The 56,886-nt window shown below is 58.2% G+C and carries 57 protein-coding genes, 3 tRNA genes and 3 pseudogenes (1 of these 63 cut by a window edge); 8 read left to right on the top strand and 55 right to left on the bottom strand.

Annotated features, from left to right (window positions below; genetic code table 11):
* The 9 genes from HMPREF1206_RS03965 to map all read right to left on the bottom strand — a co-directional run.
* Positions 1-2,048: the 5' portion of a DUF6541 family protein gene (locus HMPREF1206_RS03965; protein WP_016422082.1), read on the bottom strand. The gene continues 94 nt to the left of window position 1, outside the view; only the first 2,048 of its 2,142 coding nucleotides appear in the window; its start codon is at positions 2,046-2,048; its stop codon lies beyond the left edge, outside the window.
* Between the two features lie 59 nt (positions 2,049-2,107).
* Positions 2,108-2,998, bottom strand: a complete 891-nt coding sequence (locus HMPREF1206_RS03960; protein WP_042388414.1) for a tRNA pseudouridine(38-40) synthase TruA — start codon at positions 2,996-2,998, stop codon at positions 2,108-2,110.
* 293 nt (positions 2,999-3,291) lie between these two features.
* Entirely contained in the window at positions 3,292-3,762 is a 471-nt protein-coding gene (rplQ, locus tag HMPREF1206_RS03955) for a 50S ribosomal protein L17 (RefSeq protein ID WP_016422080.1), read from the bottom strand.
* A 37-nt stretch (positions 3,763-3,799) separates the two neighbouring features.
* Complete coding sequence (locus HMPREF1206_RS03950) at positions 3,800-4,825, bottom strand: DNA-directed RNA polymerase subunit alpha (protein ID WP_016422079.1); 1,026 nt, start codon at positions 4,823-4,825, stop codon at positions 3,800-3,802.
* 73 nt (positions 4,826-4,898) lie between these two features.
* Positions 4,899-5,504, bottom strand: coding sequence for a 30S ribosomal protein S4 (gene rpsD / locus HMPREF1206_RS03945; protein ID WP_005509964.1), 606 nt, complete (start codon positions 5,502-5,504; stop codon positions 4,899-4,901).
* 24 nt (positions 5,505-5,528) lie between these two features.
* A complete protein-coding gene (gene rpsK / locus HMPREF1206_RS03940; RefSeq protein ID WP_016422078.1) occupies positions 5,529-5,933 on the bottom strand; it encodes a 30S ribosomal protein S11 in 405 nt (134 codons plus the stop codon).
* 3 nt (positions 5,934-5,936) lie between these two features.
* A complete protein-coding gene (gene rpsM / locus HMPREF1206_RS03935) occupies positions 5,937-6,305 on the bottom strand; it encodes a 30S ribosomal protein S13 (protein WP_005509836.1) in 369 nt (122 codons plus the stop codon).
* A 296-nt stretch (positions 6,306-6,601) separates the two neighbouring features.
* Positions 6,602-6,823, bottom strand: coding sequence for a translation initiation factor IF-1 (gene infA / locus HMPREF1206_RS03930; protein ID WP_016422077.1), 222 nt, complete (start codon positions 6,821-6,823; stop codon positions 6,602-6,604).
* A 285-nt stretch (positions 6,824-7,108) separates the two neighbouring features.
* The gene (gene map, locus HMPREF1206_RS03925; RefSeq protein WP_016422076.1) at positions 7,109-7,909 is read right to left on the bottom strand and encodes a type I methionyl aminopeptidase; all 801 of its coding nucleotides are present in this window, start codon (positions 7,907-7,909) and stop codon (positions 7,109-7,111) included.
* Positions 7,910-8,135: 226 nt separating this feature from the next.
* On the opposite strand from map, the gene HMPREF1206_RS03920 reads away from it, so the two are divergent.
* Complete coding sequence (locus HMPREF1206_RS03920; protein ID WP_016422075.1) at positions 8,136-8,717, top strand: hypothetical protein; 582 nt, start codon at positions 8,136-8,138, stop codon at positions 8,715-8,717.
* A 147-nt stretch (positions 8,718-8,864) separates the two neighbouring features.
* On the opposite strand, the gene HMPREF1206_RS03915 is transcribed toward HMPREF1206_RS03920, so the two are convergent.
* The 3 genes from HMPREF1206_RS03915 to secY all read right to left on the bottom strand — a co-directional run bounded on the left by HMPREF1206_RS03915 (position 8,865) and on the right by secY (position 12,632).
* A complete protein-coding gene (locus tag HMPREF1206_RS03915; RefSeq protein WP_231367174.1) occupies positions 8,865-10,289 on the bottom strand; it encodes an HNH endonuclease signature motif containing protein in 1,425 nt (474 codons plus the stop codon).
* Between the two features lie 454 nt (positions 10,290-10,743).
* Entirely contained in the window at positions 10,744-11,295 is a 552-nt protein-coding gene (locus HMPREF1206_RS03910) for an adenylate kinase (RefSeq protein ID WP_005509947.1), read from the bottom strand.
* Positions 11,295-12,632: a preprotein translocase subunit SecY gene (gene secY, locus HMPREF1206_RS03905; protein ID WP_042388411.1), complete on the bottom strand. Its 1,338-nt coding sequence runs from the start codon at positions 12,630-12,632 to the stop codon at positions 11,295-11,297. Before secY ends, HMPREF1206_RS03910 begins: the two co-directional genes overlap by 1 nt.
* A 347-nt stretch (positions 12,633-12,979) precedes the next feature.
* Between secY and HMPREF1206_RS11445 the strand changes: the two are divergent.
* Together HMPREF1206_RS11445 and HMPREF1206_RS11440 are read left to right on the top strand one after the other, a co-directional pair.
* Positions 12,980-13,642, top strand: a pseudogene (locus tag HMPREF1206_RS11445) (6-carboxyhexanoate--CoA ligase); the annotation flags it as partial.
* 9 nt (positions 13,643-13,651) lie between these two features.
* Positions 13,652-14,839, top strand: a complete 1,188-nt coding sequence (locus HMPREF1206_RS11440) for an aminotransferase class I/II-fold pyridoxal phosphate-dependent enzyme (protein WP_369707171.1) — start codon at positions 13,652-13,654, stop codon at positions 14,837-14,839.
* 103 nt (positions 14,840-14,942) lie between these two features.
* On the opposite strand, the gene rplO is transcribed toward HMPREF1206_RS11440, so the two are convergent.
* The 10 genes from rplO to rplN all read right to left on the bottom strand — a co-directional run bounded on the left by rplO (position 14,943) and on the right by rplN (position 20,511).
* The gene (gene rplO, locus HMPREF1206_RS03895; RefSeq protein WP_016422071.1) at positions 14,943-15,389 is read right to left on the bottom strand and encodes a 50S ribosomal protein L15; all 447 of its coding nucleotides are present in this window, start codon (positions 15,387-15,389) and stop codon (positions 14,943-14,945) included.
* Positions 15,390-15,396: 7 nt separating this feature from the next.
* A complete protein-coding gene (rpmD, locus tag HMPREF1206_RS03890) occupies positions 15,397-15,582 on the bottom strand; it encodes a 50S ribosomal protein L30 (protein WP_005509843.1) in 186 nt (61 codons plus the stop codon).
* Positions 15,583-15,587: 5 nt separating this feature from the next.
* Positions 15,588-16,205, bottom strand: coding sequence for a 30S ribosomal protein S5 (rpsE, locus tag HMPREF1206_RS03885; RefSeq protein ID WP_005510059.1), 618 nt, complete (start codon positions 16,203-16,205; stop codon positions 15,588-15,590).
* A gap of 34 nt (positions 16,206-16,239) precedes the next feature.
* Entirely contained in the window at positions 16,240-16,638 is a 399-nt protein-coding gene (gene rplR / locus HMPREF1206_RS03880) for a 50S ribosomal protein L18 (RefSeq protein ID WP_005510009.1), read from the bottom strand.
* Positions 16,638-17,174, bottom strand: a complete 537-nt coding sequence (rplF, locus tag HMPREF1206_RS03875; RefSeq protein WP_005509895.1) for a 50S ribosomal protein L6 — start codon at positions 17,172-17,174, stop codon at positions 16,638-16,640. The genes rplR and rplF overlap by 1 nt, the downstream gene beginning before the upstream one ends.
* Positions 17,175-17,189: 15 nt before the next feature.
* Positions 17,190-17,588, bottom strand: a complete 399-nt coding sequence (gene rpsH / locus HMPREF1206_RS03870) for a 30S ribosomal protein S8 (RefSeq protein ID WP_005509822.1) — start codon at positions 17,586-17,588, stop codon at positions 17,190-17,192.
* A gap of 403 nt (positions 17,589-17,991) precedes the next feature.
* The gene (locus HMPREF1206_RS03865; protein ID WP_016422070.1) at positions 17,992-18,888 is read right to left on the bottom strand and encodes a GDSL-type esterase/lipase family protein; all 897 of its coding nucleotides are present in this window, start codon (positions 18,886-18,888) and stop codon (positions 17,992-17,994) included.
* A 382-nt stretch (positions 18,889-19,270) separates the two neighbouring features.
* Positions 19,271-19,825, bottom strand: a complete 555-nt coding sequence (gene rplE / locus HMPREF1206_RS03860) for a 50S ribosomal protein L5 (RefSeq protein ID WP_005509901.1) — start codon at positions 19,823-19,825, stop codon at positions 19,271-19,273.
* A gap of 2 nt (positions 19,826-19,827) precedes the next feature.
* On the bottom strand, positions 19,828-20,142 hold the full coding sequence (gene rplX, locus HMPREF1206_RS03855; RefSeq protein WP_005509963.1) for a 50S ribosomal protein L24: 315 nt from the start codon (positions 20,140-20,142) through the stop codon (positions 19,828-19,830).
* Positions 20,143-20,511, bottom strand: a complete 369-nt coding sequence (rplN, locus tag HMPREF1206_RS03850) for a 50S ribosomal protein L14 (protein WP_016422069.1) — start codon at positions 20,509-20,511, stop codon at positions 20,143-20,145.
* A gap of 281 nt (positions 20,512-20,792) precedes the next feature.
* Between rplN and HMPREF1206_RS03845 the strand changes: the two genes are divergently transcribed.
* Complete coding sequence (locus tag HMPREF1206_RS03845) at positions 20,793-22,034, top strand: multidrug effflux MFS transporter (protein ID WP_042388406.1); 1,242 nt, start codon at positions 20,793-20,795, stop codon at positions 22,032-22,034.
* A gap of 132 nt (positions 22,035-22,166) precedes the next feature.
* Positions 22,167-22,883, top strand: a complete 717-nt coding sequence (locus HMPREF1206_RS03840; protein ID WP_016422067.1) for a VIT family protein — start codon at positions 22,167-22,169, stop codon at positions 22,881-22,883.
* Between the two features lie 44 nt (positions 22,884-22,927).
* Here the strand turns inward: HMPREF1206_RS03840 and HMPREF1206_RS03835 are convergent, their stop codons facing one another.
* The 3 genes and pseudogenes from HMPREF1206_RS03835 to HMPREF1206_RS10935 all read right to left on the bottom strand — a co-directional run.
* Positions 22,928-23,710, bottom strand: coding sequence for a formate/nitrite transporter family protein (locus HMPREF1206_RS03835; RefSeq protein ID WP_042388404.1), 783 nt, complete (start codon positions 23,708-23,710; stop codon positions 22,928-22,930).
* A gap of 221 nt (positions 23,711-23,931) precedes the next feature.
* A pseudogene (locus tag HMPREF1206_RS03830) lies at positions 23,932-24,474 on the bottom strand (PTS transporter subunit EIIC); the annotation flags it as partial.
* Positions 24,458-24,817: pseudogene (locus HMPREF1206_RS10935) on the bottom strand (glycoside hydrolase family 32 protein); the annotation flags it as partial. The pseudogenes HMPREF1206_RS03830 and HMPREF1206_RS10935, both read right to left, overlap by 17 nt.
* Positions 24,818-24,864: 47 nt before the next feature.
* Here HMPREF1206_RS10935 and HMPREF1206_RS03820 point away from each other — a divergent pair.
* Positions 24,865-25,761 (top strand): carbohydrate kinase, encoded by an 897-nt coding sequence (locus HMPREF1206_RS03820; RefSeq protein WP_042388401.1) that lies wholly within the window; start codon positions 24,865-24,867, stop codon positions 25,759-25,761.
* A 20-nt stretch (positions 25,762-25,781) separates the two neighbouring features.
* Here the strand turns inward: HMPREF1206_RS03820 and HMPREF1206_RS03815 are convergent, their stop codons facing one another.
* From HMPREF1206_RS03815 to rpsL, 17 genes are all read right to left on the bottom strand, one after another.
* Entirely contained in the window at positions 25,782-26,441 is a 660-nt protein-coding gene (locus HMPREF1206_RS03815) for a bifunctional 2-polyprenyl-6-hydroxyphenol methylase/3-demethylubiquinol 3-O-methyltransferase UbiG (protein ID WP_016422062.1), read from the bottom strand.
* A 53-nt stretch (positions 26,442-26,494) separates the two neighbouring features.
* Positions 26,495-27,844 (bottom strand): magnesium transporter, encoded by a 1,350-nt coding sequence (mgtE, locus tag HMPREF1206_RS03810; protein WP_016422061.1) that lies wholly within the window; start codon positions 27,842-27,844, stop codon positions 26,495-26,497.
* A gap of 201 nt (positions 27,845-28,045) precedes the next feature.
* Complete coding sequence (gene rpsQ, locus HMPREF1206_RS03805) at positions 28,046-28,324, bottom strand: 30S ribosomal protein S17 (RefSeq protein WP_042388398.1); 279 nt, start codon at positions 28,322-28,324, stop codon at positions 28,046-28,048.
* On the bottom strand, positions 28,321-28,557 hold the full coding sequence (rpmC, locus tag HMPREF1206_RS03800) for a 50S ribosomal protein L29 (RefSeq protein ID WP_005509851.1): 237 nt from the start codon (positions 28,555-28,557) through the stop codon (positions 28,321-28,323). The genes rpsQ and rpmC overlap by 4 nt, the downstream gene beginning before the upstream one ends.
* Positions 28,557-28,973: a 50S ribosomal protein L16 gene (rplP, locus tag HMPREF1206_RS03795; protein WP_016422059.1), complete on the bottom strand. Its 417-nt coding sequence runs from the start codon at positions 28,971-28,973 to the stop codon at positions 28,557-28,559. Before rplP ends, rpmC begins: the two co-directional genes overlap by 1 nt.
* A gap of 3 nt (positions 28,974-28,976) precedes the next feature.
* Entirely contained in the window at positions 28,977-29,717 is a 741-nt protein-coding gene (gene rpsC / locus HMPREF1206_RS03790) for a 30S ribosomal protein S3 (protein WP_016422058.1), read from the bottom strand.
* Entirely contained in the window at positions 29,717-30,079 is a 363-nt protein-coding gene (rplV, locus tag HMPREF1206_RS03785) for a 50S ribosomal protein L22 (RefSeq protein WP_016422057.1), read from the bottom strand. Before rplV ends, rpsC begins: the two co-directional genes overlap by 1 nt.
* 3 nt (positions 30,080-30,082) lie before the next feature.
* The gene (gene rpsS, locus HMPREF1206_RS03780; protein WP_005509882.1) at positions 30,083-30,361 is read right to left on the bottom strand and encodes a 30S ribosomal protein S19; all 279 of its coding nucleotides are present in this window, start codon (positions 30,359-30,361) and stop codon (positions 30,083-30,085) included.
* Between the two features lie 14 nt (positions 30,362-30,375).
* Complete coding sequence (rplB, locus tag HMPREF1206_RS03775; protein WP_016422056.1) at positions 30,376-31,218, bottom strand: 50S ribosomal protein L2; 843 nt, start codon at positions 31,216-31,218, stop codon at positions 30,376-30,378.
* A 37-nt stretch (positions 31,219-31,255) separates the two neighbouring features.
* Positions 31,256-31,561 (bottom strand): 50S ribosomal protein L23, encoded by a 306-nt coding sequence (gene rplW / locus HMPREF1206_RS03770; protein WP_005509869.1) that lies wholly within the window; start codon positions 31,559-31,561, stop codon positions 31,256-31,258.
* Entirely contained in the window at positions 31,561-32,208 is a 648-nt protein-coding gene (gene rplD, locus HMPREF1206_RS03765; RefSeq protein WP_016422055.1) for a 50S ribosomal protein L4, read from the bottom strand. The genes rplW and rplD overlap by 1 nt, the downstream gene beginning before the upstream one ends.
* The gene (rplC, locus tag HMPREF1206_RS03760; RefSeq protein ID WP_005509762.1) at positions 32,205-32,861 is read right to left on the bottom strand and encodes a 50S ribosomal protein L3; all 657 of its coding nucleotides are present in this window, start codon (positions 32,859-32,861) and stop codon (positions 32,205-32,207) included. The genes rplD and rplC overlap by 4 nt, the downstream gene beginning before the upstream one ends.
* Positions 32,862-32,892: 31 nt before the next feature.
* Positions 32,893-33,198: a 30S ribosomal protein S10 gene (gene rpsJ / locus HMPREF1206_RS03755; protein ID WP_003938093.1), complete on the bottom strand. Its 306-nt coding sequence runs from the start codon at positions 33,196-33,198 to the stop codon at positions 32,893-32,895.
* A gap of 671 nt (positions 33,199-33,869) precedes the next feature.
* A complete protein-coding gene (gene tuf, locus HMPREF1206_RS03750; protein ID WP_016422054.1) occupies positions 33,870-35,060 on the bottom strand; it encodes an elongation factor Tu in 1,191 nt (396 codons plus the stop codon).
* 502 nt (positions 35,061-35,562) lie between these two features.
* Complete coding sequence (fusA, locus tag HMPREF1206_RS03745) at positions 35,563-37,695, bottom strand: elongation factor G (RefSeq protein WP_016422053.1); 2,133 nt, start codon at positions 37,693-37,695, stop codon at positions 35,563-35,565.
* Between the two features lie 299 nt (positions 37,696-37,994).
* Positions 37,995-38,465 carry a 30S ribosomal protein S7 gene (gene rpsG / locus HMPREF1206_RS03740; protein ID WP_016422052.1) on the bottom strand — a complete coding sequence of 157 codons (471 nt, stop codon included), beginning with the start codon at positions 38,463-38,465 and terminating at the stop codon, positions 37,995-37,997.
* A 3-nt stretch (positions 38,466-38,468) separates the two neighbouring features.
* Positions 38,469-38,840 (bottom strand): 30S ribosomal protein S12, encoded by a 372-nt coding sequence (gene rpsL, locus HMPREF1206_RS03735; RefSeq protein ID WP_005509887.1) that lies wholly within the window; start codon positions 38,838-38,840, stop codon positions 38,469-38,471.
* Positions 38,841-39,382: 542 nt separating this feature from the next.
* On the opposite strand from rpsL, the gene HMPREF1206_RS03730 reads away from it, so the two are divergent.
* Positions 39,383-40,030 carry an SDR family oxidoreductase gene (locus HMPREF1206_RS03730; protein ID WP_016422051.1) on the top strand — a complete coding sequence of 216 codons (648 nt, stop codon included), beginning with the start codon at positions 39,383-39,385 and terminating at the stop codon, positions 40,028-40,030.
* A gap of 305 nt (positions 40,031-40,335) precedes the next feature.
* Here HMPREF1206_RS03730 and HMPREF1206_RS03725 read toward each other — a convergent pair whose 3' ends face one another.
* The 13 genes from HMPREF1206_RS03725 to HMPREF1206_RS03665 form a co-directional block, all read right to left on the bottom strand.
* Entirely contained in the window at positions 40,336-44,307 is a 3,972-nt protein-coding gene (locus HMPREF1206_RS03725; RefSeq protein ID WP_016422050.1) for a DNA-directed RNA polymerase subunit beta', read from the bottom strand.
* A 148-nt stretch (positions 44,308-44,455) separates the two neighbouring features.
* Positions 44,456-47,944, bottom strand: a complete 3,489-nt coding sequence (locus HMPREF1206_RS03720) for a DNA-directed RNA polymerase subunit beta (RefSeq protein ID WP_042388391.1) — start codon at positions 47,942-47,944, stop codon at positions 44,456-44,458.
* Between the two features lie 433 nt (positions 47,945-48,377).
* A complete protein-coding gene (locus HMPREF1206_RS03715; protein WP_042388387.1) occupies positions 48,378-49,343 on the bottom strand; it encodes a DUF3068 domain-containing protein in 966 nt (321 codons plus the stop codon).
* A 223-nt stretch (positions 49,344-49,566) separates the two neighbouring features.
* Positions 49,567-49,950: a 50S ribosomal protein L7/L12 gene (rplL, locus tag HMPREF1206_RS03710; protein WP_016422047.1), complete on the bottom strand. Its 384-nt coding sequence runs from the start codon at positions 49,948-49,950 to the stop codon at positions 49,567-49,569.
* 124 nt (positions 49,951-50,074) lie between these two features.
* Positions 50,075-50,587 (bottom strand): 50S ribosomal protein L10, encoded by a 513-nt coding sequence (rplJ, locus tag HMPREF1206_RS03705; RefSeq protein ID WP_016422046.1) that lies wholly within the window; start codon positions 50,585-50,587, stop codon positions 50,075-50,077.
* Positions 50,588-50,974: 387 nt separating this feature from the next.
* A complete protein-coding gene (locus HMPREF1206_RS03700) occupies positions 50,975-51,607 on the bottom strand; it encodes a hypothetical protein (RefSeq protein ID WP_042388383.1) in 633 nt (210 codons plus the stop codon).
* A 253-nt stretch (positions 51,608-51,860) separates the two neighbouring features.
* Positions 51,861-52,565 carry a 50S ribosomal protein L1 gene (rplA, locus tag HMPREF1206_RS03695; RefSeq protein ID WP_016422044.1) on the bottom strand — a complete coding sequence of 235 codons (705 nt, stop codon included), beginning with the start codon at positions 52,563-52,565 and terminating at the stop codon, positions 51,861-51,863.
* Positions 52,566-52,666: 101 nt separating this feature from the next.
* On the bottom strand, positions 52,667-53,104 hold the full coding sequence (gene rplK / locus HMPREF1206_RS03690; protein ID WP_016422043.1) for a 50S ribosomal protein L11: 438 nt from the start codon (positions 53,102-53,104) through the stop codon (positions 52,667-52,669).
* 340 nt (positions 53,105-53,444) lie between these two features.
* On the bottom strand, positions 53,445-54,308 hold the full coding sequence (gene nusG, locus HMPREF1206_RS03685) for a transcription termination/antitermination protein NusG (protein ID WP_016422042.1): 864 nt from the start codon (positions 54,306-54,308) through the stop codon (positions 53,445-53,447).
* A 191-nt stretch (positions 54,309-54,499) separates the two neighbouring features.
* Positions 54,500-54,808, bottom strand: coding sequence for a preprotein translocase subunit SecE (gene secE, locus HMPREF1206_RS03680; protein ID WP_016422041.1), 309 nt, complete (start codon positions 54,806-54,808; stop codon positions 54,500-54,502).
* 430 nt (positions 54,809-55,238) lie between these two features.
* Positions 55,239-55,311 (bottom strand) — tRNA-Trp (locus HMPREF1206_RS03675).
* Positions 55,312-55,414: 103 nt separating this feature from the next.
* A tRNA-Met gene (locus HMPREF1206_RS03670) sits at positions 55,415-55,488 on the bottom strand.
* A gap of 39 nt (positions 55,489-55,527) precedes the next feature.
* Positions 55,528-55,600: transfer RNA gene (locus tag HMPREF1206_RS03665), tRNA-Thr, on the bottom strand.
* A gap of 451 nt (positions 55,601-56,051) precedes the next feature.
* Between HMPREF1206_RS03665 and HMPREF1206_RS11115 the strand changes: the two genes are divergently transcribed.
* Positions 56,052-56,886: IS256-like element IS3503 family transposase (locus HMPREF1206_RS11115; protein ID WP_016422039.1), on the top strand; the 835-nt coding region annotated here is incomplete at its 3' end.

Raw genomic sequence — 56,886 nt, 5'->3', positions numbered from 1 at the left:
ATCACGTCATTGAAGGCGAAGATAGTTACTTCCCTATCTCGATAAACAGGGGTTACCCCTGGAGCTACCCAGAGCCCTTCACCAGGAAACTCTAAATCCTCCTTGGAATCCCAAATACCCGGGGGTGACAAATAGATGAATCCCACGTTCAGCTTTCGGGCTGAGCGATCGACATCGTTCACCCCATCCGGCCGATCGGGGTCTGGAAAACCGAGGTAATCAGCGTGCCAATACAGCATTGAGGTAGCAGTCCACTTATTCGCCACTGGCCAATCATAGTGCGGGAACACTACCGGCAAGTCATTGCGAGCGTACATCCAGCTGGACCCCTCCGGCGGATTGGTAAACGTGCGGTACTTATGTGCCTCCGGCTGCTCGGCCAACCAATCAAATGCCTTTAAGTCAGCCTTGGAAATGATTTGCCATTCCCTAGGGCTCTTGTAGGCGAAATCCGCAGCGCTAGCATTAGACGCCACTCCATAGACCACAAGTACAGCAGAGCTCACCGTCGCTAAGCTCAACCCCAGAACTCGCCCCGTCGATGGCACTTTTGACTCACTAATTCGAGCCGCCCACGCGCAGCCCCACGCAACGGCGATACCCGCAAGCGCGGAATACAGGTACGCGGTGACCATCACCAACCGGTGAGGCGTCGAATAGTGAAGATCCGTATACAGCGCGAGAATATCGCCCGGCACGCCACCAAAATGATTGAGCGCGTGGGTCGTCATCAACACCGAAACAAACCAGGCCGGTACTACCCACACCCGTCGGCGCGAAGTATCCGCGAAAACCAAAAACGCCATCCCGATGAAACCGAGGATGATGATTGGCCAGAACGGCCGGAATTCCTCAGTGTGGCGGGTCAGCATTGTGGCGCCTCGATACCACGCATCGAAACGATCGAGGTCGTCTACTTCAGCGCTAACCGCGCGCACATCCTCGGTCTGAGAAGTTCCCGTAAGCCACTGCGGCAGTAGTACTGCCACTGCTGGCACAAAGGCGGCTGCAATCACCGCGACGTCGTAAAGCTTGGCGCGAACCGCACCCAGTTCAGGATGCGCGGGACGCGGCAGGCGGTAGCACAACCACCAAATTGCACCGAGCATAACGACTGTAGGCACCGATGCCGGATGGAGCTCTCCGATACCGATTATCGAAAGCGCAGCGCTCAAGATGCGCTGAGGTGCGTGTGGGAGCGACGTAACAAAGGCAAAAACGGTAATCGCTAGCGCAATCGAGACCTGGTACGGCCAGGCCCCCACGAAGACCCCGACGGGCATCAATACCGGAAGCGCTGCGGAAACAAGCGCCGCAACCCCCGCAGCAACGGCGGTGGACAGCTTTCGGCGATCAATAATTCGCCAGGTCAGCGCCGCAGCCGCCGTGGGTATGGTCACGGCCGGAATGATAATGCCGAGGTAATTGACCGCCTCGGTGATTGGTAGACGGACAATCAATATCCAAAGCGCACCGAACGCATGCCATGCGGCGGGATAGTAGGACACCGCCTGAGTTTCCACATTCTGAATCTCGCCCATTCTAGTGGCCGAGGCCATGCCGTCTTCCGTAATCGAACGGAGCACACTTGCATGCCAGAGTGTGTCCCAGCCTTGCTGGATGGTCGCCATCCCCTCGGACATTGAAGCGATGCGGCCGATAGCGGTCCACGTGAGAACCGCCGCTGCGATGATGACTCCGATACTTGCGATTAGCCCATAGCCCAACTCGCGCCATCGACTTGCGGCGGGCGGCTGCGTCTCGGCCGACACTGAGCGATCGACACTACCGCGCCGCCGCCGAATCAAAGCGCTGCCGCCACTCCAGCAAAGCGCGAGAAGTAGTGTCACGGCCCAGCAGATAGACGCACTGACCAAGGTGAAGCGCACTTCGATAGCGCCGAGCGCCCACCCTGCGGTACCTGCGATACCAAACGTCACCGCAGGACCGAGGGCCAGCGCCCACGGAGTACGAACGCCGCTGGCTCTCACTACAACAGCGCCGGGGATTACGAGCAGCGCAACCAAGCTAACAATTGCCCACACCACTACCGAACACTCCTCCTACGGTCACTTTCTTCAGGGAATATTACCGAGAGCTTGTACATTTAAGCCTCGTCCCCATCTGTCCGGGCATCACGACGCTCGCGGGTCTGCTCCGCCCTGGCCGCCAAATCAGCATCGCCGGGGTAATCAACACCTACCAGGCTGAGCCCACGCGCCTCTGCCACCGGGACCAACGGGGAACGCTTCCCTTCACTCAACAACTGTTCAGTGAATCCAACCGCACGTCGCCCCTCACCGACACTAAGGCAGGCCCCAACCAGTGAGCGCACCATAGACCAGCAGAACGCGTCGGCAGTCACATGGGCCTCGTACAGCTCTGGTTCTTCCCGCGTAGATACGTCGAACCACTGGAACCGCTGTAGATCTCTAGTGGTCGTCGCATGTGGCTTGTGTCGACAAAAAGCGGCAAAGTCATTGAGCCCCAGTAGGGCATCAGCCGCCACCTGCATGCGGTTGATGTCCACTGACCGCCGCCAGTGGGCCGTATCGCGAGCACGGGTAGGAAGCGGGCCACTGACGCAACTAGTGACGCGATAGACATAGTGCCGACGTAACGCGGAAAAGCGGGCATCGAAACCCGGGGGCGCAAACGAGGTGCCCCGAAGCGTCACGTCCGCGGGCAATAGTCGCGCTACACGACGAACCAAATTACTCGGGTCCCCTGCGATAGAACGTGTGTCTAAACAGGAGACAGGAACATCTGCGTGAGCCACCTGCCCGGAGGCATGAACACCGGCATCTGTACGACCGGCCACAGTCAGTTGCACGGGAGTGCGCAACACCTTCTCCAAAGTGGATTCCAACGTCGCCTGCACAGTCCGCACCGGTTCTCCAGTAGGCTTATCGCGCTGAGCAGCCCAACCATGGAAATCGGTCCCGTCATAGGCAATGTCAAAACGCAACCGAACCAGGTCGGAGTCGGTGCTCCCCATAGCGGCTCGATCGGGAGAATCGCACGGGGTATCCGGAGTCGTTGGAGTAAGTGATGTCACGGTTAACAGATTGTAGCCGGGACCCCGGATTAGATAATCAGCAGTTTCCACCGCAGGGTCTCCGTATTGCTCTCAATGTTGGTGCGTAATCCGTCGGTGTAACCGGAGGCAGAACTGGAGTCGGGCGCTATGCACCGTCGTCAAGCACAAAGAACCCCCGGAAGAGCGTTCAGATATGAACTGCTCAACGGGGGTTCAAAGCTGTGACGGTCAGAAGCCGTCAGCGAGGGGAATTACTCCTCCTCTGCAGCCTCAGCCTCAGTAGCCTCAGCCTCTTCGGCCTTTGCCTCTTCAGCCTGCTTGGAAGCAGCAGCGCGAGTTGCGCGAGTTGCCTCAGCAGTTGCGGTCTCTTCCTCAACCAGAGCGATCAGAGAAATCGGGGCATTGTCGCCCTTGCGGTTACCCAGCTTGATGATGCGGGTGTAGCCGCCGTCGCGATCAGCGAACTGCGGACCGATCTCGTCGAACAGCTTCTTAACTGCGTAGTTGTCGTTAAGCAGCTTTGCAACGTTGCGGCGATCTGCGAGAGTGCCGCGCTTTGCCTTGGTGATCAGCTTCTCAACGTACGGACGCAGCAGCTTGGCCTTGGTGTCGGTGGTCTTAATCTTGCCGTGCTCGATGAGCTGCTTCGCGAGGTTGGCCAGAATCTTCTTCTGGTGCGAAGCGGAGCCGCCGAGACGGGAACCCTGCTTAGGGGTAGGCATAGGTATCTCCTCGTTTTAATGAAGTCGCGTCGGTGAACTACTCGTCGTAGCCAGCGCTTGCGCCATCAGTCCAGTCAGCGTCATCGCCCGAGGCAGCGTCCAAATCAGCGACAGCAGCCGGGTCGAAGTTGTTCGGGGAATCCTTCAGAGCGAGGCCAAGCTCAGCGAGCTTCTCCTTGACCTCATTGATGGACTTGTCACCGAAGTTGCGGATATCCAGCAGATCCGACTCGGTACGAGCAGCGAGCTCACCGACAGTGTGGATCTCCTCACGCTTGAGGCAGTTGTAGGAGCGCATAGAGAAGTCCAGATCCTCAATCGGAGTCTGGTACGCAGCGACATCCTCAGCCTCGCGCGGGCTCGGGCCAATCTCGATGCCCTCAGCAGCCTCGTTCAGCTCACGTGCCAGACCGAACAGCTCAACCAGAGTCTTGCCTGCCGACGCCATCGCGTCGCGGGCGGTGATCGAGTTCTTGGTCTCGACATCGATGATCAGCTTGTCGAAGTCGGTGCGCTGCTCAACACGAGTAGCCTCCACCTTGTAGCTGACCTTCAGAACTGGCGAGTAAATCTGGTCCATCGGAATGCGGCCGATTTCGCCACCGGAGTTCGGGGTCGCCGGCACGTAGCCACGACCACGCTCAACGATCATCTCAATATCCAAGCGACCGGAATCATTGAGAGTAGCAATGTGGTGATCCGGGTTATGAATCTCCACACCTGCTGGGCACTCAATGTCTGCAGCGGTCACCGCGCCTGCACCTTCGCGACGCAGGTAAACGGTAGCCGGCTCATCGAACTCGCTCGAGAGCACCAGACCCTTGATGTTCAGGATGATGTCGGAGACATCTTCCTTCACGCCCGGGATAGTGGTGAACTCGTGCAGCACACCGTCAATGCGGATGCTGGTGACTGCAGCGCCCGGAATGGACGACAGCAACGTACGACGAAGGGAGTTACCGAGGGTGTAACCGAAACCCGGCTCCAGCGGCTCGATAACGAACCGGGAGCGAGAGGAATCAATGTAGTCCTCAGTCAGCGTTGGGCGCTGGGAAATGAGCATTTTCGAAAATCCTCCAGGTGGCGACCGCTATATGACGCCATAGGGAATGAATGGATGCAAGCGAAGTTGGTTATTACTTCGAGTAGAACTCGACGATCAGCTGTTCCTGAAGCGGAATGTCGATCTGTGCGCGTTCCGGGGTCTGGTGCACGAGGATGCGCAGGGACTCAGGAACAACCTGAAGCCATGCCGGGACGACAGCGTCGACCAGGTTCTCCTGTGCCTCTTCGAACCAAATCATCTTCTGCGACTTCGGGCGCACGTCGATGATGTCGTACTGGCTTACCTGGAAGGACGGCACGTTAATCTTCTTACCGTTAACGGTGAAGTGGCCGTGGGAAACCAGCTGACGAGCCTGGCGACGGGTACGAGCCAGACCAGCGCGGTAGACAACGTTGTCGAGACGCGACTCCAGCAGGACGACGAGGTTATCGCCAGTCTTGCCCGGACGACGGTGAGCCTCGGCGTAGTAGCGACGGAACTGCTTCTCCATCACGCCGTAGGTGAAACGTGCCTTCTGCTTCTCCTGGAGCTGGAGCAGGTACTCCGACTCCTTGATACGAGCGCGGCCAGCCTGCCCCGGAGGGTAGGGACGACGCTCAAAGTTCATGTCGCCACCGACGAGGTCGACGCGGAGACGACGGGACTTACGGGTTGCGGGACCGGTATAACGGGCCATTTCTGTTCTCTCCTTACCCTATTCCTAGACGCGACGACGCTTCGGCGGACGGCAGCCGTTGTGCGGCTGAGGGGTCACATCCGAGATCGAGGACACCTCAAGGCCAGCGGCCTGGAGGGAACGGATGGCGGTTTCGCGGCCCGAACCCGGACCCTTAACGAAAACGTCAACCTTCTTCATACCGTGCTCCATGGCCTTACGAGCAGCGTTCTCGGCGGCCATCTGAGCAGCGAACGGAGTGGACTTACGAGAGCCCTTGAAACCGACGTGACCAGAGGAGGCCCACGAGATAACAGCGCCCTTCGGGTCCGTGATGGACACGATGGTGTTGTTGAAGGTGGACTTGATGTATGCGTGGCCCTGAGCCACGTTCTTCTTTACAACGCGACGGCCGGTACGACGGCCGCGTGCGGACTTCGGAGCTGCCATGTTTTACTTCTTCTTTCCGGCGATCGTCTTCTTCGGACCCTTACGCGTACGAGCATTGGTCTTCGTGCGCTGACCACGGACCGGCAGGCCACGACGGTGGCGCAGACCCTGGTAGGAACCAATCTCAATCTTGCGGCGGATATCAGCCTGAACCTGGCGGCGGAGGTCACCCTCGACCTTCCAGGTAGCTTCAATCACGTCACGCAGCGCAGCAACCTGCTCATCGGTGAGAGCGTCGGTGCGCAGATCCGGAGAGATGCCGGTCTTCTCCAGCAGCTCATTAGCACGGGCGGGGCCGATGCCATAGATGTAGGTAAGAGCGACCTCCATACGCTTGTTACGTGGCAGGTCAACTCCAGCAAGGCGTGCCATACGGCAATTTCCTTCCGGTTGATGCGGTGGTTTACTCCACTGCCATCCTTCCCAGACCAGGCCTACTCGGTCGGACGCCGAGTCGCGCAGGTGTTATAGAAAGGCTCCAGCCACCGTTGCCGGAGGTATTCTCGCTTACTTCTGTGGAAAAGATTTCATAAAGAACCACCGCGCCGAACTGTTGAGACACCAGGTCTCAACATCACGCGGCCGTCACCAGAAGCAGCTAGGACGGTGGAGTTTCTGTCTAGTTAGTAAATAAGCCCATAACCACTACCAACAGTGGTCCGGTCAATTTACTTGTAGCGGTAGACGATTCGCCCACGCTCGAGATCGTACGGAGAAAGCTCCACTACGACTCGGTCTTCCGGGAGAATACGGATGTAGTGCTGGCGCATCTTGCCACTGATATGGGCGAGCACCTTGTGCCCGTTGTCCAGCTCCACTCGGAACATCGCGTTCGGCAAGGGCTCGACGACGCGGCCCTCAACCTCAATTGCGCCTTCCTTTTTAGCCATGTCCTCCACGTCTCTCTGGTGGATACCCGGGACAACCCCGGCACCAGTTGGGAAATCTCTACTCTGCCTGGTGTTTTAGCAGTTGCGCGCAGAGATAATCATCACTGCAGCGACACTGCGCCCACACCATCGCCCAACTTTACACGCGACCTGCGTTTTTTACCAAATACGACCACTCTGGGGCCGCCTGCAAGCGACGGCAGGCGGATTCACCCCACGGGGACAGAGGCCATCGCGTCTCAAGTGGCAATATTCTGACCTTTCGCGTGGCCTCTCACGCACTAGTTATTCATATCGAGGAGTCAAAATACGGGGGCCGTCCGCCGTGGCGGCAACTGTGTGTTCCCAATGGGACGCCGGCATTCGATCAGCGCTGACGACCGTCCAGCCGTCGTCAAGCTCATCGCTACCCCACTCGCCGCCGAGAATGAGCATCGGTTCGATGGCCAACACGGAGCCTTCGACGATGCGGGGGCCCTTGCCTGCTTTGCCTTCGTTGGGGAGGAAGGGATCCATGTGCATCTCGCGCCCGATGCCGTGCCCGCCGTAGCCATCGACGATGCCGAGTTCAATATCGTGGCGCAGTTCAGCCTCACGGGTGGCCGTTTCAAGCGCATATGAAATATCGGTGAGGCGAGCACCCGGCACCATGGCCTTAATACCTTCGGCGAGGACCTCCGACGTCGCGATGTTTAGTTTTTCGACATCTTCACTCAGCTTTCCGACACCGAAAGTCAGTGCCGAATCGCCGTGCCAACCGTCCAAAATTGCGCCACAGTCAATCGAGACCAGGTCACCTTCGGATAGAACTGTGGCCGAGGACGGAATGCCATGGACGATAACTTCATTCACGGATGCACAGATAGATGCCGGGAAACCTTCATAACCAAGGAAAGATGGCGTTGCACCCGCATCGGTAATGACCTGATGCGCAATCTCATTGAGATCCGCCGTGGTCACCCCTGGCTTAGCGGCATCTCGGCAGGCTAGCAATGCACGACCGACGATCTCGCCGGCCGCTTGCATCGCATCCAGCTCTCCCTCGGTGCGGGCAGGAACTACTTTACGGCGGCGTCGAAAACTCATCACGCTGGTTGAGTCTACTCTGACTCAGAAAATAGCCACCGGCTAGCCGCATCCCACCACCTACGAAGGCACCGCTACCCCAGCCAGCACTTTGCTTCATGCATTTTTGCATCGCGTTGCATGGGAATTTTTATGGATGTTCATTCGTGACAGTTAATCCGCAATCGGATTGCTACCACTTCCGAGCAATTTACACCCAAAGATGAGCTGCCCTACGATAACTGGCATGCATTCACTGTTGAAGTCCACGCAGATTGGTGGCGTTGTTATTGCTGCCAGCTCGCTTTTCCTGATTGGCGCATGCTCAAGCAACCCCGAACCGTCGCCAGCGCCGACTGTCCCTTCCACTTCCCCTGCCTCGGAATCGCCGGAGGCCCCTGGAAGCACCTCGGGTTTCATGGGCACCTCTGCACTGCCTGAGTCAATCCAGAATTTCACTCCTGATGCTGTTAAGGAAGCGGTTGGCAGCTGCGTCGAGTCGGATGACTCTAAACCCGTCATTTTTGGCAGCGAGAGCGTACATGGCTTCACCTGCGTAATGGCTGTTGGCGACGGCGGCACTGCGATGCTCAGTACGGCCGAGGACCCGGCCACTGTCAGCCGGATTAATGAAAAGGCTGAGTCCGTCGAGAACTACGTGCCATACGAGCTACCCGGCAAGCACGCATTTAGCGGCGTCAACAAGGGCTCCCCTTTCGTTATGGTCATCGACGAGGATAACCGCATCTACCAGGAGTTTGTTTTCGCGAATATTGATGCCGAGGCCGCACAGCCCCTTATCGACGAAATCATTCAGGACTTCCAGTAGCCCCAACCTGCAGTTCAATCCAGGGAACTCACTCAGCATCACCGCTCCGCTGCCGTAACGCTCTGATTTCGCTACGGTCGGAGCGCTTCTGCTGTACTCGCCCCCAGAAGAGTCTTCACCTCCCGCCAGCGTTACCCCTACGCCTCACTATCGCCCGCCCCCTTCGTCATCCACGTCCGCACCGCACCCGCCCGCACCGTTGGGGTCAGCGTCATCCTTATCGCCTTGGTTACGCTTCGCCCCTTTTTGCCGAAGTATTCGCCGCAACCAACGTCCTGGGTTATCAAAAGCGTTTGAATCTTGATTCGAATTCCTGTTGCCCCCTTCCGATGAATCATTCGTCTTTCGGTCTTTTCCTGGCTCAATCCACACCACCCGTTCCGTTTCGACAGGCTCCCCTTCACACTCATCCGGCCGCAACGTCCACCAGGATTTGTCATTCGACCGACTGTCATCAATCTTTCGATGCGTACCGGGGTCAACAAATGTCAGATTTGAAATGTCCGTTGCCCCGCCCCTCGCCCAGGACTCAATATGATGCATATCGCACATAGCCGGTGGCGTAGCTTTGCCCGGCGCGGAAGATCCGCCCTCCTCGCCGCACAGCGCAAGGTACTGGGCCATCGTCCCTAGTCTCTGCGCTCGGCCAAGAAACAGACTCTGCCCCTTGTCTCCCAAAACCTGCAAGAATGAATTTCCGGCCACAACCTTCTCGATCGCCTCAGCGATTGACATTCGCACACCACCATCGCTGATTGCTTTCCCCGCCCCCGGCAGCTTCCAACCATCCGTGCCTTGCAGCTTTACGCCCGCTATTTTCGCGATATCCGAAATATGGGCGACAGTGACAACCGACGTGGTGCCCCGCACCGGCTTTAAGGTCGCACCTATCCCAAAACCGGCATCGACCGCAGCCTCAAGTGCATCATGAAACCGCTGCTCTGGAGCGCGCTCATCCTTAGCGCCTTCCTCCAAGAGTCCACCCGGCCGCCCGTAGTCAGCCTGCAACCTCTTCAGCATCGCCGCGAAGTGCGGCGTAATCAGCCCCGTCAACCGACTCATACCGTCGGCTCGTTGTGGCCCGACCTTCACTCCCCGCAGCCGCTGTCTGTCCTCATCCGTATATGGGTCATCCAATCCCAACATCGCCCGCAGTCGATGTGACAGCGCACCCAAGTCGTCGACACGCACCTGTGTCACAACCTCACTGGCATGCTCATCCAAGGCCTGCGCCACCCGCGCATGTTCTGACTTCGGGAGATCTTTGACAGCTTTATCAATCTTTTGAACCGCATCCGCCCCTACGACCCCTTCGGATACCTTGTCCCGCAGAGCAGGCATTCTTTCATCATCGCTTTTCGACGAAAAAGGCTCCGCTTCCTTCCGGAGCCGCCCTAAACAACTAATTCGCTGACGAGCCTCCGCACGGGAAATATGAGACTCTTCCGCCAGCCAGGCAACTTTCCGGTGATTCGATGAAGGTATCTCCGGCGCAAGCGCCGCCAAGTACTCCGCGTCAACTATGGCTAGGCGCTTCCGAGCCCTCTCAACCAATGCATAGGCGTCTCGCATATGAACTGGTGATAAATCACCGAAGCTCTCCACAACTAACCGAGACAGAGCTTCGAATTGAGTTATCAAGTCTAGTATCTGCGACACCGACAGTGCTTGATTCAGCCCCCTTGACGGCTCCTGACCTTGCGGTTGATTAGGTCGCATCATTCCCCTCCCCTCGAATCCCCTAGAAATCGCTTTCGCTTTTACTTCCCTAACTATCCCCTACTGCATACAAATATCGCACACCCATTCGGGTACGTCAATACTCTTTTTCGTATTTCTTTTCCCTTTTAGCTCCACACCATTCAAGCCAACTAGGCCCCTTCCCGAGCCCACTCAACACAAAAACCACCCTTCCAAACCTCAACGGTTCGAAAGGGCGGCTTCAATAACCATCTACTACAGGTCAAACCCAGCGGCCCGACCAACGCAAAGTTGCCAGAGCACCAATTACCAACACGCCAGAAGCTTAGTTCAGCTTCTCCAGCTCAGCCATCGTGCGCTCGTTAATCTCCTCAACGGATCCCTCGGCGGCAATCTTGATGATCTTCTCCGAGTAGTAATCCAGCAAAGGAGCGGTCTCATTGGTGTACACATGCATGCGGTTGCGGATGACCTCTTCAGTGTCGTCTGCGCGACCACGGGCCAGCATGCGCTCGACTACGACATCCTCAGAAACGTCGAACTGTACGACCGCATCCAGCTCAGTGCCGAGGTTGGACAGCAGACGCTTCAGCTCTTCTGCCTGACCAACAGTGCGCGGGAAGCCATCCAACAGGAACCCCTTGGCAGCGTCGTCCTCATTCAGACGGGACTCGACCATACGCACAGTCACGTCGTCCGGAACAAGGTTGCCGGCGTCGATGTAGGACTTCGCCTCAATGCCGAGCGGAGTGCCTTCACCGATGTTTGCGCGAAACAGGTCACCGGTGGAAATGTGCGGGACACCGAGCTTCTCCGAGAGGATAGCTGCCTGAGTGCCCTTGCCTGCACCGGGAGGACCTACAAGTACGAGTCGCATTACTTCAAGAACCCTTCGTAGTTACGTTGCATCATTTGGCTTTCAACCTGCTTGACCGTCGTCAGCGCAACACTGACCAGAATCAGCAGGGCTGTACCTCCAAACATACCGCCTGTACCGGAGTTCGCGTCGCCAAGCCCCATATCAAGAGCGACATTTGGCAGAACAGCAATCAGCGCCAGGTACAGCGAGCCGACAGTCAGCAGGCGAATCAGGACGTAGGACAGGTATTCAGCAGTCGGACGCCCTGGGCGGAAGCCCGGAATGAATCCGCCGTACTTCTTCATGTTCTCCGCCTGCTCGTGCGGGTCGTACTGCACGGAGGTGTAGAAGAAGGAGAAGAAGATGATCATCAGGAAGAACAGCAGAATGTACTGCCAACTGGACGGCGCCAGCAGGTACTGAATGACATTGCGCTGCCACCAGTTGTCCATGTTCGGATTCGACTGACCGGACTGAACGATCTGGGTGATCAGAACCGGCACGTAAATCAGCGAGGACGCGAAGATGACCGGGATAACACCGGCCTGGTTCACCTTCAGCGGCAGGTAGGTGGAAGATCCGCCGTACTGGCGACGACCAACCATGCGCTTTGCGTACTGCACCGGAATACGGCGCTGTCCCTGCTCAATGAAAATAACGCCGATGATGAGAATCAGCACCGCAACGATCACGGTGGCGAACACGACACCGGTAGTGGAGCGCAGAATGTTCGCGCCCTGTGCCGGCATACCAGCGGCGATACCGGAGAAAATCAGCAGCGACATACCGTTGCCGACACCTCGGTCAGTGATGAGCTCACCCATCCACATGACCAGCACGGCACCGGAGGTCATCACAACGACCATCACCACGAGGTCAAAGACACCCGCATCCTTGACCAGCAGCGACTGCGAGCCACCCAGCAGGGCGCCACGGTCTGCCATGGCCACAATGCCCGCAGACTGCAGCAACGCCAACGCTACTGTGAGGTAGCGGGTGTACTGGGTCATCTTCGTCTGACCCGACTGCCCTTCCTTCTTCAACTGCTCGAAGTGTGGAATCACCACCGTGAGCAGCTGGACGATAATCGAGGCCGTAATGTACGGCATAATGCCGATGCCGAAAATCGCCATCTGCAGCAGAGCGCCACCTGAGAACAGGTTGATCAGCGAGTAAACGCTGGACTGATCTTTCGAAATCTGCTCGAGCTGCGCGTTGACCAACTGGTAGTCGATACCAGGGCTTGGAATCTGCGAGCCGATTCGGTACAGAATGATCATCGTCAGAGTGAAGAAGATCTTCTTACGCAAATCGGGATCGCGCAACGCCGCAATGAGACCGGAAGCCACGTGCATCCTCCCGAGGTCAAGAAATCCGCTTCTCCCACGCTTTTCCCGAAAGACTTACCCGCTTGTCCGCCAGCAGTCTTCCGTTTTAGTTAAGCAACGCGGATGACGTATTCCTCAAACCTTTAATTGACAGTATTTGACGTAGTGAGTCTACCAGCGTTTCTCCATATCGTCGCAATACGCCTCTATATCACCGTTAGTACAGCGCCCCGTCAATCACCTCTTTTCGCTTGACGACGATTCCAGCGCTCATCCCCTCTGAGCCCCCGCCCTCTCATGTGCTCCACCCAACCTTCTCAAACAAAACTTGAACAGTGTTAAAGTTTTGCTCTGTGAGTACCTACAGCATTCGCATGCGCTCCAGCGCCGATGGCTGCCATATCTCTGGCGCTGAGCGTCTTGCACCGGCCACCGAACTACCTCAGCTGGCTTCTGCTATGACTAGCCGTGCACTTCACCACGACAAGGGTCGTCCCGACACAATTCACATCACTGTGGACAAGATCGAAGAGTCGACCATCAGCACCGTGCCGGCGTTAGTGCCCTTTCTAGAGTCGAACTCCAGCCCTGCGGACGCCCGCAAGCTCATTACTCAACGCCTACACGCTGCAGGTATAGAGGCCGCCGATATCGCCGTCGAGATGGCCTATTCACTCACGGGTCTTCGCGGCGCCGCTCTTATCGATGCCTCCTCCGGTGAGCGGCTCGACCCAAACCCAGCCCGCGGTGTACGGGTTTCCACTTTTGATGCCATCTCACACCCCAGCAAGGACTGTGCCAAGGACCATTTTCACGAGGCGCTCATCCTCGCATCCAAGGTTCACAGCGCCCCGGGCATCGTCGCAGAAATCTGCCTCTCCGACGATCCCTTTTACACGCGTGGCTATCTCGCACTGGACGGAATCTTTCACCGTATCCCCAATATCAAGGACCACGGCAGCACTCTTGGTACTCGCATTTTTATCGTTGAACCCGGCACCGATATCCCCGAGTTGATCGATTACCTGGAGAACACGCCGGTCTATATCGAGCTCCCAGCTGACGCCTGCTCCTCGACGGACACCACCGGCCTCAGCAGCGACCTCTCAGCAATCGCCGCCCAAAGGAACACGGCCTGGGCCGGTGCAGGACTAGCCCGCACACTGCGCACTTTCGAAACTGCACAACTACCGCACAGCCGAATTGACGGAGCCGACTATCTATTGTTTTCTTCTTCGGACTACCTCGGCCTGTCCACGCACCCTGAACTCGTCTCAGCTGCCATCGAGGCAATTGGGCATTTCGGCACCGGGTCCGGCGGCTCTCGCCTGACCACCGGCACGAGCATCCACAGCGCACTTGAAAGTGAACTCGCGCAGTTCTTCGGTTTCGACGATGCCGTTCTCTTTGCGACTGGCTACCAGGCGAACCACTCAACCATCGCAGCCATCGCCACCGCCGACGTTGAAATCTTCTCCGACGCCGCCAACCATGCTTCCATCATTGACGGATGCCGCAATGCCCGGGCTAAAGTCACGGTCTTTCCGCACGCTGACTATCAGACGCTCGACCGTCTCCTCGCAACATCCAGCGCCCGCCACAAACTTGTCATCTCCGACTCCGTGTTCTCTATGTCAGGCGAGGTCATCGACGGCCCGGCACTCGAGCGCACCTGTCGCCGTCGCAACGCATGGCTGATGCTTGACGACGCCCACGGCGTCGGCGTTATCGGAGAACAAGGTCGTGGCACTGCAGCGCACCTGGGCATCAGCCCGGACATTGTGGTCGGCACCGCGAGCAAGGCTCTCGGTGTCGAAGGAGGATACGTTCTCTGCTCGGCACCAGTTGGCGAACTACTACGCAATCAAGCCCGCAGCTTCGTGTACTCAACGTCCATGAACGCTGGTTCTGTCGCAGCTATCCGCGCAGCGTTGAAGCAGTTGGAGGTTGGGGACGTCGTCAAGCGATTGCAACGTAATATTGCGCGCGTCCGCTCCCTGGTTGGTGCACAGGCCGACCCCGCATCTGCGATTATCCCGCTGCCCGTCGGCGACGAAGCCGAAGCGATGGACGCCTCAGCACGGTTGGCGGAGCTAGGCGTGTACATACCTGCGATTCGCTACCCGACGGTTCCCCGTGGTGAGGCAATGTTGCGATTGACCATTACAGCGCTCCATACGGACGCTGACATCGACCGACTGGAGCAGGCTCTGCGCAACACCGGCCTGCTGTAAGCGGGCGGTTTGCGCTGCCCTCCCCTCCCCTTTCCTCCCTTTCAATACAAAAAGAGCTCTTAACCACTTGGGTTAAGAGCTCTTTTGTTAAAGCTTAAATGCTTTAGGCCTCAGTGACAGAGCCGCCTGCAGCCTCGATCTTGGACTTTGCGGAGCCCGAGAACTTGGTTGCGGTGACGTTGACGGAGACGTTGATGTCGCCGTCGCCGAGGACCTTCACCGGCTGGTTAGCGCGGACAGCGCCCTTTGCAACCAGGTCGGCGATGGTGACGTCGCCACCGTTCGGGAACAGACGCTCCAGATCCGAAACGTTGACCACCTGGAAGGTGACCTTCGCCGGGTTCTTGAAGCCCTTCAACTTCGGCAGACGCATGTGAAGTGGCATCTGGCCACCCTCGAATGCTGCCGAAACCTGCTTGCGGGCCTTGGTGCCCTTGGTGCCGCGACCAGCGGTCTTACCCTTGGAAGCCTCACCACGGCCGACGCGAGTCTTCTTCTTCTTAGCTCCCGGAGCCGGGGCCAAGTCGTGGAGCTTAATTGGTTCGCTCATGGTTTACCTACTCCCCCGCTACTTCTTCAACCTCGACTAGGTGACGCACAACGTTCACGAGACCGCGCACAGCCGGAGTATCCGGGCGAACGGCGGAATCGTTGATGCGCTTCAGGCCGAGGGTGCGCAGCGAATCCTTCTGGTTCTGCTTGGTACCAGCGGTACCACGGACCTGGGTAATCTTCAGTGCCATGGAAATCACGCTCCCTGACCTGCGCGTGCGCGCAGCATACGTGCTGGGGTGACCTCTTCGAGGGACTTGCCACGACGTGCGGCGACCTCTTCAGGGCGAACCAGCTGCTTGAGAGCATCAACGGTTGCGTGAACAACGTTGATGGAGTTGTTGGTACCCAGCGACTTGGACAGAACATCCTGAACACCGGCGCACTCGAGAACCGGGCGGACAGCGCCGCCGGCAATCAGACCGGTACCCGGAGCAGCCGGGCGCAGCAGCACGATGCCAGCAGCGGTCTCACCCTGAACCGGGTGGGTGATGGTGCCAGCAATCATCGGGACGCGGAAGAAGTTCTTACGAGCCTCTTCAGCACCCTTCTGGATAGCTGCCGGTACTTCCTTGGCCTTGCCGTAGCCGACGCCGACCATGCCCTCGCCGTCACCGACGATGACCAGAGCGGTGAAGCTGAAGCGACGACCACCCTTGACGACCTTGGAAACTCGGTTGATAGTTACTACGCGCTCGATGTACTGCGAACGCTCGTCCTGCTGGCGACGGTCGTTACCGCGGCCACCACGACGGTTGTTGTTCTTGTTGTCAGCGGAGTTACGTCCGCCTTCGCGCTTATCGCGTTCCGACATCACGCATTCCTTCCGTTGGACTTGTAAGTGCGCATTAGAACTTCAGACCACCTTCACGGGCAGCCTCGGCCAGAGCAGCAACGCGGCCGTGGTACTGGTAGCCACCGCGGTCGAAAACGACCTTCTCGATGCCAGCATCCTTAGCGCGAGCAGCAATCAACTCGCCGACCTTGGCGCTCTTGGCCTTCTTGTCGCCCTCGAAGCCACGGAGATCTGCGTCCAGAGTGGAAGCAGCTGCCAGGGTACGACCGATAGAATCGTCGATAACCTGAGCGGTGATGTGGCGGGAAGAGCGGTGCACGACGAGGCGCGGTGCCTCGGAGGTGCCGCGGACGTTCTTGCGCAAGCGTGCGTGACGGCGGGCGCGGGCGACACGACGACGAGTCGAGATGTCCTTGCCTACCGGGAGGCGCTTTTCGTTGGTGTTGCTCATTACTTACCCGTCTTTCCGATCTTGCGACGGATCTGCTCGCCATCGTAACGAATGCCCTTGCCCTTGTAAGGATCATCCTTACGCAGACGACGGATGTTAGCTGCGAGCTGTCCGACCTGCTGCTTATCAATACCTGTGATCGACAGCTTGGTGGTGCCGTCGACATCGAAGGTGATACCTTCCGGTGCTTCGATCAGGACTGGGTGCGAGTAGCCCAGGGAGAACTCGAGGTCCTTGCCCTTCTTGGCGACACGGTAACCGACACCGAAGATTTCCATCTTGATGGTGTAGCCCTCGGTCACACCGACAACCATATTGTTAATCAGCGAACGGGACAGACCGTGCAGGGAGCGGCTCTTGCGGTGGTCATCCGGGCGGTTGACCACAATCTCATTGTCCTTCAGCTCAACGGTAATTGGAGCCGGGATAGAGACAGACAGCTCGCCCTTCGGGCCCTTGACGGAAACGTCCTGGCCGTTGACCTGTGCAGTAACATTTGCCGGGACAACGACAGGGTTCTTACCAATACGAGACATTGTGTAGTTCCCCCTTTACCAGACGTAAGCGAGGACTTCCCCGCCAACCTTCTTCTCGTAAGCCTGACGGTCAGTCAGCAGGCCCTGAGACGTGGAGATGATAGCCACGCCCAGGCCACCGAGGACCTTCGGCAGGTTAGTGGACTTTGCGTAAACACGCAGACCCGGCTTGGAGACGCGACGCACGCCAGCGATTGAACGCTCGCGGGACGGGCCGTACTTCAGGTTCAGGGTCAGGGTCTTGCCGACCTTGGCATCCTCGACTGCGTAGTCCGCAATGTAACCCTCAGACTTGAGGATCTCGGCGATGTTAGCCTTCAGCTTGGACGACGGCATCGAGACAGAGTCGTGGTACGCGTTGTTAGCGTTGCGCACGCGCGACAGCATGTCGGCGATTGGGTCAGTCATGGTCATGGTTAGTGACCGCTTCCTTTCTCGCTGCGGTTCCTTCCCACCTCGTGGCTAACTCCAATGACCGCACAAACAGCAACTGTCACACGGCAAAAGCTTAAGATGGAGCGACTACCAATATCGTGATTCCGGCGATTTAAGGGCTACTGTTCGCCAACTCGGTTCAATAGCCGAGTCAGCTCGCCACCCAGGTGACGCCAGAGACGATGCGAGGCGAGGGGCCTACAGCAAAGTTCTTACATTTTTACTGCCGCACCTCTTGCAGAGGGCAGACCTGGTGATACTAACAAATACCGACCGAAATGCAAAAACGCCGCAGACGGACATTAGTCCGCTCGCGGCGTGAGGCCCCACCAATTATCAGTGGAACTCAATTCCTAGCCGACATGGTGCCGGCTGGAGAAAATTAGTAGAGCTGGTCGGCGATGATGTTACCCATAGCCTTTTCGCCAGCCACCGTCGGGTGATTGGTCATCGGGCCCATCACCGGATCTGCGAAACCGGCGACGAAGCGCTCATCCGGGTTCGGGTTGCAGGTACCGTGGCCGAGGGTTGCCTCGTAGACGTCAATGAAGTCGGCACCTACGTGCTGAGATGCGGAGCGAATGCTGTCACGGAATGCACCCTGAACCTCGCTGGCACCCGGTGCCGGGATCGGGAAGGTCTGGTTCGGGGTGTTCACCAGGCACAGCTGGTCATCAGTGGCGTACTCAGGGTACGAAGCCAGGACGACCTGAGCGCCCGGAGCAACCTGGTGGACGCGGTCAGTGAACTGACGCAGCGTCTGCTTAAACAGCGACGGAGCCTTGGGGTCCGGCTTTGCGACAAGCTCGCCTGCCACGTCAACCCACTGGACCCAGTCCATGCCGCCGTACATCAGGACAACCTTCTCAGTGCCCTCTCCGATGTCGCCGTACTGGATGGAAGCTTCCAGGTATGCGAGGAGCTGACCCGGGAAGCCGCCAAGACCGTTACAGGACCAGTCACCCAGGGACTTGTTCAGCTTCGTAGCTGCGATCTTCGGCCAGTTTTCCATGTCGGTAGCGCAGTTGGCGACCAGTACGTTCTGCCCCGGCGCCAGGCCACGCGGGCCACCCTTACCGGCATTAGCGGTGAAGGAGTCACCGAAGGTGACGATCTGCTTGACGCCCTTCGGGCCGGTGTCGCCGATACCCGGAATCGGAATGTTCGGCATTTCCGGCAGTGCCGGCTGTGCGTTGGCAGCACCTGCACCCAAGCTCAGACCCAGAGCCGCAACAGTTGCAATAGCAGCCGAGCGGACGGCCACGGAGAAGTTCTTCATGTAGTTAATCCCTTTGCGTTTTAACTTAAGAACCGCTCTGTGTAGAACCACTGGCTCAATCACACAGAAGCTGAAGTCACTTAAGTCTTGCCCAAATTGATAACGACCACAATGCATTTTGGCGGCCGTCACTATGACGAATGGCAGTTTACAACGAAATCATCACAAACGCCTAACTTTCAACTGAGAAACCTTGTGGCTTTACTAATTTCCAACCCCCAAAAAGGGTCAACTTTCCCACCAGCAACACTGGTAACTTTTACGCAGGCCCCGCACAGCGACCTCACTCCCCCACGAACATAAGCAGTTAACAGAGCAGCAAAAAGCCCCGGAGGCCAAGCGGCATCCGGGGCTTCAGGCAAAAGCTACCGAAGAGGCAAAACTACTTCTTGAACGGGAAGCCCAGCTCGCGCAGCAGCGCGCGGCCTTCCTCGTTGTTGGTAGCGGTGGTCACGACGGTGATGTCCATACCGCGCGGGCGGTCGATCTTGTCAACGTCGATCTCGTAGAACATGGTCTGCTCAGACAGGCCGAAGGTGTAGTTACCGTGACCATCGAACTGCTGATCAGACAGACCGCGGAAGTCGCGGATTCGCGGCAGAGCCACGGTCAGCAGACGATCCAGGAACTCCCACATACGGTCGCCACGCAGGGTGACGCGAGCGCCGATGGCATCGCCTTCACGGAGCTTGAAGTTAGCGATCGACTTGCGAGCACGACGGGTCTCCGGCTTCTGACCGGTAATCAGAGTCAGGTCGTTGATAGCACCGTTGATCTGCTTCTTGTCCTGAGCAGCAGCGCCGACGCCCATGTTGACGACGACCTTGGTGACGCCCGGAATCTGCATGACGTTCTCGTAGGAGAACTCTTCCTGCATCTTGCCGCGAATCTCATCGCGGTAACGGGCCTTCAGACGAGGGGTGTAATTTTCGCTCATGCTTAGATGTCCTTCCCGGTACGGCGGGAGATGCGAACCTTCTTGCCGTCCTCATCGAAGCGGTAACCGACGCGAGTCGGGGTACCATCTTCGTCGACCAGCATGACGTTCGACACGTGAATCGGAGCTTCCTGAGTGACAATGCCACCCGAGGAAGCGCCGCGCTCCGCAGCGGAGTTTGCAACGTGCTTCTTGATACGGTTAACGCCCTCGACCAGGACCTTGTCGCGCTTCGGGTAGGCCTCGATGACCTTGCCCTGAGCACCCTTGTCCGGACCGGAGATAACCAGCACGGTATCGCCCTTACGGATCTTCACTTAAATCACCTCCGGTGCGAGCGAGACAATCTTCATGAACTTCTTGTCACGCAGCTCACGCGCGACCGGGCCGAAAATACGGGTGCCCTTTGGCTCACCGTCGGCCTTGATGATGACAGCTGCATTCTCGTCGAACGAGATGTAGGAGCCATCCGGACGACGGGTCTCCTTCTTCGCACGGACGATAACTGCCTTAACAATTTCGCCTGCCTTGACGTTGCCGCCCGGAGTAGCTTCCTTGACAGTTGCGACAATGGTGTCGCCAATGCCAGCGAAGCGTCGGGTCGAGCCACCGAGAACGCGGATGCACAGAATTTCACGTGCACCAGTGTTGTCGGCAACGCGCAGACGGGATTCCTGCTGAATCACTGCGTTTCTCCTGACCTGGTTGCATTGTGCGTCAGATTTCCGTCCTAAACGCACGCGGTCTTTATGTCTTGCGTTTACGCTTTACGACGAAAGCACCTGCTAGAGGTAGCTTTCATATCGCTTTGACCTCGTGCTAACTACGGCCATAGACCGTTGAGAGCAGCACGCAGCCACTTCGCGCAACCTGTGTATTATGGCACGTTCGTGCGGGACAACAAAATCCCTTAGTTTCATGCCCCCAACATGGTTTATGCCTTGTGCGGCAACCCTATACTGAGACAGTGACAAATCAACATTCCGGGAGCGCTCAGACACAGCCAGCACAGACGCTGCCGGTATCGCTACTTGCCGGCTTGGCCTTATTATCCGCCGCCGCCCCGTTCGGCGCAGATACATATCTGGCATCCTTCGTGGAGATTGCACGCGAGTTCTCCACGACCGAGTCGATGGTTCAGCTCACGCTGACCACCTTCATGATTGGCATGGCTGCTGGACAGCTCGTCATTGGCGCTCTCTCCGATAGTTTGGGCCGCAAGAAGCTGCTTCTCATTGCGACTTTGGTGTTCTTGGGCTCGTCAATCCTCTGTGCAGTAGCACCGAATATTGGCACGCTTATTGCAATGCGCCTGTTCCAGGGGTTAGCTGGTGGCTCCACAGTTGTTCTGGCTCGTTCTGTAGTACCAGACCTCTTGACGGGCAAGGCATCAGCGAGAGCTTTCTCCACGCTGATGGGCATTTCCTCCATCGCCCCGGCAATCGCTCCCCTTGTGGGCGGTTTTCTAGGCCCCGCATTCGGCTGGCGCAGCGTGTTCTGGTTTCTCGCAGCCATCAACGTCGCGATGGTCGCGATTGTGATCCTGATGGTTCCGGAAACCCTGCCGCCTGAGCGACGCTCCACAGGCGCTCTGCGCAATCTCCTGCCCAATATTGGCAGGCTGCTGCGGCGGCCAGTATTTGTCGGCTACTTGTTGGCTTTCGCTGGTGGCTTCTCGGTGATGTTTTCCTATATCGCTGCGTCACCCTTTATCTTCCAGGAGCTGCTGGGGCTCACCCCTACTCAGTTTTCTCTCGTGTTCGCATCCAATGCAGCGATGTTGACATTTGTGTCAATCCTCAACGGCAAGATGATCAACCGGCTTCATCCCCGCAAAGGCATTTTAGTTGCCCTCACGGTCATGCTCGTGACGTCGATAGGCCTGATTATTAATGCCCTCGTCGGGATTACCTTCTTCACTACTTGGCTGTTGCTGTTCATTACGGTACCGATGATGCCGCTAATCTTCGCCAATGCCACGGCACTCGGAATTGAGGAGGTTCGAGATATCGGAATTGGCTCAGGTTCCGGTCTCATGGGCTTCACACAGTTCCTCGCGGCCGCCACGGTTTCCCCGTTGGTGGGGCTTGGTTCCAATCTGCCCCTCTCGATGGCTATTTCGATGTTGACCTGTGCATTGATTGCACTGACCGCGGTGTTGACATTGACGCGCGCCGACCTCCACAAACGCTCACACCGACTTCCATAAGAGCTACGCGCGCGAGAGGACTCCCCGCGTTTCACTTCACTGGTTGAGAATGTGCCCGAATCGGCATTAAATCGATGGTGAGGCCTCGTACCACCCGTAGGCATGGGGCTGACATGGGAGAAAGGTCCTGCCATGACCACGCATGCACATCCTCATGAACCACATAAGGCATCTGAGTCGGCGAAGCTCAACTGGCTTCGCGCCGGAGTTCTCGGAGCCAACGACGGTATCGTCTCCACTGCTCTAATCTTGCTCAGTGTGATTGCAGCAGGTTCCTCTCGCGAAGCCATTCTGACTGCTGGCGCCGCGGCCGTTATCGCTGGTGCTATCTCGATGGCTCTGGGTGAATACGTCTCGGTTTCAACCCAGCGCGATACTGAGCGGGCACTAATTGCCAAAGAAAAGGCCGAGCTTAAGAACTTTCCAGATGAAGAGCATAAAGAGCTCGTGGGCATTCTCTCTGGCTACGGCATCCCAGAACATATCGCCGAAGATGCGGCCCACGGCATCGCACAAAGCGATCCGCTGGCGGCTCACCTAAAGCTGGAATTGGGCATTGACGGTGAGGAACTTACCAACCCCTGGGCCGCTGCCGGTTCTTCGGCACTGTCGTTCCTACTCGGCGCCATCCTGCCGATGATTGCGGCACTGGTTTTCACCGGCCCCACTTCTGGCGCAATCGCAGTCACTGTTGTCACCATCGTGACTCTGGCTCTAACCGGCTACATCAGCGCCAAGCTCAGCTCCACGCACTCCGGCAAGGCTGCTCTGCGCCTGATAATTGGTGGTGCGCTCGGTTTGATTGTGTCCTACTTCGTCGGTCTGCTCTTCGGGCAGGCTGTCGGATAGACCGTCAGATAGGTGCCCGGTTAGCACGCGGCGAAGCTCAAAAACTAGTCAACATAGCTGGTCTTCGTCTGGTTCAACCAGGCGTAGACCGCGCCGATCCCAAGGCCACCACCTACGAAGTTACCTAGCCACACGGCCACCCAGTTAACAGTAATGTGCAGACCATCGAAGCCTGTAGGATGCGGATCAGCGAAAAAGGCCAAGGAAAACAACGAGAAGTTCGCAATCACGTGCTCGAGTCCGAGCCCGACGAACACTGCAATGATCGGCAGAATCACAGCGAACTTCGAAATGATTTCTTTGGCTTGTAGCGCACCTAAGACAGCCATGTTGACCACGAAATTCGCACCCATCGCCTCAACGAAGGCACCGAAGAACGGCTTGGCCAGCTTCCCCTCAGTCAAGGTGGAAATCAGATGTGTGTCATCAATCCCACCGAGCTTGGCGCTCTGGCTGAGCACCAGCGCCACAATCGCCGCACCGATGAAGTTGTAGAACGTAGCGACGGCCACCATTCGAAAGGCAACTCCCCACGCCATGCGCCCGCGTGCGGCGGACCAGGACACAAACATCATGCTGCCGGTCGCAAGCTCTGCACCGAGCACCACAATGGCGAACAGCCCAAGCCCGAATAGGCACGCAAAGACCAGTCCCCCAGTCCCCGGCGCGACGCCCTCTGCCACTTGACCAGCGACCGCAGCGAAGGCCGTTCCGAGCGTCAGGTACATACCCGCCAGGACCGCTCGCACGGCAAATCGTCCGTAGTCCTGCGTCAACAGTTCCTGTTTCTTGTCGCCAGCCGTATCCAGCGTTTCGTATAGCGTCACCGCCGAAGCCTTTCCCTGCGTGCCGTTAATTGCAGTTATTCGCATAAAAGAATATCGACAGGCTGACGCGGAATCGCAACCGCTTTACGACGGTCACAGCGCCCTACCCCCCTTAGGCGCTGCAACCAGGAACTGCGATTCACCGTCGAAGAGAGGCAGATTTACTTCTTCTCTGCGGTAACAGCAGGTTTCGCAGCAGTTTCTGACTTCGGCTCGTCCTTCATGGTTGAGGCAATGGCCGAGGCACCCATGCCGATGTAAAACGGCCAGCGCAAACGTAGGTTCACACCGAAGATGGCCGGCTCGGTAATACCGAATAGCGCCGACATACCGGAGGCGCCTGCCAACCCCTTGAGCTTCTCGCTCTTGGCCAGGAAGTACACCGCCAGTGCGGCACCACCTTGAGCGATATTGGCCATCGATGCCGTCGCGAAAATGAACGAGCCTCCCTGATCCCACAGCATGTACTCGATTGGAGGGAAGGACTGGTGCAGACCAGTGATGACAATTGGCGAGTAGACCAAGCCGAACAAGAAGCCACCCACAGGTCCCGCGAATTCGTACAGATTTGCAAGACCAATACCCAGCCATTCACCTGCAGTGCGCAGTACTGGACCAATGGCGGCAAAGGTGATGAAACCAGTGATGAGCAACGTCAACAGTGGTGTCAGCATGAAGTCGACAGTGCCCTTGAGACGCTTATGGAAGAACTTCTCAATCGTTGCGAGAATCCATGAGATAACCAGAATCGGCAAGATGAATCCCACCCTCTGGGCCGGAGGGAGCAAGCGCACGGACCCGATTCTGCGACGGAATGCGGCGCCCGTCTACCTTCAGGTTGCCGGTATAGAAGAGCCACACATCATCGCCATCGACGACTGCGCCGCCCGAATAACAACCATGCTTGTCATAGGGCATGTCCGGATACAGCGCATCGGGGTGATGACGCCACCGCTCGGCTGTCGTGAGCGACGCGGACGCATGCCCCCACCCAGTTCTCTTCGGCGCATGTGGAAAGCATGGATCATGCTGGTAGAACACATGCAGTGTCTCGCCGTCCACGAAAAGGCCATTCGGGTCATTCAGTCGGCCCTGTGGCGGTGACAGATGGTAATTCGGCGATAGGTCATCCCCCCCCCGATATTATTGAAGTCATGGCTATTTGTGTTTGCGGCGAAGGTCTGGTTGACCTCGTTCCGGTATCTCCTGGCAGCCTCAATAACCACGTGCCAGCGCTAGGCGGGGGTCCCTACAACGTCGCGGTCACGGCCTCTCGCCTCGGTGCGGATGTTATTTTCCAGTCCCGCCTGTCTACGGATGGATTCGGAAATGAGCTGGTCAAGCACTTGGAAACCGAAGGGGTCGACACCACTTACGTTCAGCGTGGCCCAGAGCCGACCATTCTGGCGGTAACCACCATCCACGACGATCGCTCTGCAACATACACCTTTTACACCGACGGCACGGCCACCCCACTTGTGGAGCCGAAGCTCATCGATGCGAATATCGCATGTTTTGGCACGCTGTCGCTGGCGCTGGAACCGGGTGCCAGCCGATACGCGGAATTGCTCAAGCAGTTCGCAGCCAACGACACCCTAGTCGCTTTGGACCCGAACATTCGCCCCATGTACGCAACGGATGCACACCGCGAATTCCTCATGGGCTTGCTCCCCTACGTCAATTTGTTGAAGCTCTCGGATGAGGAAGTCGAGTTCCTTGGCGAAGAGGAGCTGACTAAAGTTCCGGCCGCCGTCATCACCCGAGGTGGCGATGGGCTCACTTTGCTTGCCGACGGAAACCGCATCGATGTCCCAGCCGTCAACGCGAGTGTCGTTGACACCATCGGTGCTGGGGACACAATTATGGGCGCACTTTTAGCGCAAATTGAGGAACGAGGCCTGACGGCCGCTGACCTGACTTCGGTATCAACGGACCAGTGGCGCGAGATTCTGCACTATGCGGCCGCCGCGGCTGCCATCACTGTGTCCCGCAAGGGAGCGCAGCCGCCGGCCAAGCTTGAGGTTGAAGAATTGCTGGCTAAGGATTCCTAGTCAGCGCTACTTAGTCCGCTCTATTTAGCTCGCTCAAGCACTGCAACCAGGAACTGAGACTCACCGTCAAAGGGACGAAGATCCCACGTGGAATAACGCTGAATCACGGTGAGCCCAGCCTCCTGCGCAGTCGTTTCAAAATCCGCAAAGTCCCAGCCACGGCCAGCACCGAAGCCGATAATGGCACGACCGTTCTCCGGATTCAGCACCTCCGCGAAGCCCTGCAGTACTTTCGCGCGGTCTTCTGGCGCTACGAAAGTCAGCACATTGCCGGGGCAAATGATGACGTCGAAGGCGGATGCCGTGTCATCGTGGGGTGTGTTCTCCAGCCCGTCGTCAAGCACATGCGGCAATTGCGCCAAGTCCCCTACCAACCACGTCGCATCCGGGAACTGTCGCTTTGCCTCGTCGATGAGATAGGGGTCGACATCGACACCGACGACTCGATGACTAGCCTTCGCCAGGTAACCGCCGACGCGCCCCTGCCCACAGCCGGCATCCAGGATTCGAGCGTGGCGTGGCGCCATTGCATCCACCAACCGCGCCTCGCCGTCAATATCGCGGCCCTCGCGCACGAATCCCCGCCAGCGGTTGGCGTAGCGGCGGGAATGCTGCGGATCGGCGGCGATAATTTCTTTCCAAGTGCGGTGATTGTGGGTGCCATTGCTCATGGCCACCATTATGGCGCAGTTGGTCTCTTTTCTATACCGCCGACGTCCCCTGCGCGACGGGACTAGATTCCCAATACTGACTTAGCGATCAGGAAGTAGATGATCAGACCGGAGGCATCGACGAGAGTTGTAATGAACGGGTTAGCGAAGACGGCTGGGTCAATGCCGAACTTCTTACCAATCAGCGGCATGATGCCACCGACAGTTGCCGCGAGAGTACAAATACCCAGCAGCGTCAGGCCAATCACTAGGCCAATGTCCCAGCCGTAAACCAAGCCAGCCAATAGCAGGCCGAGAGTACCAAGCAATAAACCGAGGAAGGCACCGACTCTCACCTCGCGGAGAATGACTTTGAATATATCGCGGGGTTGGACATCCCCCAGCGCCAACGCACGCGTAATCGTGGTTGCTGCCTGGTTACCGGTATTGCCACCTGTACCGATCAGCAGCGGCACGAATACCGAGAGAACCACCATCTGAGAAAGAGTCTCTTCGAAAGTTTCCAGGACTTGCACGGTCAATGTCGCACCGATAGCAAGCACGAGCAGCCACACCACACGAGAGCGAACAATCTCGAAAATGGGCGTCGCGAGATAGGGCAAGCGCAGAGGCTCAGAACCGGAAATACGAGCTTGGTCCTCGGAGTCTGCCTCTTCCAGAATCCGGAGGGCGTCGTCCACCGTGAGCAGACCGATAACACGCCGCTCGCTGTCGACAATCGGCAGAGCTAGGCGCTTACGATCAGCGCACATGCGGGCTACCTTCTCTTCGAGTTCGGTAGCTTCTGCGTAATCAGCCTTCCGCAAGATAGCCGCAACATGGATATCACTGCTGGCGCGCATCAGTTCACGAAGGCTAACCACGCCCACCAGCCGACGGTTCCGGTTCGACACCGGCAGCGTGTAGATGGATTCGGCATCATCCAGATGCTTGTAGACGGTCTCCAGAGCCTCCCCCACCGTCATATCGTCGTGAAGCGACACCAGCTCCGGGCTCATCCGACGCCCAATGGAACCGTCGGGGTAGCCGAGGACGATGTTGGTTAGCTCTCGCTCATCATCCGGCAGATCGGCAAGCAGTTTTGCAGCGACAGACGCAGGAAGCTCGTCGAGCAGCTCTGCTCGATCGTCCGGTTCCATCTCCGCGAAAACTGCGGTGACTTCAGGATCACGGAGGCTGTCAATCAGGTGCGCCTGCAGAGCCGAGTTCAGCTCATCGAAGGTTTCAACCGCCGTGTCTTTCGGCAGTGTGCGGTAGAACAGCGCACGTTCCCCATGGCTGAGGCGGCGCATCTTTCGAGCGGCAGCCTTGGGTTCAATATCAGTTAAGAGCCGCGACAGCGTAGCCACGTCATGTGAGCGAAGCGCGGACTCAAGATCTCGATCATCAATCCTGGTCACGTCAGTAGTCACCGAACTTCTCCCCTCACAAAGCACAAATCCTGGCCAATGCTATCAGAGATAAAAACCCATCAAACCTGGACTGAGCGGACTAGAAATACAAAGGAACATGGCTTTCTAAAAAAACAAAACCCCGCCACAGAAAACACTTTCGTGTTTCCCGCGACGGGGTTCTCGTCGTAAAGCCCGAGCTGATTGCTCAGCTGACGGGTCTTACTTAGCCTTCTCGATGATCTCGATCAGGCGGTAGTGCTTGTCCTTGGAGAGCGGACGGCACTCTTCGATGCGGACGCGGTCGCCCACGCCAGCCTCTTCGTTCTCGTCATGCGCCTTGACCTTAGAGTTCGTGCGCATGATCTTGCCGTACAGGGCGTGCTGCTTGCGGTCCTCGAGCTCGACGACGATGGTCTTCTGCATCTTGTCGGACACGACGTAACCGGTGCGCACCTTGCGTGCGCCAGCCTCGGTGGTGTTCATGTTTTCCTCACTCATGCTGCATCACCATCGGTTGGTGCAGCAGACAGGCCGAGCTCGCGCTCACGCATAACGGTGTAAATGCGAGCAATATCCTTGCGGACAGTGCGGAGACGGCGGTTGTTGGTCAGCTGACCGGTAGCGCTCTGGAAACGGAGGTTGAACAGCTCCTCCTTAGACTCCTTGAGCTTGGCAACCAGGTCATCGTTATCCAGCGAGCGAAGCTCGTGGGCGGGAATGCCGTTCGACATCAGTACTGATCCTCCTTCCGAACGATTCGGGTCTTAATCGGCAGCTTAGCGCCTGCGCGCTTCAGTGCCTCGACAGCAGTTGCCTCGTCCGGGTAGGACATCTCGAACATGATGCGACCCGGCTTGACGTTTGCAACCCACTTCTCGACCGGGCCCTTACCGGAACCCATACGAACACCCAGTGGCTTCTGGGTCAGCGGACGGTCCGGGAAAATCTGGATCCAGACCTTACCACCACGCTTGACGTGGCGGTTGATAGCAATACGCGCTGCCTCAATCTGACGGTTGGTGATGTAGGCCGGCTCGAGAGCCTGGAGACCGTAGTCACCGAAAGTCACCTTGTTGCCGCCCTTGGACATACCAGAACGGGTCGGGCGGTGCTGGCGACGGAACTTAACGCGCTTCGGGATGAGCATGAATTAGCCCTCCTTCTTCTCAGATGCACGCTGACGACGCTTGCCACCACGACGCGGACGGTCGTTGCCGCGACGCTGGCGGTCGTTGCCGGCGTTGATCTCGGACTCGCGACGGCCACCGATCACGTCACCCTTGTAGATCCACACCTTGACGCCAATGCGGCCGAAGGTGGTGTGAGCCTCGTGGGTGCCGTAGTCGATCTCCGCACGCAGGGTGTGCAGCGGAACGCGACCCTCGTGGTAGCGCTCGGTGCGGCCCATCTCGGCACCGCCGAGACGACCGGAGCAGACAACCTTGATGCCCTTGACGTGCGGCTGACGCATTGCAGACTGGATAGCCTTGCGCATTGCACGACGGAAAGCGACACGGTTGGCGAGCTGCTCAGCGATGGACTGAGCAACCAGCTTCGCATCCGCGTCAATGTTCTTGACCTCGAGGATGTTCAGCTGAACCTGCTTGCCGGTGAGCTTCTCGAGCTGGCCGCGGATGCGGTCAGCCTCGGAGCCACGACGACCGATAACAATGCCCGGGCGTGCGGTGTGGATGTCCACACGCACGCGGTCACGGGTGCGCTCGATAACGACATCGGAGATGCCGGCGCGCTCAAGACCGGTGGACAGCAGATCGCGGATCTTGATGTCCTCGGCCAGGTAGTCAGCGTACTGCTTGTCGGCGTACCAGCGGGACTTCCAGTCGCTGGAAATACCGAGGCGAAGACCGTGTGGATGGATCTTCTGTCCCACTATCGGTCACCTTCCTTCTGGCTCTCGACGACCACGGTGATGTGGCTGGTGCGCTTGCGGACGTGGAAAGCACGGCCCTGCGCACGCGGGCGGAAGCGCTTCATGGTCGGTCCCTCGTTGGCGTAAGCCTCGGAGATGACCAGAGTACGACGGTCCAGGCCGAAGCTGTTCTCAGCGTTTGCAGCTGCAGACGCAACAACCTTGGCAACCGGATCAGCAGCACCCTGCGGAGCGTACTCCAGGATGTTCAGTGCCTCGTCGACGGACTTACCGCGAACGGTGTCCAGGACGCGACGTGCCTTCATCGGAGTAACGCGGACGAAGCGCGCAGTTGCGCGTGCAGAAGTAATGTCGTTGCTCATGGCTTATCGACGTCCCTTCTTGTCATCCTTGACGTGACCCTTGAAGGTCTTGGTCGGGGCGAATTCGCCCAGCTTGTGGCCGACCATAGAGTCATCCACGAACACCGGCACGTGCTTGCGACCGTCGTGAACGGCGAAGGTGTGGCCGATGAAATCGGGGAGAATCGTGGAGCGGCGAGACCAGGTCTTAATGACCTGCTTGGTGCCCTTCTCGTTCTGTGCATCGACCTTCGCGAGGAGGTGCTCATCGACGAACGGGCCCTTCTTAAGGCTGCGTGGCATTCTCAGTTCCCTCCTTAGCGCTTCTTATTCTTGTTGGTACGACGGCGACGAACGATCAGCTGGTCGCTCGGACGGTTCGGCTTACGGGTGCGGCCTTCCTTCTGGCCCCACGGGGAAACCGGGTGGCGACCACCGGAGGTCTTACCCTCACCACCACCGTGCGGGTGGTCGACCGGGTTCATGACAACACCGCGGACAGTCGGGCGCCAGCCCTTCCAGCGCATACGGCCGGCCTTGCCCCAACGGATATTGATCTGATCCTGGTTTCCGACCTCACCGACGGTTGCACGGCAACGTGCGTCGACGCGACGGATCTCAGAGGACGGCATACGCAGAACTGCGTACTTGCCTTCCTTACCGAGAAGCTGAATAGAAGCACCAGCAGAACGTGCCAGCTGTGCGCCAGCACCCGGCTTGAGCTCCACGCAGTGAATAGTGGAACCGGTCGGGATGTTGCGCAGCGGCAGGTTGTTACCAACCTTGATGTCGGCGTTAGCGCCGGACTCAACGATGGCACCCTGCTTCAGGTTCTTCGGAGCGATGATGTAGCGCTTCTCACCGTCTGCGTAGTGCAGCAGTGCGATGTTGGCGGTACGGTTCGGGTCGTACTCGATGTGAGCGACCTTTGCCGGAATGCCGTCCTTGTCATTACGACGGAAGTCGATGACACGGTACTGGCGCTTGTGTCCGCCACCCTTGTGGCGAGTGGTGATGTGACCGTGAACGTTACGGCCACCAGTCTTCGACAGCGGGCGCAGCAGAGACTTCTCAGGAGTCGAGCGAGTAATCTCGCTGAACTCGGAGACGGAGCTCTGGCGGCGACCCGGCGTAGTCGGCTTGTACTTACGAATAGCCATACTTTTGCTCTTCCTTAACTTCCTCGTCGGCTAGCGGCTAAGCTGCCGAACCGCCGAAGATGTCGATGGGATCGCTGCCGGCCGCGAGAGTCACGTAGGCGCGCTTGGTGTTCTTGCGCTTGCCGTAGCCGGTGCGGGAACGCTTGCGCTTGCCCTCACGGTTGAGGGTGTTGACGGAAGCGACCTTAGCACCGAAAATCTCCTGGACCGCGATCTTGATCTGGGTCTTGTTAGCGTCGGTGTGGACCAGGAACGTGTAAACGCCCTGCTCCATGAGTCCGTAGGACTTCTCAGACACTACCGGTGCAACAATGATGTCGCGGGGATCTGCGATGGTAGCCATTACTTCTCCTCCTTACCGGCGGTGCGAGTGATGAAGTCATTGAGTGCCTGAACGGCGAAGATGACGTCATCGGCCTTCAGAACGTCGTAGGTGTTCAGTTGATCCTCAGACAGGATGTGGACACCTGGCAGGTTACGAACCGACTTCCACGAGTTGACGTCCTCGCGCGGCAGAACGACGAGCACGTTGCGGCGCTCAGTCAGACGCTCGACGAAAGTACGAGCTGCCTTGGTGGACGGGGTCTGGCCTGGGACCAGTTCCTCGACAACGTGGATGCGGTCGTGGCGAGCACGGTCAGAGAGTGCGCCGCGCAGAGCAGCTGCAATCATCTTCTTCGGGGTGCGCTGGCTGTAGTCGCGCGGAACCGGGCCGTGGACAACGCCACCGCCGGTCCAGTGCGGAGCACGGATCGAACCCTGACGAGCGCGACCGGTACCTTTCTGGCGCCACGGCTTGCGGCCACCGCCGCGAACCTCACCGCGGGTCTTGACCTTGTGGGTGCCCTGGCGAGCTGCTGCACGCTGTGCGACAACAACCTGGTGCATCAGGGCGATGGACACCTCCGCGTCGAACACGGAAGCAGGAAGCTCAACCGAACCGTTCACGCCGCCTTCAGCGGTGTGTACGTCTAGCTTGAGGTTGGTCATGCGTGAGCACCACCCTTCGTGGCAGTCTTAACAACCAGCAGGCCGCCGCGTGCACCCGGAACTGCGCCCTTGATGAGCAGCAGGTTCGCGTCAGCGTCAACCTTCTGGATCTTCAGGTTCTGGGTCGTGACCCGGTCGTTACCCATGCGGCCTGCCATGCGCTTGCCCTTGAAGACGCGTCCTGGCGTGGCGCAAGCGCCAATGCCACCAACACGACGGTGAGCAGCCTGGTTACCGTGAGCGGCACCCTGGCCAGCAAAGCCGTGGCGCTTCATACCACCGGCGAAGCCGTGGCCCTTAGAGGTACCAGTGACGTCGACGTACTCAATTTCGCCGAAAATGTCGACACCAACGGACTGGCCGACCTCGTAAGAGGAAGCGTCCGGGGTGCGAATCTCAACGCTGTGGCGACGCGGGGTCACACCGGCCTTCTTGAAGTGGCCGGCCTCCGGCTTGTTGACCTTACGCGGGTCAATTTCGCCGTATGCAATCTGGACGGCGTCGTAGCCGTCGGTTTCCTTAGTGCGCACCTGAGTCACTACGCACGGCCCAGCCTCAACGACGGTAACCGGAACAACGCGGTTCTCCTCGTCGAAGATCTGAGTCATACCGAGCTTCGTGCCCAGGATGCCCTTGATCTCGTTTTCACTCATTTATCTTGTCTCCGCTACCAAAAGTCCAGGATCACTGAATGTTCACATCGACACTTGCCGGAAGGTCAATGCGCATAAGTGCATCGACGGTCTTCGGCGTTGGATCGAGAATGTCGATCAGACGCTTGTGAGTGCGCATCTCGAAGTGCTCGCGCGAGTCCTTGTACTTGTGCGGCGAACGGATAACGCAGTAAACGTTCTTTTCGGTTGGCAACGGCACCGGGCCAACGACGCGTGCACCCGTACGGGTAACGGTCTCCACGATCTTTCGCGCAGAAGCGTCGATAGCCTCGTGGTCGTAGGCCTTGAGCCTGATGCGGATCTTCTGTCCGGCCACGCTTGTCCTCTCCTCGGTCGGCGCGCCCCAATTAAAGGGGCGTCGACCCTGTCAATGTTTCTCGACGCCGTCAGCAACTATGGCCAGCGCCAGAAATTAAAACTGGGTTGTGCATTACTTCAAAGCGATTTCGTCTTCGATCGTCATGGCAAATTAACTTATGGCCATGACCCGAGCGGACGAATAACGCCTTGCACTCAAATCCCAGTGGAAAACAAGTCCCCCTCGTGGGGCTCTTCATTTGCCTACTGCCGCTGTTAATTTGCCATGCCACCTCCGACCCCCGCGGTCGGGCGTGTCGCCCGTTTTTCTCCGTGAGGCACGATCGGGAAGAAACTTCCCTACGTGGTCATGCTCGCCTTACCATAGGCGCTATGTCCAATTTCGTACTGGTTCCCAGCTGGGCCTGATACAACAATTGGCGCGAACGCCTTTGTTAAAGCAACCTCCGTATTAAAGCACGTCCGGGCTACGAATGTAAAATCACGATTCCAAAGTGCAACGTACATCACACCCATTACGGCACAGTCGGCTTGACGACGGCTATTGCGTCGCCCCCACCCCGTCTAGTGTCGGGTATGTACAGATACAAAAAATCCCGACTTCCGCTTACGCGGAGTCGGGATTCTTCTAAGACTTAAGTTAAAGCACTTCCCCTATGGGGAGAAACCTTACTTAACGATCTTGGTAACGCGGCCAGCGCCGACGGTGCGGCCACCCTCGCGGATAGCGAAGCGCAGGCCCTCGTCCATTGCGACCGGCTGGATCAGCTTGACAGACATGTCAACGTTGTCGCCCGGCATGACCATCTCGACACCTTCCGGCAGGGAAACGACGCCGGTGACGTCGGTGGTGCGGAAGTAGAACTGCGGACGGTAGTTGTCGAAGAACGGGGTGTGACGGCCGCCCTCATCCTTAGACAGGATGTAGACGGAACCCTCGAACTCGGTGTGCGGGGTGTAAGCGCCCGGCTTAGCAACGATCTGACCGCGCTCGATGTCCTCACGCTTGGTACCGCGGAGCAGCAGACCACAGTTGTCGCCAGCCTCAGCGGAATCCAGCAGCTTGCGGAACATCTCGATACCGGTAACGGTGGTCTTCTGGGACTTCTCCTTGATGCCCAGAATCTCGACCTCGTCGTTAACGTTCAGAACGCCGCGCTCAACACGACCGGTAGCAACGGTGCCGCGACCGGTAATGGTGAAGATGTCCTCAATCGGCATCAGGAACGGCTTGTCGGTCTCGCGAACCGGATCCGGGATGTTCTCGTCGCAAGCTTCCATCAGCTCGACGATGGAGTTGACCCACTTCTCTTCGCCCTCAAGAGCCTTCAGAGCGGAGATGTGGACGATCGGAGCTTCCTCGTCGTAGTCCTGCTCAGCCAGCAGCTCGCGGACCTCCATCTCGACGAGCTCGATGATCTCTTCGTCGTCGACCATGTCGCACTTGTTCAGCGCAACGAGGATGTACGGAACGCCAACCTGGCGAGCCAGCAGAACGTGCTCGCGAGTCTGCGGCATCGGGCCGTCAGTAGCAGCGACAACCAGGATTGCGCCGTCCATCTGAGCAGCACCGGTAATCATGTTCTTGATGTAGTCGGCGTGGCCCGGGGCATCGACGTGAGCGTAGTGGCGCTTCTCCGTCTGGTACTCAACGTGGGAAACGTTGATGGTAATGCCACGTTCCTTCTCTTCCGGTGCCTTATCGATGGCATCGTAAGCGAACGACTCGTTCAGGTCCGGGAACTTGTCAGCCAGAACCTTGGTGATAGCGGCGGTAGTGGTGGTCTTACCGTGGTCAACGTGACCAATGGTACCGATGTTGACGTGCGGCTTCGTACGCTCGAACTTCGCCTTTGCCACTTTTAGTCCTCCTGGAGGTCTAGGTGGCCACGACTCTCGCAGCCACAATTTTGTGGTCACTCAATCCGCCTTCACAAGCATCAGAAGCCTTGAAGCTGTTCGCTTCCGACTTCGGAACGTGCGCGCGCAAAAGAGCACTATTCTTTCACTGTGCCAGTTACTCGATACTAGGGCAGGATACTGGAGTTTTCCAAACCAGACCAACCCCCTAGTTAAGGGTGGGTAACGGCCAGCAACTCACATCGTCATTTACCTGCATAAATGCTAGATATTTGAGCTGCGATCTAAAATCGGCCAACGATATGAATTGCGAGCAGCTACCCCCTAGAGCTTGCCTGTGCTAACACACGCCAACAGTCTGACGATGTCTCAGCACAGTCAAAGCTAGAGGGAATCTACTAAAGCTGCAGACCCTCGCACTGCGTTCTCTAAAAGAGTGACAGTGCAGTGCGTGCAGGGATGGGGTCAACTCTGATTGAGTGCCCCACCCTACCGGCGTGATTTAAGCGCCGGTACGAGCTGCAATGATCTCCTCGGCCACGGAGGACGGAACCTCAGCGTAGGAGTCGAAGATCATGGTGTAGTTAGCGCGACCCTGGGTCTTGGAACGCAGGTCACCAACGTAGCCGAACATCTCGGACAGCGGAACCAGAGCCTTGACAGCCTTGACGCCGGTGCGGTCTTCCATGGAGTTGACCTGGCCACGACGGGAGTTGATGTCACCGATGACCTCACCCATGTACTCTTCCGGAGTAATGACCTCAACGGCCATCATCGGCTCGAGCAGGACCGGCTTAGCCTTCTGAACAGCTTCCTTCAGAGCCTGCTGACCAGCGATCTTGAAGGCCATTTCGGAGGAGTCAACCTCGTGGTAAGCACCGTCGAGCAGGGTTGCCTTGATGTTCACCAGCGGGTAGCCGGCGAGGGTACCGTACTGCATTGCATCCTGGATACCAGCGTCGACAGACGGGATGTACTCCTTCGGAACGCGGCCACCGGTGACCTCGTTTGCGAAGAGGTAAGTTGTGGACTCGCCTTCTTCCACCTCTTCAGCGGACGGGGAGTACGGCTCCAGAGCAATGATGACGCGGGCGAACTGACCCGAACCACCGGTCTGCTTCTTGTGGGTGTACTCGAACTTCTCGACCGGCTTGCGGATGGTCTCGCGGTAAGCAACCTGCGGGTTACCGATGTTTGCTTCGACCTTGAACTCGCGCTTCATGCGGTCAACCAGGACGTCGAGGTGGAGCTCGCCCATACCGCCGATAACGGTCTGGCCGGTTTCCTCATCCAGGTGAACGGTGAAGGTCGGGTCCTCTTCAGCCAGACGCTGAATAGCGGTACCCAGCTTCTCCTGGTCAGCCTTGGACTTTGGCTCAATAGCAACGGAGATAACCGGATCCGGGAAGGACATGGACTCCAGAACGATCGGAGCATCCTGTGCACACAGGGTGTCACCGGTGGTGGTGTCCTTCAGACCAATGAAGGCGTAGATGTTACCTGCCACTGCCTCGTCAACAGGGTTCTCCTTGTTGGCGTGCATCTGGAACAGCTTACCGACGCGCTCCTTCTTGTCCTTGGTGGAGTTCAGGACCTGCTGGCCAGGCTCCACACGACCGGAGTAAACGCGGACGAAGGTCAGCTTGCCGAAGAACGGGTGAGCAGCAATCTTGAATGCGAGAGCGGAGAACGGCTCATCCTTAGACGGCTTACGGACCATATCGACGTCCTCGTCGCCCATCTGGTGGCCGTGAACCTCACCGATGTCCAGCGGATTCGGCAGGAAGTCAATGACAGCGTCGAGCAGCGGCTCAACACCCTTGTTCTTGTACGCGGTACCACAGTAGACCGGGTAGACCTCAGAGTTGATAACCATCTTGCGGATGGCGCCCTTGATCTCGTCCATGGTCAGCTCTTCGCCACCGAAGTACTTCTCCATGAGCTCCTCGTCGGACTCAGCGACGGTCTCAATGAGCTTCTCACGGTACTCGTTAGCCTTGTCGACCATGTCCGCCGGAATCTCCTCGACCTGCGCAGGAGTACCGATCTCAACCTTGCCCGGCCACATGAGGGCCTTCATCTCCAGCAGGTCAACAACGCCGTCGAAGTCATCCTCAGCGCCAATCGGCAGCTGCATAACCAACGGCTTAGCACCGAGGCGGTCAACGATGGTGCCAACGGTGTAGTAGAAGTCAGCGCCCAGCTTGTCCATCTTGTTGACGAAGCAAATACGCGGGACATCGTACTTCTGAGCCTGACGCCAAACCTGCTCAGACTGCGGCTCGACACCTTCCTTACCGTCGAAGACTGCGACGGCACCGTCGAGCACACGCAGGGAACGCTCAACCTCAACGGTGAAGTCGACGTGGCCCGGGGTATCGATGATGTTGATCTGGTTGTCGTTCCAGAAACAGGTCACAGCAGCGGAGGTAATGGTGATACCGCGCTCCTTCTCCTGCTCCATCCAGTCGGTGGTAGCGCCACCATCGTGAGTCTCGCCGACCTTGCGGTTAATACCCGTGTAGTACAGGATGCGCTCAGTCGTAGTCGTCTTACCAGCATCGATGTGCGCCATGATGCCGATGTTGCGGACCTTGTGGAGGTCCTTCTTAACGGGAAGTGCACCTTCAGCCACTTGATTCCCCACTCGTTTCAAATCGGTTTGGCGGTGAGACTCAATTACGGGATTGCAATTGGCCGTCAAATCCGCCGTCGGTCGGGTTTGCTTTATCTATAATGCCACCGTCTTGGCGCGAAGTCGCGCCGTGACGTACACCTATTGCGTAAATTCTACGCAAGACATCGGGTGTAAGCGCCGGGCTGGCCCCTATTGAGTGACCCTTAAAGATCTGTGGACCGCGACCGACGCGCGCCGTTGACATACCGGCAGCTGCTCTACGACGGTGACCACTCGCGGCCTCCGTCGATAAGCGATTACCAGCGGTAGTGAGCGAATGCGCGGTTTGCTTCCGCCATCTTGTGAGTGTCCTCACGACGCTTGACGGATGCACCCAGGCCGTTGGATGCATCGAGAATCTCGTTAGCGAGACGCTCGGTCATGGTGTTCTCACGGCGCTGACGGGAGAACATCAGCAGCCAGCGCAGTGCCAGCGTGGTGCCACGGCCCGGACGAACCTCGACCGGGACCTGGTAGGTGGCGCCACCAACACGGCGGGAACGAACCTCAAGAGCCGGCTTGACGTTCTCGATTGCGCGCTTCAGAGTCAGCACCGGATCAGTACCGGTCTTCTCTTCGCACAGCTCAAGTGCACCGTAGACGATGCGCTCTGCAGTCGACTTCTTACCGTCGATCAGAACCTTGTTGACCAGCTGCGACACCAGAGGGGAGCCGTAGACCGGGTCGTTGACGACAGGACGCTTCTGTACTGGGCCCTTACGTGGCATGGCTTACTTCTCCTTCTTTGCGCCGTAGCGGGAACGAGCCTGCTTGCGGTCCTTGACACCCTGGGTGTCGAGGGAACCACGGACGATCTTGTAGCGGACACCCGGGAGGTCCTTAACACGACCACCGCGAACGAGCACCATGGAGTGCTCCTGCAGGTTGTGGCCCTCACCCGGAATGTAAGCCGAAACCTCGATACCAGAGGTCAGACGAACACGAGCGACCTTACGAAGAGCCGAGTTCGGCTTCTTCGGGGTGGTGGTGTAAACACGGGTGCAAACGCCGCGGCGCTGAGGGGAACCCTTCAGAGCTGCGGTTGCAACCTTAGCCTTCTTGTCATGGCGGCCCTTGCGGACCAGCTGCTGAATAGTGGGCATGAAGCCTCTTTCTGTTTTCAATCCTCGCTGGACATTCTCACGACCGATGCCAACCGCAGCGGAGTAACCACCTTCCGTGTGAATGCATCACAAGAAAAGTTATTACTCATCCAGTGGTGAGCCCATCGGTTGAACGCAAGAAATGGAGGGATTTTGAACGTGCGAAACCCAGTCAGCCGCTCTCGCTGGCCTACTGGGTAATGTCTCAAGTTCCCAATTCTTTTCTGGGATCGTTGTATAACAGTACGCGAGCTGCGGGTTTAGTCCAAACACCCTGGTAATGGCCTATAAATTTCAAGCACTTTGAGCGCTTGTGGGCTTGGTGATCAAATTTTTGGGTGTTCAGCACGGCGCGCCTCGCCCCAAAAGACGCAGACGTTACTATGCCGGTTTGAATTGATAACTCGGCCAATTCTGCCGTCCGTTCGGTTTGCCCATAGTACTGTCCTGCATCAGCGCTGGAGAAACTTAATCGCCATGTTCACCACAGGCGAATGCCTTCTTCATTGCCAGCAGTGTACTGGCAGCGTATAGGTGGGGACATGTCTAAAAAGGTTATTGTCATTGGCGGCCACGGCAAGGTGGCCCAAATCTCTACTCCCCTACTTATCGACGATGGCTACGAGGTCACGTCTGTTATACGCAACCCCGACCAGGTTCCGGATATCGAGGCTCTCGGCGCCACACCAGCCGTTTACGACATCGCCAGTCTCTCGACCGAACAGTTTGCGGACCTTCTCAGCGCGCACGACGCTGTGATTTGGTCCGCCGGCGCTGGTGGAGGTTCACCAGAACGGACGTACGCGATCGACCGCGACGCAGCTATTACTTCGATTGCCGCAGCCGAGCAGGCTGGCGTTAAGCGCTACGTGATGGTCTCTTACTTTGGTGCGGGCCACGACCATGGCGTTCCAGAGGATCACAGCTTCTTTGCCTATGCCGAGTCCAAGGCTGCAGCCGACGAAGCGCTGCGCGCTTCAAACCTGGAATGGACCATTCTCGGCCCGAGTGCGCTCACGCTCAACGAGGGCCAGGATTCCATCGACACCACGGCGGACAAGGCAGGCGAGGTCGCTCGCGCGACCGTTGCCAATGTCATCGCGCAGGCCGTGTTCAACGAGGCTACCGTTGGTCGCATGATTAACTTCAACGAGGGCAACACCCCGATTGCAGAGGCTCTCAAGATGTAGAGGAGGGAGGTCGGGACGGAACCCCTAGGCCCTTCCTCCCCTGCCCCTTGCCTCTGTTCCTATCGCCTTTCTTCAGTCTCCAGCCGAGTTTTCCAGTTGGGTTGCCTCGACAAAGAAAAATCCTCCGGCACGACCGTGACGAACTAGCAACCCGCTAGTAAGCCACAACTGTGCCGGAGGATTTTTCCGGTTGCCACCTAACAGTTAGCGCACGAAGCCCCAACTGTCAGGCGAGGTGCTTTGCCAGACAGTGACCGAGGGAATTCTCCCGCTCCCCCCAGCCGCTGCCGCAAAGCTATTGATTTCTACTCGAAGGTTCCGATGTCATCCAGCGGAACTGCGGAACCGACCTGATCGATGCCGTAGGTGTCCTCGGCACCGTAGAAGCCCTCGCCGAAGGAAGCGAACGGGGCGGCTGCCTGGCGGGCAGCTTCCTCAGTCGGCTCAACCGTGATGTTGCGGTAGCGCGAGATACCCGTACCAGCCGGGATCAGCTTACCGATGATCACGTTCTCCTTCAGGCCGATGAGCTTATCCGAGCGCTTGTTGATAGCGGCGTCGGTAAGCACGCGCGTCGTCTCCTGGAAGGAGGCGGCGGACAGCCAGGACTCGGTGGCCAGCGATGCCTTGGTAATACCCATCAGCACGCGACGGCCTTCGATGACGCTGCCACCGGAGGCGACAATCTCGCGGTTCTTCGCCATGACCGTGGAGCGCTCGACCAGTGCACCTGGCAGCAGTTCGGAGTCACCTGGCTTAGACACAATCACGCGGCGCAGCATCTGGCTGACGATAACCTCGATGTGCTTGTCGTGAATGGCCACACCCTGATCACGGTAGACCGACTGGACTTCCTCGATGAGGTGGCGCTGGACGCCTCGGCGGCCCAGAACCTCGAGGACCTCGTGCGGATCGGCAGCGCCCTTGAGCAGCTGCTGACCCTTGACCACATGGTCACCATCGCGGATGGCGCGACGACGGCCATCGACAGTGATTTCAGCCAGGCCCTGACGCTTGGACAGCTTGTCGTAAACAACCTCGTCTTCGCTGTTGGCATCCGGGATGAGGGTGAGCGTGTAGAAGTGCTCGTCCTCCTCCAGGCGCACGCGACCGTTTTCGCGGACCAGCGGAGCCTTGTTCTTCGGCACGCGGGCCTCAAACAGCTCCTGGACACGCGGCAGACCACCGGTAATGTCGCCACCGACACCACCCTGGTGGAACGTACGCATGGTCAGCTGGGTACCCGGCTCACCAATGGACTGCGCAGCAACAATACCGACAGCCTCTCCGATGTCGACCAGCTTGCCGGTTGCCATCGAGCGACCGTAACACTTGGCACAGACACCGGTTGCGGTGGAACAGGTCAGAACCGAGCGGACCTTGACTTCCTTGACACCGTGGCTGAGAGCCAGGGTGATGTGGTCGTCGTTCAGGTCGGTGTCAGCCGCGATAAGGACATTGCCCTCAGCGTCGGTGACATCGGCTGCCAGCACACGAGCAATCGCGGCGGTCTCGACATACTTCGCACGACGGATCTCGCCGGTCGGGTTGCCGGCTGCGTCCAGAACATCCTCGCCGATCTCGACAATGACACCATCGTGGGTGCCACAGTCCTCTTCGCGAACGATGACGTCCTGCGCAACGTCGACCAGACGACGGGTCAGGTAACCCGAGTCAGCGGTACGAAGCGCGGTATCGGCCAGACCCTTACGGGAACCGTGCGAGTTGTTGAAGTACTCGAGAACCGACAGGCCTTCGCGGAAGGAGGTCTTAATCGGACGGGTGATGTATTCACCACGCGGGTTCGTAACCATACCCTTCATGCCGGCCAGCGAGTGAATCTGGCCCATGTTACCGGCAGCACCCGACTTCACGATCATCGGAATCGGATTGTCATCCGGGTACAGAGCCTCGACCTTTTCACCGACCTCAGCCGTCGCAGCCTTCCACAGGTTAACCAGCGACTCGTGACGCTCAGCAGCCGAGAGCTTACCGCGGCGGAACTTCTTCTCCACCGTGGCGGCCTTCTCTTCGTAGCCGTTTAGGATCTCCCGCTTGTTCGGGAGAACCAGCACGTCAGACATAGCAATGGTGACACCAGAACGGGTAGCCCAGTAGAAGCCAGCATCCTTGAGCTTGTCGACGGTCTGAGCGACCGTGATCATCGGGTACTTGGCAGCCAAGTCGTTGATGATCGCAGCCTGCGGCTTCTTAGCCATAACGCCTTCGACGTATGGGTAGTTCCACGGCAGCAGGTCGTTGAACATAACGCGGCCCAGCGTGGTCGAAGCCAGCCAGGTATCGCCCTTGTTCCAACCGTCTGGGAACTGCTCGGCCTCAATCTCGGCCGGCGGACGCAGGTGGCTGATGCGCACCTTAATCGGGCTCTGCAGACCAATTGCACCGCGGTCGTAAGCCATGATGGCCTCGGCCGGGCTGGTGTAAATACCCTGCTCCGGTGCGTCCTCGGTGGCATCCTGGTGGCCACCCGGCAGCTCCGGCTTCTCCAGCGTCAGGAAGTACAGGCCAGTGACCATATCCAGACGCGGCATAGCCAGCGGCTTACCGGAAGCCGGCGACAGAATGTTGTTCGAGGACAGCATCAGGACGCGAGCCTCGGCCTGTGCTTCAGCGGACAGCGGCAGGTGGACTGCCATCTGGTCACCGTCGAAGTCGGCGTTGAAAGCCTCACATGCCAGTGGGTGCAGCTGAATTGCCTTACCCTCAACCAGGACCGGCTCGAAAGCCTGAATACCCAGGCGGTGCAGCGTAGGTGCACGGTTCAGCAGGACCGGGTGTCCGGTAATGACATCTTCGAGGACGTCCCACACCTCTGGGCGCTGACGCTCAACCATGCGCTTCGCGCTCTTGATGTTCTGCGCGTAGCTCTTGGCCACGAGCTCCTTCATCACGAACGGCTTGAACAGCTCAAGTGCCATCAGCTTCGGCAGACCACACTGGTGCAGCTTCAGCTGCGGGCCGACGATAATAACCGAACGGCCGGAGTAGTCAACACGCTTACCCAGCAGGTTCTGACGGAAACGACCCTGCTTACCCTTGAGCAGGTCGCTCAGGGACTTCAGCGGGCGGTTACCCGGACCAGTGACCGGGCGGCCGCGACGTCCATTGTCGAACAGTGCGTCAACGGATTCCTGAAGCATGCGCTTCTCGTTGTTGACGATGATCTCCGGAGCGCCGAGGTCGATCATGCGCTTCAGGCGGTTGTTGCGGTTGATGACACGACGGTAGAGGTCGTTCAAGTCCGAGGTCGCAAAGCGGCCACCGTCGAGCTGCACCATCGGGCGCAGCTCCGGCGGAATCACCGGGATGCAGTCGAGCACCATAGCGGCTGGGTCGTTGCCGGACTGCAGGAATGCAGTGACAACCTTCAGGCGCTTGAGGGCGCGCATCTTCTTCTGACCCTTGCCGTCGCGAATAATCTCGCGCAGCTCCTCGGCCTCCTTGGCCAGGTCGAAGTTGCGGATCAGGGTCTGAATAGCCTCAGCACCCATACCACCGGTGAAGTAGTCCTCGTAGCGGTCGACGAGCTCGGTGTAAATACCCTCGTCGATAATCATCTGCTTCGGCTCGAGCTTGATGAAGGTGTTCCAAATCTCATCGAGACGATCCAGCTCGCGCTGGGCGCGCTCACGGATGTGGCGCATCTCGCGCTCGGCTGCAGACTGAACCTTCTTGCGGGCGTCAGCCTTGGCACCGGCTGCCTCGAGCTCAGCCAGATCCTCTTCCAGGGTCTGGGCGCGTTCGGCCAGCTCCTGGTCGCGGTCGTCCTCAACCAGCTTCTTGTCCACGAGCATGTCTGCTTCGAGGGTTTCCTGGTCGTTGTGGCGAGCCTCTTCATCCACAGAAGTGATGATGTTGGCAGCGAAGTAGATGATCTTTTCCAAATCCTTCGGAGCCAAATCGAGCAGGTAGCCGAGGCGAGACGGCACACCCTTGAAGTACCAGATGTGAGTGACCGGAGCGGCCAGCTCAATGTGGCCCATGCGCTCACGGCGAACCTTCGACTTGGTCACCTCAACGCCACAGCGTTCACAGATGATGCCCTTGAAGCGAACGCGCTTGTACTTACCACAAGCACACTCCCAGTCACGGGTCGGGCCGAAGATACGCTCACAGAAAAGGCCATCCTTTTCCGGCTTCAGCGTACGGTAGTTAATCGTCTCGGGCTTCTTGACCTCACCGCGAGACCAGCGGCGGATGTCGTCGGCGGTAGCGAGCCCAATCCGGAGCTCGTCAAAGTTGTTGACGTCGAGCACCTGTTTTCCCTTTCCCTCCGCATCGAAGTAATGCGGAAACCAAATTCTCTGCGGAGGTTTTTGTACGTTGTCGTCTGTGTTGGGTTATTCGCGAGTTAGGGCTTCCCGACCCTGATACTCACGCAATGTTTCGTCGTTAAGCGAGAAACTATGCGGAGTCAGCGTCAGAACGCTCGTCGCGGGACAGGTTAATGCCGAGGGAAGCGGTCGCGTGGTCGAGTTCCTCATCGTCGGAGGAGCCCAACTCAACCGGAACGCCGTCGGCCGAAAGGACCTCAACGTTCAGGCAGAGCGACTGCAGTTCCTTCAGAAGCACCTTGAACGACTCCGGAATACCCGGATCCGGAATGTTGTCGCCCTTCACGATTGCCTCGTAGACCTTGACGCGGCCAACCACGTCATCGGACTTGATAGTGAGCAGCTCCTGCAGGGTGTAGGCAGCGCCGTATGCCTGCATTGCCCACACCTCCATCTCACCGAAGCGCTGACCACCGAACTGAGCCTTACCACCCAGCGGCTGCTGGGTAATCATGGAGTACGGACCGGTGGAACGAGCGTGAATCTTCTCGTCGACCAGGTGGTGCAGCTTCAGCATGTACATGTAGCCCACCGAAACCGGGAACGGGAACTTCTCGCCAGAGCGGCCGTCGAACAGCGTGGCCTTACCGTCAGCGTTGACCAGCACCTCGCCGTCACGGTTCGGGCGGGACGACGCGAGCAGACCAGCGAGCTCCTCGTTCTCAGCACCGTCGAACACTGGGGTTGCGACCAGGGAGTCGGACGGAACGTCGTGCAGGTCAGCCGGAAGACGCTTAGCCCAATCCGGGTCGCCCTCAATGCTCCAGCCGGCCTTCGCCAGCCAGCCGAGGTGAACCTCGAGGACCTGGCCGATGTTCATACGACGCGGAACACCGTGGGTGTTCAGAATGATGTCGACCGGGGTGCCGTCCGGCAGGAACGGCATATCCTCCTGCGGCAGGATCTTGCCGATAACACCCTTGTTACCGTGGCGACCTGCCATCTTGTCGCCGTCCTGAATCTTGCGCTTCTGCGCAACGTAGACGCGGACCATCTCGTTGACACCCGGTGCCAGGTCGTCATCGTCTTCACGGGAGAAGACGCGGACGCCGATGACCTTGCCGGACTCACCGTGCGGAACACGCATGGAGGTGTCACGGACCTCGCGGGACTTCTCGCCGAAGATAGCGCGCAGCAGGCGCTCCTCCGGAGTCAGCTCAGTCTCGCCCTTCGGCGTGGTCTTAGCGACCAGGATGTCACCGTCGCGAACGTCGGCACCGATGCGGACGATACCGCGGTCATCCAGATCCTTCAGCATCTCCTCGGATGCGTTCGGGATGTCACGGGTGATTTCCTCCGGACCCAGCTTGGTGTCGCGGGCATCAATCTCATGCTCCTCGATGTGAATCGAGGTCAGGATGTCCTCCTCAACCATGCGCTGGTTCAGGATGATGGCGTCCTCGTAGTTGTGTCCTTCCCACGGCATGAATGCCACGAGCAGGTTCTTACCAAGTGCCATCTCACCGTTGTCGGTACCCGGACCATCAGCGATGACCTGGCCGGCCTCAACACGCTGGCCTTCGTCAACCAGTGGCTTCTGGTTGTAGCAGGTGCCCTGGTTGGTGCGTTCGAACTTGCGCAGCAGGTAGGTGTGGCGCTGGCCCTCATCGTCCATGATGGTGATGAAGTCTGCCGACACCGTCTCGACCACACCGGTGGCCGAAGCGACAATGACATCGCCGGCGTCGTAAGCAGCACGCTGCTCCATACCGGTACCGACGAACGGAGCCTCCGAACGCAGCAGCGGCACAGCCTGACGCTGCATGTTCGCACCCATCAGGGCACGGTTAGCGTCGTCGTGCTCGAGGAACGGAATCATGGCGGTAGCCACGGAGACCATCTGACGCGGGGAAACATCGAGGTAGTCGACCTCATCGGCGCGGACGGACTCGACGTCACCACCCTTCTTACGAACAGACAGGGTCTCCTGAACGAAGTGGCCGTTCTCGTCGATCGGGGTGTTGGCCTGCGCGACGACGTAGCGGTCTTCCTCATCAGCGGTGAGGTAGTCGACCTCGTCGGTGATGACACCATCGCGGACGCGACGGTACGGAGTCTCAATGAAACCGAACGGGTTCACGCGTGCGTAGCAGGACAGCGAACCAATCAGGCCAATGTTCGGACCCTCTGGGGTCTCAATTGGACACATGCGACCGTAGTGGGACGGGTGAACGTCTCGAACCTCAAGGCCAGCACGGTCACGGGTCAGACCACCCGGGCCCAGTGCGGACAGACGACGCTTGTGGGTCAGGCCCGACAGCGAGTTGTTCTGGTCCATGAACTGGGACAGCTGGGAAGTACCGAAGAACTCACGGATAGCCGCGGAAACCGGGCGCACGTTAATCAGGGTGGTCGGCTGGATCGACTCCACGTCCTGAGTGGTCATGCGCTCACGAACCACGCGTTCCATGCGGGACAGACCCACGCGGACCTGGTTCTGAATCAGCTCGCCTACGGTACGCAGACGACGGTTACCGAAGTGGTCGATATCGTCGGTCTCAACCGGGATTTCGACGCCTTCCGGCGAGGTCATAACATTCTCGCCGTCGTGCAGACGCACGAGGTATTCGATGGTGGTAGCAATATCCTGCTCGGTCAGAACCATCTCGCCGGAGGCATCAGCGCCCAGGCCCAGCTTGCGGTTGACCTTGTAGCGACCGACCTTAGCCAGGTCGTAGCGCTTCGGTTTGAAGAAGTTGTTCTCCAGCAGAGCCAGCGCGGACTCGCGCGTCGGCGGCTCACCCGGGCGCTGCTTGCGGTAAATCTCCAGCAGGGCCTCGTCGGTGTTTGCAACACCGTCCTTCTCCAGGGTGGCCATCATGATCTCAGAGAAGCCGAAGCGCTCCTTGATCTCCTCGGTGGTCCAGCCGAAAGCCTTCAGCAGAACCGTGACCGGCTGGCGACGCTTACGGTCAATACGAACGCCGACGGTGTCCCGCTTGTCGACGTCGAACTCCAGCCACGCACCGCGCGACGGAATAATCTTCACCGAGTGCAGCGGGCGCTCGGTGGACTTGTCGATGGTCTCATCGAAGTAGACGCCCGGAGAGCGCACCAGCTGAGAAACAACGACACGCTCAGTTCCGTTGACGATGAACGTACCCTTGTCCGTCATCATCGGGAAGTCACCGATGAAGACGGTCTGGCTCTTGATCTCACCGGTCTCGCGGTTGGTGAACTCCGCGGTGACGTAGAGGGGAGCCGAGTAGTTGATGTCCTTATCCTTGGACTCATCCACGGTGTTCTTGACGGAGTCGAACCATGGGTCCGACAGCGTCAGGGACATCTTCTGGGAGTAGTCCTCGATCGGAGAGAGCTCTTCTAGAATATCTTCGAGACCGCTGGTAACCCGAGCGTCTTCTCCGAGCTCCTCCTGGCGACGAGCACGCCACTCAGGCGTGCCAATGAGCCATGCGAAAGACTCACGCTGCAGGTCGAGCAGACCAGGAACCGCAATCGGCTCCTGAATCTTTGCAAACGAGTACCTCTTCGAAGCTCCGGGAATACCGGTTACTGCCTTGGTCTGGCGGGAGACTGCCAAGATGCGTCCTTCCAGCACCTCACGCGGTGGAGCACACCGGCAACCGGTGGTGCGCTCCGCCCGCTTGGTTTATACGCGATTCAAGTTGCAGGAATTATTTCTGTTGCGCACCGGGATACTTTGCGTCTAACCTTTGGTCACACACGAAAGTGATTCCCCCGCCACTTGGCCTCCAAGACCAGCCTTTAAAGGCGAGCCCCCGAGCCCTAACGGCGGCGTCGCAGCAACTCCTTTAACAGCTAGATGCACGAAAAACGGTGCTACATAATAGCCCCGCGCTCCGAGCGCAAACTATAAAAGAGCTGGCGACAGATACACTAATTCCAGCGCAACGATTTAGCCTATATCAAAAACTGGCAGTTGTCTAGTACAACTTGACAAATCGGGCGTGTCGCATTCACCCGTTACCGATATAACGATGAGGCCTGGGCGCTATGGCCGTCGTAAAGCGTTACTCTGTTTTACGACGGGTCGAAGGACGCACGATACCCACGATTGCGATGAATACCAGAATCGAACCGGACGCAATGAGGCCGATTGACCACGGCTCTAGAGCTGGGCGCTGGAAATTCTGTATTGCGCCAAAGAGAAGCTGATTGGAAAGGCCTTCGTCCATCTTGCCGTTGAAGCGCAGGTAGTCCATGATCGGCTCGCCATCGCGGGTCTCCCACCAAAGGTGGATGTCCTCGGCCATATCGATGACCGAGCCAGACTTGGGCTCAACCCACAAATCACGGGTGCCCTGGTACTGGAGGAAGCCGGACTTGTCATCCTGGGTTAGCTGAGAGACGTAAGAACGGTACTTCTGGGCGAGATTCGTCTTCTCAATGTCCTGACGGAAATGCAGGACACGGTTACCGCCGCGCTCCTCTTCCCCGACAAACTTTGCCGGCAAGGAATCGTGGAGGAGATCATCAAAGATCAGGTATTCCTTTTCCTCCGTGTCGGCCGGAAGCTTCACCCAGTTCCCCTCGAAAGCCACTGACCGTGGAACGCCTGCCATGCGGTCGACAAGCGTCGCAGGAGCCAGCGCCTCGCCAGTGAGGCGGTCGATGGTAACTGTCCAGATATTGGCCTCGATAAGCTCCGTCAGCGGGTCGGTGCCTATGACCTCAGGGGGAAGCTCACGCATTTCAGTCACACCGACACGGAGCGAAACCTTGTCCGCATCCGCGGGTTCGATGAGCACGCCATGGAGCTGTCGCTGCAGCGGCGAGTGCACTTCCTCCCGCTTGCCCTCTTCGTTAATCCTGGTGGATACGCCGTCTTCCGCCCGCAGGGTATACGACACCGGCGGCAGGTCAAGCGGCATTTTGGGATCAACATTGAGCACTTTGGGCAGCAAAATGCCAGCAGCAAGCAGTGCGGTGCCTAGACCCAACAGAAGGATAGACAAAATTCTCGGCCGTGAGAGCATGTTAGATACTTTACAGGCCAATAAGGGTAATCAAGACAATGAGTGGGCTGGTTTTTGCCTCAACTCCCTGTGACGGGTGAGATTAGTGAGGTTTTGCCCGGGTCAGGTGGGTTAGCAAAGGCCCCAGATACAAAAGAACCGCCAACCCCGGGCACGAAGCCCAGAACTGGCGGTCAGAATTGGTAGCTTTAGGCCACTACCGGGGCCGAGGCAAGTAATTGAATTACTTGAGGGCAACCTTTGCGCCAGCCTCTTCCAGCTTAGCCTTAGCAGCCTCAGCGTCGTCCTTGGAAGCACCCTCCAGGATAGCCTTCGGAGCGGACTCAACCATCTCCTTAGCCTCCTTCAGGCCCAGGCCGGAGACGATCTCACGGACAGCCTTAATAACGCCGATCTTCTTAGCGCCAGCGTCCTCGAGGACGACGTCGAACTCGTCCTTCTCCTCAGCAGCAGCCTCGCCGCCAGCAGCGCCTGCAGCAGCAACTGCAACCGGAGCAGCAGCGGTGACGTCGAACTCTTCCTCGAAAGCCTTCTTGAACTCGGTGAGCTCAACGAGGGTCATTTCCTTGAAAGCCTCGAGCAGTTCCTCAGTGGTGTACTTAGCCATGGATATTCTCCTATGAGTGTGGTGCGGCCGCTCCCCTCAGAGATCCCTGGGGTCGAAGCCGTCAAAGTGATATTGAAAAGTTTTTCGCGTGATTTAGTTCGCGTAGATCGCGAGCCGCTCGGGATTACTTCTTTTCCTCGAGTGCCGCAGCAAGGCGGGCAACCGAGGAGGTCGGAGCGTCGAGCAGGCCAGCGACGTTCGCCAGAACGCCGTTGAAGGCACCAGCCAGCTTTGCCAGCGTGGTCTCACGGTTATCCATATCCGCAAGAGCCTCGAACTGTGCTGCATCCATCGCAGCACCGTCCATGTAGCCGCCCTTGATCACGAGGTTCTTGTTGTCACCGGCGAACTTCTTAATCGCCTTAGCCGCATCCACAGCCTCGCCCTTGATGAAGGCGACTGCAGTCGGGCCGTTCAGGTGCTCATCAAGACCCTCAATCCCTGCCTCGTCGGCAGCGATCTTGATCATGGTGTTCTTGGCGACGGAGTACTTAACATCAGCACCGAGGGCGCGACGCAGTTCCGTGATTTCCGCAACGGACAGGCCGCGGTACTCAGTCAGCACGATAGCGTTGGACTCTTCGACGTCCTGCTTCAGCGCTGCAACAGCTGCAATCTTCTCAGCATTTGCTGCCATGTGTACTCTCGCCTCCTTCCTGGTCTTTGCAATTTTCCGCTCGGCCAAGTGAAGGATTCTTTTGCGCAAATACAACAAACGCCCCAATCCTCGCACAAGGATGGGGCGCACAATTCTTGTGGCGTGTTCCACTTCAACTCCGCCAACCCCAAGGCCAGCAGGTGAAGTCAAACTGCGCAAGCGCTTCCAAGTCCTCCTGCGTGGGCCGCTCACTGTATTCCTACAATGAAACCTTCAATCCGCTTCTTTCAAAGCGAATGACCGACGGTCTTCGGTGAAACTTGAGTACCAACCTCCATCTTCCCAACTCGATGTTGGTACCGATTGGAAGCCGGTCAAACTTCGTGAAGAAACTTTATACCAGACCCTGGCAATTAACCAAATCGCCTATCCAAACCGCGCCGCACCTGGCTCTCCGAAGCGGCCGAACTCCAGGTCCTTCTCACGTTGCTGGACAATCATCTCGAGCTCGGCAAAGTACGCATTCAGGTTGTCGTCGGCAAGCCAGAGCACTTGGTCGGCGTAGTCGAGCACCACGCGCACCATGTCGTCGGGATGTGCGTCCAATCTGGCGGCGTCGAGAATATCCACGGTGAGTGTCAGTGCCACGCGCACAACCGGCGGGATCTGCGATGCCAGGCACTGCTGCGCCACGACATTGCGCAGCTCGACGGCCTCCATCCGCGCGATGATGCGCAACAGCCGCACGACCACGACCTGCGCCGCCCGAGCTTGCAGAGCTTCCTCCTCACTCATCCCCGGAAGCACCACAGAGTCCTGGATATTGCGGCGAAGGACCTCAGCTACGCGCTCGTCCTCCCCTAGCCCCGTCAGTACCTCGCCCAGCAGAGTCTGTCCCGCGATGCGCAGGCAGGGCATGTCATAGGCGTCGTCGCCCAACGAGTCGAGATACGAGATGAGCTGCGATTCAATAATTCCGGAACCGTCGTCGAGCTGCGCCAGGCGATTAATCTCGCCGAGCGCCTCCAGCCCTTCTTCGGGTTCCAAAATTAACGTCATAGTCGCGATTTTAAGCAACAAACTTTGGCTGTGAGTCCATTTCGCCTGGATTAGTTGTTTGGATTAGCAATTCGCTTTACGACGTCTACCGCGCCCAAGCCCCCACCGCGCTATCGATACCCCTTATGCCAATGCAAAACCGCCACCTCACACACTCTGGAAAGTGCGCGCGGCGGCGGTTTTAAAGAGCTTTGCTCAGAGTCGCTCTCGAGTGACTCATGAAGAGCACACTCACCTATCGGCTGATGCTGATTTAGGCGGTGTAGTCCTTGATCACGCTGGTGTCAACCGGGATGCCCGGGCCGTTGGTGGCGGAGACGGTGATCTTCTTCAGGTACTTACCCTTAGCAGCGGACGGCTTGAGGCGCATCAGCTCGTCGATAAGCGCACCGTAGTTCTCGGCCAGCTTCTCAGCGTCGAAGGAAGCCTTACCGATAACAGCCTGCAGGTTTGCAGCCTTGTCAACGCGGAAGGAAATCTTACCGCCCTTGATCTCGGTGACAGCCTTAGCGACATCCGGGGTAACGGTGCCGGTCTTCGGGTTCGGCATCAGACCACGCGGGCCGAGGATGCGAGCCACGCGACCAACCTTGGCCATCTGGTCCGGGGTAGCGATAGCAGCGTCGAAGTCGGTCCAACCGCCCTGAATCTTCTCGATCAGCTCCTCGGAGCCAACGAAGTCAGCGCCGGCCTCTTCAGCCTTGGTGGCGTTCTCGCCAGCAGCGAAGACGACAACGCGGACGGTCTTACCGGTACCGTTCGGCAGGGAGACAGTGCCGCGAACCAGCTGGTCAGCCTTGCGCGGGTCAACGCCCAGGCGGATGGCGACGTCGATGGTGGCGTCGTAGTTCTTGGAGGAGGTCTCCTTGGCCAGGTTAGCGGCCTCGAGCGGAGAGTAGATGCGGCCGGCGTCGATCTTCTCGGCGGCGGCGCGGTATGCCTTAGAGTTCTTGCTCATGAAAAGTCCAATCTCAATTAAGTGAAATGGTTGGATTGTGGTGTGTAGCGGGCCGAAGCTGGCCCTACCACTTGATGAAGGTGCAGCTAAACGCTGACGGTTTACTTAGCGCCCTCGACGGTGATGCCCATAGAACGAGCGGTACCGGCGATGATGCGTGCACCCATCTCGATGTCGTTAGCGTTCAGGTCCGGCTTCTTCAGCTCGGCGATTTCCTTGCACTGCTCCCAGGTCACGGAACCGACCTTGTTGGTGTGCGGAACGCCAGAGCCCTTCTGGATGCCAGCGGCCTTCAGCAGCAGCTTAGCTGCCGGCGGGGTCTTCAGAACGAAGGTGAAGGAGCGGTCTTCGTAGACAGAAATTTCAACCGGGACAACGTTGCCACGCTGGTTCTCAGTTGCTGCGTTGTAAGCCTTGCAGAACTCCATGATGTTGACACCATGAGCACCCAGTGCCGGACCAACCGGCGGAGCCGGGTTAGCCTGACCAGCCTGAATCTGCAGCTTAATAATCGCAGAAAGCTTCTTCTTCGGAGCCATCGGATTAACCTACTTCCTAGTTACCGGGGCGCGCCGCCCCGATGAAAAGGCGACTCACCCCGTCCGGATGCCGACGCTTTACGACGACCCTTGCGCCCTCGACCATCATGGCCGCTGGCGCTGGTCATCGAGTTGGTGCCAGCCACCGGGGATACGAATTACTTGGCGCATCTGTGCTCAAGGCACAAAAATGCACGCCTGGCTACGTTACCGCAGCGTATGGCGTGCATCAAAATCCGTTACCGGATTGGTTGCGCGAGCGAGCTAGCTGGTGCCTTGCTCGGCGCTTGGCTTAGGGCTGTGCTTGCCGCTTGGCTCTGCGCCTGGCTTGAGGTCGGGCCTAGTTCAGCTTCTCGACCTCATCGATGCCCAGCTCGACCGGGGTCTCACGGCCGAAGATGGAAACCAGAGCCTTCATGCGGCCGGTGTCCGGGTCGATCTCGGAGATGGTCGCAGCCACGGATGCGAACGGACCGGACAGGATGGTGACGGACTCGCCGACCTCGTAGTCGATGGCGACGGCCTTCTTCTCCGCCTGCGGCGCCGCTGCGACAGCCAGCTCACCGTCGGCGTTTGCAGCTTCCTCAGCGGCGTCCGCGGTGATGGTCTCCTTCGGCATGAGGAACTTAGCGACCTCACGGATCTTAACCTTGGACGGCTGGCCCTCGCTACCGACGAAGGAAGTAACACCCGGGGTGTCGCGGACGACGGACCAGGACGGGTCATCCAGGCTCATACGAACCAGAACGTAGCCCGGCAGCAGCTTGCGCTTAACGATCTTCTTCTTGCCGTCGTCCTTGCGCTCTTCGACTTCCTCAACCGGAACGATGACCTCGTGGATCTGCTCATCGACACCCATGGTCTGGGCGCGCATTTCCAGGTTGGTCTTCACCTTGTTCTCGTAGCCGGAGTAGCACTGGATGATGTACCAGTCGCCCGGACGACGCTTGAGCTCACGCTGGAACTCGCGCAGGCGCTTACGGTACTCGGCATCTGCGTCAGCAGCTGCCTGTACCTCAGCGTCAGCGGCAGTCTCCTCTGCCGGCGCTGCTTCTGCTGCAGCAGTGTCAGCTGCGGCTGCGTCGGCTGCGGCTGCACCCTCGGCCGGAGCTTCTACCTGAGCCGGTGCGCCCTGCGCATCCTGCTCAGTTGCGGCAGCATCCGCGGACTGGGCGTCGGAGAAAATATTCTGACCATCATTCATGTCGTGCTAACCCCTCTTGTATCTACATCAACGGTTCGCGACATTGGCATCTTCGCCTAAAGAGTCTTAAGAGCCAATATGCCATCCGCAATCACTTCGCACAGCCAGACACCAGCTGCGCTAACGAATAATCCCGCCGTCCGGAACTCGGAGGCGGGATGAAAAGCATCACTGCGAAACAGTATAACCGATTACTTACCCAACACCGATCGGACACCCAGACCGGCCAGCGTGTCCACACCCCACACGAGAGCGATCATGGCAATCAGGAACAGAATCACGATGATGCTGTAGGTGACCATCTGGCGGCCGGTCGGCCAAATCACCTTGCGCAGCTCGTCAACAACCTGCTTGATGAAAACCAAAGGATTACGAGTCGAAAGCTCGTTGGTCTCCTTCTCACGCGCAGGCTTCTTCGCCACGGTGGTCTGCGCGCCCGTCGCCTGGCGCTTACCGGACGGGCGAGCCGCCGCCTGGAAAGTCTGGTTTTCCTCAGACACGATGCTCCTTCGCTACTTCGTGCATATGAGACCTAAAGATACTGCACAGTGAAACTCAAACGTGAATTCTTCAAGGGCAGACTCCGGGAATGTTCTCCGGATCCAAGCCCCCACTGTGCAGAGCAAGTCTGGTTCAGTGCGTAAATTCTAGCCGATACTCCACACTATCGAAGAAATGCCCTTCGTGGGAACCGCAGGCTTCGAGATTCGATTCTGACAACCCCAAAGAGCCACGGGCTGCTCGCTCGGGGATGCGAACTTGGGGCTGCAAATGTGAAACTGTATGGGGTTATGACACTTTCAAGCCATTTTTCGGGCTGTTTTTGTCATAAACGCAGTCAGTAACTCGCATTGCCCCACCGCCACCGAACATAAACGAAAAACCCGCCACCCAGACGCATTTTCATACGCCCTGGATGACGGGTACTTGCAGGGGCGACAGGACTCGAACCTGCAACCTGCGGTTTTGGAGACCGCTGCTCTACCAATTGAGCCACGCCCCTTCACCACCAGCGAAAGAACTTTTCAGTCCTTAGCTGACAATGTCCCACCTTACTGCATTGCTGCATAATCAAGGCGGGGTTCGACGAACATCACTGTCCGTAGTAGCGATGGGGGGGATCGAACCCCCGACCTCACGATTATGAGTCGTGCGCTCTCACCATCTGAGCTACATCGCCCCTATTCTCTACCGGACATAAGTCCGTATAAAAGAACAGAGCCCCCTGACAGAATCGAACTGTCGACCTTTTCCTTACCATGGAAACGCTCTGCCGACTGAGCTAAGGGGGCATCAGCATCCGTTGAACCCAGCACGTAACTCTGTGGCCAATTGTTGACCGCTTCGTTTCGCTCTGTGCTCTCCGTGAAGCCTTGCAAAGATTAACCCGAAATCACCACTAAGCACAAATCAGCAGGTAGGCAGCGGTATTTCTTGTCACGTTTGCAGACATTTGGCGCGCACTTATGGATAATCTATTCACTTATCGATGAGCCCCAGCGGAACCATAAGTGAATAGCTCATCGATGAGTGGCTGACCTCTAACTCGAGCCTCTAACTCGAGCCCCTGCCCCCCGCTTAATCCAGAGCCGGGTTAAGTAAAGAAAAGTGTGTCCGCATGCCACCATAACCCCAGACCACACACCACAAATCACCAAAGAATAGCTCCCCGAAAGCTATTACCCACACCATCCCGCACCTCCGGCCACATTTGTGCTAACCGCACACCGGTTGGATTAAAGGATGACCACCAACCGCCCCAGCTGCCCACTATGCGGCAACAACACAAAGAAAAACGGCACCACCAGCAAATCAACCACCCGTTGGCGCTGCACCCACTGCGGACACTCCTTTACCCGCAACACCCAAACCCACAACAAAAACACCGCCACCATGGCTTTGTTCATCCAATGGGCCACCGGCACCCAATCTCTAACCACCTTCGCCGCACACCATGGCGTAACCAGGCAAACCATGCACCACCGATTCCGATGGTGCTGGTGGATCATCCCCACACCCACCATCGACTCATTCCGCATCCATGACCAAATCTTCCTCGACGCGACCTATCTAAAGTCCGGATGCCTCCTGATCGCAGCCAGTAAAACCCACGTCATCAACTGGACCTGGGCCAGACACGAAACCACCGCCGCCTACACCGAACTCCTACGCCCCATTGCCGCACCACTAATCGCAGTCACAGACGGCGGACAAGGTGCCCAATCAGCCATCCACCACTGCTGGCCAACAACACGCATCCAACGCTGCCTCGTCCACGCCCAACGAACAGTCCGCCGCCACACCACCAGCAACCCCCGCACCGATGCCGGCAAAACCCTCTACCGCCTAGCCCTGAAACTCACTCGCATCACCGACCTTGACCAAGCATCCACATGGGTCGCCCACCTGCACGAATTCGACCACACCTACCGGGAATGGATGAACGAGAAAACCACCATCAAAGACCCTGCTACCGGCGCCTACACCAAGGTCTACACCCACCAACGCGTCCGAGCGGCCTATCAATCATTGCTATCTCTGCACCGCAGAGACCTGCTGTTTACCTACCTGCAACCCC

It is taken from the genome of Corynebacterium sp. HFH0082 (assembly GCF_000411235.1).
Lineage (GTDB): Bacteria > Actinomycetota > Actinomycetes > Mycobacteriales > Mycobacteriaceae > Corynebacterium > Corynebacterium jeikeium_D.
Note: the sequence above shows the minus strand (reverse complement) of the source record. Positions and strands in the feature narration are given on the sequence as shown.

What these genes read in the sequence shown, in the direction of transcription:
- rpsH (WP_005509822.1), bottom strand. Translation starts at nt 17,588, where the DNA reads ATGACCATGACTGACCCAATCGCCGACATGCTGTCGCGCGTGCGCAAC.
- HMPREF1206_RS03915 (WP_231367174.1), bottom strand. Translation starts at nt 10,289, where the DNA reads ATGCGAGACGCCTATGCATTGGTTGAGAGGGCTCGGAAGCGCCTAGCC.
- rplB (WP_016422056.1), bottom strand. Translation starts at nt 31,218, where the DNA reads ATGGCTATTCGTAAGTACAAGCCGACTACGCCGGGTCGCCGCCAGAGC.
- rpsD (WP_005509964.1), bottom strand. Translation starts at nt 5,504, where the DNA reads ATGGCCCGTTATACCGGTCCCGCAACCCGTAAGTCCCGTCGTCTCCGC.
- rplV (WP_016422057.1), bottom strand. Translation starts at nt 30,079, where the DNA reads ATGAGCAACGACATTACTTCTGCACGCGCAACTGCGCGCTTCGTCCGC.
- HMPREF1206_RS03715 (WP_042388387.1), bottom strand. Translation starts at nt 49,343, where the DNA reads ATGCTCTCACGGCCGAGAATTTTGTCTATCCTTCTGTTGGGTCTAGGC.
- nusG (WP_016422042.1), bottom strand. Translation starts at nt 54,308, where the DNA reads ATGAATGATGGTCAGAATATTTTCTCCGACGCCCAGTCCGCGGATGCT.
- HMPREF1206_RS03730 (WP_016422051.1), top strand. Translation starts at nt 39,383, where the DNA reads ATGTCTAAAAAGGTTATTGTCATTGGCGGCCACGGCAAGGTGGCCCAA.
- rplD (WP_016422055.1), bottom strand. Translation starts at nt 32,208, where the DNA reads ATGACCAACCTCAAGCTAGACGTACACACCGCTGAAGGCGGCGTGAAC.
- rplJ (WP_016422046.1), bottom strand. Translation starts at nt 50,587, where the DNA reads ATGGCAGCAAATGCTGAGAAGATTGCAGCTGTTGCAGCGCTGAAGCAG.
- rpsL (WP_005509887.1), bottom strand. Translation starts at nt 38,840, where the DNA reads ATGCCCACTATTCAGCAGCTGGTCCGCAAGGGCCGCCATGACAAGAAG.
- rpmD (WP_005509843.1), bottom strand. Translation starts at nt 15,582, where the DNA reads ATGGCACTGAAGATTACCCAGGTCCGTGGTACCGCTGGTACCAAGCAG.
- rpsQ (WP_042388398.1), bottom strand. Translation starts at nt 28,324, where the DNA reads ATGAGTGAGGAAAACATGAACACCACCGAGGCTGGCGCACGCAAGGTG.
- HMPREF1206_RS03960 (WP_042388414.1), bottom strand. Translation starts at nt 2,998, where the DNA reads ATGGGGAGCACCGACTCCGACCTGGTTCGGTTGCGTTTTGACATTGCC.
- rplF (WP_005509895.1), bottom strand. Translation starts at nt 17,174, where the DNA reads ATGTCTCGTATTGGTAAGAACCCTGTCGTTGTCCCGGCAAATGTTACT.
- rpsK (WP_016422078.1), bottom strand. Translation starts at nt 5,933, where the DNA reads ATGGCAGCTCCGAAGTCCGCACGCGGCCGTCGTACCGGCCGTCGCGTT.
- rpsE (WP_005510059.1), bottom strand. Translation starts at nt 16,205, where the DNA reads ATGTCGGAACGCGATAAGCGCGAAGGCGGACGTAACTCCGCTGACAAC.
- map (WP_016422076.1), bottom strand. Translation starts at nt 7,909, where the DNA reads ATGAGTTTTCGACGCCGCCGTAAAGTAGTTCCTGCCCGCACCGAGGGA.
- HMPREF1206_RS03950 (WP_016422079.1), bottom strand. Translation starts at nt 4,825, where the DNA reads ATGCTCATTTCCCAGCGCCCAACGCTGACTGAGGACTACATTGATTCC.
- rplR (WP_005510009.1), bottom strand. Translation starts at nt 16,638, where the DNA reads ATGAGCAACACCAACGAAAAGCGCCTCCCGGTAGGCAAGGACATCTCG.
- HMPREF1206_RS03910 (WP_005509947.1), bottom strand. Translation starts at nt 11,295, where the DNA reads ATGCGACTCGTACTTGTAGGTCCTCCCGGTGCAGGCAAGGGCACTCAG.
- rplW (WP_005509869.1), bottom strand. Translation starts at nt 31,561, where the DNA reads ATGGCTACCATCGCAGATCCCCGCGACATCATTGTTGCACCGGTAGTG.
- rplC (WP_005509762.1), bottom strand. Translation starts at nt 32,861, where the DNA reads ATGAGTGAAAACGAGATCAAGGGCATCCTGGGCACGAAGCTCGGTATG.
- rplK (WP_016422043.1), bottom strand. Translation starts at nt 53,104, where the DNA reads ATGGCTCCGAAGAAGAAGCTTTCTGCGATTATTAAGCTGCAGATTCAG.
- rplP (WP_016422059.1), bottom strand. Translation starts at nt 28,973, where the DNA reads ATGCTCATCCCGAAGCGCGTTAAGTTCCGTCGCCAGCACCGCCCGACC.
- rplO (WP_016422071.1), bottom strand. Translation starts at nt 15,389, where the DNA reads ATGAGCGAACCAATTAAGCTCCACGACTTGGCCCCGGCTCCGGGAGCT.
- infA (WP_016422077.1), bottom strand. Translation starts at nt 6,823, where the DNA reads ATGGCTAAAAAGGAAGGCGCAATTGAGGTTGAGGGCCGCGTCGTCGAG.
- rplA (WP_016422044.1), bottom strand. Translation starts at nt 52,565, where the DNA reads ATGAGCAAGAACTCTAAGGCATACCGCGCCGCCGCCGAGAAGATCGAC.
- secY (WP_042388411.1), bottom strand. Translation starts at nt 12,632, where the DNA reads ATGCACGTGGCTTCCGGTCTCATTGCGGCGTTGCGCGATCCCGATTTG.
- rpsG (WP_016422052.1), bottom strand. Translation starts at nt 38,465, where the DNA reads ATGCCACGTAAGGGCCCAGTACAGAAGCGTCCTGTCGTCAACGACCCG.
- rpmC (WP_005509851.1), bottom strand. Translation starts at nt 28,557, where the DNA reads ATGTCGAACGGCATTCCCGCCCACGAGCTTCGCTCGCTGGATAACGAT.
- rplL (WP_016422047.1), bottom strand. Translation starts at nt 49,950, where the DNA reads ATGGCTAAGTACACCACTGAGGAACTGCTCGAGGCTTTCAAGGAAATG.
- rpsM (WP_005509836.1), bottom strand. Translation starts at nt 6,305, where the DNA reads ATGGCACGCCTTGCTGGAGTTGACCTGCCACGTAACAAGCGTATGGAG.
- rplQ (WP_016422080.1), bottom strand. Translation starts at nt 3,762, where the DNA reads ATGCCTACCCCTAAGCAGGGTTCCCGTCTCGGCGGCTCCGCTTCGCAC.
- rpsS (WP_005509882.1), bottom strand. Translation starts at nt 30,361, where the DNA reads ATGCCACGCAGCCTTAAGAAGGGCCCGTTCGTCGATGAGCACCTCCTC.
- rplE (WP_005509901.1), bottom strand. Translation starts at nt 19,825, where the DNA reads ATGAGCGAAAATTACACCCCTCGTCTGAAGGCCCGTTACCGCGATGAG.
- HMPREF1206_RS03700 (WP_042388383.1), bottom strand. Translation starts at nt 51,607, where the DNA reads ATGACGTTAATTTTGGAACCCGAAGAAGGGCTGGAGGCGCTCGGCGAG.
- HMPREF1206_RS03815 (WP_016422062.1), bottom strand. Translation starts at nt 26,441, where the DNA reads ATGGTGGCCATGAGCAATGGCACCCACAATCACCGCACTTGGAAAGAA.
- HMPREF1206_RS03920 (WP_016422075.1), top strand. Translation starts at nt 8,136, where the DNA reads ATGCATTCACTGTTGAAGTCCACGCAGATTGGTGGCGTTGTTATTGCT.
- HMPREF1206_RS03865 (WP_016422070.1), bottom strand. Translation starts at nt 18,888, where the DNA reads ATGAAGAACTTCTCCGTGGCCGTCCGCTCGGCTGCTATTGCAACTGTT.
- HMPREF1206_RS03840 (WP_016422067.1), top strand. Translation starts at nt 22,167, where the DNA reads ATGACCACGCATGCACATCCTCATGAACCACATAAGGCATCTGAGTCG.
- HMPREF1206_RS03820 (WP_042388401.1), top strand. Translation starts at nt 24,865, where the DNA reads ATGGCTATTTGTGTTTGCGGCGAAGGTCTGGTTGACCTCGTTCCGGTA.